Origin of the sequence: Pseudomonas sp. yb_2 (assembly GCF_043103905.1) — a bacterium.
Classification (GTDB): domain Bacteria; phylum Pseudomonadota; class Gammaproteobacteria; order Pseudomonadales; family Pseudomonadaceae; genus Aquipseudomonas; species Aquipseudomonas alloputida.
The window spans coordinates 1-54,851 of the sequence record NZ_JBICKH010000075.1 but is presented as its reverse complement, the minus strand read 5'-3'; the positions used below and the strand labels follow the sequence as shown (position 1 = coordinate 54,851).

55 protein-coding genes and 1 tRNA gene are annotated in these 54,851 nt (G+C 61.7%); 46 read left to right on the top strand and 10 right to left on the bottom strand.

The genetic code is table 11. The features are described 5' to 3' along the window. Together ACF8FB_RS20020 and norR are read right to left on the bottom strand one after the other, a co-directional pair. Positions 1-1,400, bottom strand: a 1,400-nt coding sequence (locus tag ACF8FB_RS20020; RefSeq protein ID WP_392511740.1) for an Ig-like domain-containing protein, incomplete at its 3' end; no start/stop codon positions are given. A gap of 190 nt (positions 1,401-1,590) precedes the next feature. After that, complete coding sequence (norR, locus tag ACF8FB_RS20015; protein ID WP_014755368.1) at positions 1,591-3,147, bottom strand: nitric oxide reductase transcriptional regulator NorR; 1,557 nt, start codon at positions 3,145-3,147, stop codon at positions 1,591-1,593. 154 nt (positions 3,148-3,301) lie between these two features. On the opposite strand from norR, the gene hmpA reads away from it, so the two are divergent. The 14 genes from hmpA to ACF8FB_RS19945 all read left to right on the top strand — a co-directional run bounded on the left by hmpA (position 3,302) and on the right by ACF8FB_RS19945 (position 17,249). Then, complete coding sequence (gene hmpA, locus ACF8FB_RS20010) at positions 3,302-4,480, top strand: NO-inducible flavohemoprotein (protein ID WP_010952044.1); 1,179 nt, start codon at positions 3,302-3,304, stop codon at positions 4,478-4,480. A 455-nt stretch (positions 4,481-4,935) separates the two neighbouring features. Next, a complete protein-coding gene (locus ACF8FB_RS20005; RefSeq protein ID WP_003248609.1) occupies positions 4,936-5,442 on the top strand; it encodes a disulfide bond formation protein B in 507 nt (168 codons plus the stop codon). Positions 5,443-6,001: 559 nt separating this feature from the next. Then, a complete protein-coding gene (gene cyoA, locus ACF8FB_RS20000; RefSeq protein WP_003248605.1) occupies positions 6,002-6,943 on the top strand; it encodes a ubiquinol oxidase subunit II in 942 nt (313 codons plus the stop codon). Positions 6,944-6,946: 3 nt separating this feature from the next. Beyond that, the gene (gene cyoB / locus ACF8FB_RS19995; RefSeq protein ID WP_010952047.1) at positions 6,947-8,965 is read left to right on the top strand and encodes a cytochrome o ubiquinol oxidase subunit I; all 2,019 of its coding nucleotides are present in this window, start codon (positions 6,947-6,949) and stop codon (positions 8,963-8,965) included. Between the two features lie 3 nt (positions 8,966-8,968). Further along, positions 8,969-9,595: a cytochrome o ubiquinol oxidase subunit III gene (cyoC, locus tag ACF8FB_RS19990; protein ID WP_012051225.1), complete on the top strand. Its 627-nt coding sequence runs from the start codon at positions 8,969-8,971 to the stop codon at positions 9,593-9,595. Then, positions 9,595-9,927: a cytochrome o ubiquinol oxidase subunit IV gene (gene cyoD, locus ACF8FB_RS19985; RefSeq protein WP_003248599.1), complete on the top strand. Its 333-nt coding sequence runs from the start codon at positions 9,595-9,597 to the stop codon at positions 9,925-9,927. The genes cyoC and cyoD overlap by 1 nt, the downstream gene beginning before the upstream one ends. An 11-nt stretch (positions 9,928-9,938) precedes the next feature. Further along, complete coding sequence (gene cyoE, locus ACF8FB_RS19980) at positions 9,939-10,826, top strand: heme o synthase (RefSeq protein ID WP_003248596.1); 888 nt, start codon at positions 9,939-9,941, stop codon at positions 10,824-10,826. Positions 10,827-11,161: 335 nt separating this feature from the next. Next, complete coding sequence (gene alaC, locus ACF8FB_RS19975) at positions 11,162-12,370, top strand: alanine transaminase (protein ID WP_004576357.1); 1,209 nt, start codon at positions 11,162-11,164, stop codon at positions 12,368-12,370. Positions 12,371-12,483: 113 nt separating this feature from the next. Continuing rightward, positions 12,484-13,611 carry a hypothetical protein gene (locus ACF8FB_RS19970; RefSeq protein ID WP_392510950.1) on the top strand — a complete coding sequence of 376 codons (1,128 nt, stop codon included), beginning with the start codon at positions 12,484-12,486 and terminating at the stop codon, positions 13,609-13,611. Positions 13,612-13,771: 160 nt separating this feature from the next. Beyond that, a complete protein-coding gene (locus ACF8FB_RS19965; protein WP_003248590.1) occupies positions 13,772-14,155 on the top strand; it encodes a YkgJ family cysteine cluster protein in 384 nt (127 codons plus the stop codon). Positions 14,156-14,984: 829 nt separating this feature from the next. Beyond that, positions 14,985-15,440, top strand: a complete 456-nt coding sequence (locus ACF8FB_RS19960) for a transposase (RefSeq protein WP_021781749.1) — start codon at positions 14,985-14,987, stop codon at positions 15,438-15,440. Positions 15,441-15,652: 212 nt separating this feature from the next. Beyond that, complete coding sequence (locus tag ACF8FB_RS19955) at positions 15,653-16,216, top strand: GNAT family N-acetyltransferase (protein ID WP_003248588.1); 564 nt, start codon at positions 15,653-15,655, stop codon at positions 16,214-16,216. A gap of 86 nt (positions 16,217-16,302) precedes the next feature. Further along, a complete protein-coding gene (locus ACF8FB_RS19950) occupies positions 16,303-16,842 on the top strand; it encodes a hypothetical protein (protein ID WP_392511737.1) in 540 nt (179 codons plus the stop codon). 20 nt (positions 16,843-16,862) lie between these two features. Then, positions 16,863-17,249, top strand: a complete 387-nt coding sequence (locus ACF8FB_RS19945) for a lysozyme inhibitor LprI family protein (protein WP_014861457.1) — start codon at positions 16,863-16,865, stop codon at positions 17,247-17,249. A gap of 125 nt (positions 17,250-17,374) precedes the next feature. On the opposite strand, the gene mnmH is transcribed toward ACF8FB_RS19945, so the two are convergent. After that, positions 17,375-18,487 (bottom strand): tRNA 2-selenouridine(34) synthase MnmH, encoded by a 1,113-nt coding sequence (gene mnmH / locus ACF8FB_RS19940; RefSeq protein ID WP_019750484.1) that lies wholly within the window; start codon positions 18,485-18,487, stop codon positions 17,375-17,377. Next, positions 18,487-19,521 (bottom strand): selenide, water dikinase SelD, encoded by a 1,035-nt coding sequence (selD, locus tag ACF8FB_RS19935; protein ID WP_104960807.1) that lies wholly within the window; start codon positions 19,519-19,521, stop codon positions 18,487-18,489. Before selD ends, mnmH begins: the two co-directional genes overlap by 1 nt. Before the next feature lie 126 nt (positions 19,522-19,647). Here selD and ACF8FB_RS19930 point away from each other — a divergent pair, with 126 nt between their 5' ends. Genes ACF8FB_RS19930 through phnE form a run of 4 tightly spaced genes read left to right on the top strand, consistent with a single transcriptional unit; the run spans position 19,648 to position 22,893 of the window. Next, the gene (locus tag ACF8FB_RS19930; protein WP_010952054.1) at positions 19,648-20,502 is read left to right on the top strand and encodes a putative selenate ABC transporter substrate-binding protein; all 855 of its coding nucleotides are present in this window, start codon (positions 19,648-19,650) and stop codon (positions 20,500-20,502) included. Continuing rightward, complete coding sequence (locus tag ACF8FB_RS19925) at positions 20,499-21,308, top strand: phosphonate ABC transporter ATP-binding protein (protein ID WP_010952055.1); 810 nt, start codon at positions 20,499-20,501, stop codon at positions 21,306-21,308. Before ACF8FB_RS19930 ends, ACF8FB_RS19925 begins: the two co-directional genes overlap by 4 nt. After that, entirely contained in the window at positions 21,302-22,129 is an 828-nt protein-coding gene (locus ACF8FB_RS19920) for a PhnE/PtxC family ABC transporter permease (protein WP_392511736.1), read from the top strand. The genes ACF8FB_RS19925 and ACF8FB_RS19920 overlap by 7 nt, the downstream gene beginning before the upstream one ends. Further along, positions 22,126-22,893, top strand: coding sequence for a phosphonate ABC transporter, permease protein PhnE (gene phnE, locus ACF8FB_RS19915; RefSeq protein ID WP_392511734.1), 768 nt, complete (start codon positions 22,126-22,128; stop codon positions 22,891-22,893). Before ACF8FB_RS19920 ends, phnE begins: the two co-directional genes overlap by 4 nt. Positions 22,894-22,929: 36 nt before the next feature. Here phnE and ACF8FB_RS19910 read toward each other — a convergent pair whose 3' ends face one another. After that, complete coding sequence (locus ACF8FB_RS19910; protein WP_049586418.1) at positions 22,930-23,823, bottom strand: bestrophin family protein; 894 nt, start codon at positions 23,821-23,823, stop codon at positions 22,930-22,932. A 318-nt stretch (positions 23,824-24,141) separates the two neighbouring features. Between ACF8FB_RS19910 and ACF8FB_RS19905 the strand changes: the two genes are divergently transcribed. Further along, entirely contained in the window at positions 24,142-24,438 is a 297-nt protein-coding gene (locus tag ACF8FB_RS19905) for an addiction module antidote protein (RefSeq protein WP_003248566.1), read from the top strand. Positions 24,439-24,448: 10 nt separating this feature from the next. Here ACF8FB_RS19905 and ACF8FB_RS19900 read toward each other — a convergent pair whose 3' ends face one another. The 3 genes from ACF8FB_RS19900 to ACF8FB_RS19890 all read right to left on the bottom strand — a co-directional run bounded on the left by ACF8FB_RS19900 (position 24,449) and on the right by ACF8FB_RS19890 (position 26,089). After that, the gene (locus ACF8FB_RS19900; protein ID WP_392511731.1) at positions 24,449-24,928 is read right to left on the bottom strand and encodes a GNAT family N-acetyltransferase; all 480 of its coding nucleotides are present in this window, start codon (positions 24,926-24,928) and stop codon (positions 24,449-24,451) included. Between the two features lie 167 nt (positions 24,929-25,095). Further along, positions 25,096-25,743 (bottom strand): trypsin-like peptidase domain-containing protein, encoded by a 648-nt coding sequence (locus tag ACF8FB_RS19895; RefSeq protein WP_049586421.1) that lies wholly within the window; start codon positions 25,741-25,743, stop codon positions 25,096-25,098. Positions 25,744-26,004: 261 nt separating this feature from the next. Next, positions 26,005-26,089, bottom strand: a tRNA-Leu gene (locus ACF8FB_RS19890). Between the two features lie 105 nt (positions 26,090-26,194). On the opposite strand from ACF8FB_RS19890, the gene queA reads away from it, so the two are divergent. From queA to ACF8FB_RS19860, 6 genes are all read left to right on the top strand, one after another. Further along, on the top strand, positions 26,195-27,244 hold the full coding sequence (queA, locus tag ACF8FB_RS19885) for a tRNA preQ1(34) S-adenosylmethionine ribosyltransferase-isomerase QueA (protein ID WP_021781763.1): 1,050 nt from the start codon (positions 26,195-26,197) through the stop codon (positions 27,242-27,244). A gap of 14 nt (positions 27,245-27,258) precedes the next feature. Beyond that, entirely contained in the window at positions 27,259-28,374 is a 1,116-nt protein-coding gene (gene tgt, locus ACF8FB_RS19880; RefSeq protein ID WP_003248558.1) for a tRNA guanosine(34) transglycosylase Tgt, read from the top strand. A 42-nt stretch (positions 28,375-28,416) separates the two neighbouring features. Beyond that, positions 28,417-28,752, top strand: a complete 336-nt coding sequence (gene yajC / locus ACF8FB_RS19875) for a preprotein translocase subunit YajC (protein WP_003248556.1) — start codon at positions 28,417-28,419, stop codon at positions 28,750-28,752. Positions 28,753-28,815: 63 nt separating this feature from the next. Then, positions 28,816-30,678: a protein translocase subunit SecD gene (secD, locus tag ACF8FB_RS19870; RefSeq protein ID WP_392510943.1), complete on the top strand. Its 1,863-nt coding sequence runs from the start codon at positions 28,816-28,818 to the stop codon at positions 30,676-30,678. Positions 30,679-30,688: 10 nt separating this feature from the next. Then, positions 30,689-31,597 (top strand): protein translocase subunit SecF, encoded by a 909-nt coding sequence (secF, locus tag ACF8FB_RS19865; RefSeq protein WP_010952062.1) that lies wholly within the window; start codon positions 30,689-30,691, stop codon positions 31,595-31,597. A 118-nt stretch (positions 31,598-31,715) separates the two neighbouring features. Next, entirely contained in the window at positions 31,716-32,258 is a 543-nt protein-coding gene (locus ACF8FB_RS19860; protein WP_010952063.1) for a glycine zipper 2TM domain-containing protein, read from the top strand. Positions 32,259-32,426: 168 nt separating this feature from the next. Here ACF8FB_RS19860 and suhB read toward each other — a convergent pair whose 3' ends face one another. Continuing rightward, entirely contained in the window at positions 32,427-33,245 is an 819-nt protein-coding gene (gene suhB, locus ACF8FB_RS19855; protein ID WP_003248548.1) for an inositol-phosphate phosphatase, read from the bottom strand. Between the two features lie 151 nt (positions 33,246-33,396). Between suhB and trmJ the strand changes: the two genes are divergently transcribed. The 21 genes from trmJ (at position 33,397) to ACF8FB_RS19750 (ending at position 52,028) form a co-directional block, all read left to right on the top strand. Next, entirely contained in the window at positions 33,397-34,152 is a 756-nt protein-coding gene (trmJ, locus tag ACF8FB_RS19850; RefSeq protein WP_392511729.1) for a tRNA (cytosine(32)/uridine(32)-2'-O)-methyltransferase TrmJ, read from the top strand. Between the two features lie 3 nt (positions 34,153-34,155). Next, complete coding sequence (cysE, locus tag ACF8FB_RS19845) at positions 34,156-34,941, top strand: serine O-acetyltransferase (protein WP_010952064.1); 786 nt, start codon at positions 34,156-34,158, stop codon at positions 34,939-34,941. A gap of 179 nt (positions 34,942-35,120) precedes the next feature. Beyond that, positions 35,121-35,612, top strand: a complete 492-nt coding sequence (gene iscR, locus ACF8FB_RS19840) for a Fe-S cluster assembly transcriptional regulator IscR (protein WP_003248542.1) — start codon at positions 35,121-35,123, stop codon at positions 35,610-35,612. 45 nt (positions 35,613-35,657) lie between these two features. Continuing rightward, positions 35,658-36,872: an IscS subfamily cysteine desulfurase gene (locus ACF8FB_RS19835; RefSeq protein WP_003248541.1), complete on the top strand. Its 1,215-nt coding sequence runs from the start codon at positions 35,658-35,660 to the stop codon at positions 36,870-36,872. 46 nt (positions 36,873-36,918) lie between these two features. After that, positions 36,919-37,305 (top strand): Fe-S cluster assembly scaffold IscU, encoded by a 387-nt coding sequence (iscU, locus tag ACF8FB_RS19830; protein ID WP_003248539.1) that lies wholly within the window; start codon positions 36,919-36,921, stop codon positions 37,303-37,305. Between the two features lie 28 nt (positions 37,306-37,333). Continuing rightward, on the top strand, positions 37,334-37,657 hold the full coding sequence (gene iscA / locus ACF8FB_RS19825) for an iron-sulfur cluster assembly protein IscA (RefSeq protein WP_003248536.1): 324 nt from the start codon (positions 37,334-37,336) through the stop codon (positions 37,655-37,657). 8 nt (positions 37,658-37,665) lie between these two features. After that, positions 37,666-38,187 carry a co-chaperone HscB gene (gene hscB, locus ACF8FB_RS19820; RefSeq protein ID WP_392511727.1) on the top strand — a complete coding sequence of 174 codons (522 nt, stop codon included), beginning with the start codon at positions 37,666-37,668 and terminating at the stop codon, positions 38,185-38,187. Positions 38,188-38,230: 43 nt separating this feature from the next. Continuing rightward, the gene (gene hscA / locus ACF8FB_RS19815) at positions 38,231-40,093 is read left to right on the top strand and encodes a Fe-S protein assembly chaperone HscA (RefSeq protein ID WP_392511725.1); all 1,863 of its coding nucleotides are present in this window, start codon (positions 38,231-38,233) and stop codon (positions 40,091-40,093) included. A gap of 3 nt (positions 40,094-40,096) precedes the next feature. After that, entirely contained in the window at positions 40,097-40,438 is a 342-nt protein-coding gene (fdx, locus tag ACF8FB_RS19810) for an ISC system 2Fe-2S type ferredoxin (RefSeq protein WP_003248531.1), read from the top strand. 10 nt (positions 40,439-40,448) lie between these two features. Next, complete coding sequence (gene iscX, locus ACF8FB_RS19805; RefSeq protein ID WP_003248529.1) at positions 40,449-40,649, top strand: Fe-S cluster assembly protein IscX; 201 nt, start codon at positions 40,449-40,451, stop codon at positions 40,647-40,649. Between the two features lie 88 nt (positions 40,650-40,737). Beyond that, on the top strand, positions 40,738-41,163 hold the full coding sequence (ndk, locus tag ACF8FB_RS19800) for a nucleoside-diphosphate kinase (RefSeq protein ID WP_003248526.1): 426 nt from the start codon (positions 40,738-40,740) through the stop codon (positions 41,161-41,163). Between the two features lie 28 nt (positions 41,164-41,191). Continuing rightward, the gene (rlmN, locus tag ACF8FB_RS19795; RefSeq protein ID WP_010952067.1) at positions 41,192-42,337 is read left to right on the top strand and encodes a 23S rRNA (adenine(2503)-C(2))-methyltransferase RlmN; all 1,146 of its coding nucleotides are present in this window, start codon (positions 41,192-41,194) and stop codon (positions 42,335-42,337) included. A gap of 14 nt (positions 42,338-42,351) precedes the next feature. Further along, entirely contained in the window at positions 42,352-43,113 is a 762-nt protein-coding gene (gene pilW / locus ACF8FB_RS19790) for a type IV pilus biogenesis/stability protein PilW (protein WP_049586424.1), read from the top strand. Continuing rightward, on the top strand, positions 43,110-44,117 hold the full coding sequence (locus tag ACF8FB_RS19785; protein WP_010952069.1) for a RodZ domain-containing protein: 1,008 nt from the start codon (positions 43,110-43,112) through the stop codon (positions 44,115-44,117). Before pilW ends, ACF8FB_RS19785 begins: the two co-directional genes overlap by 4 nt. Before the next feature lie 3 nt (positions 44,118-44,120). Further along, on the top strand, positions 44,121-45,230 hold the full coding sequence (ispG, locus tag ACF8FB_RS19780) for a flavodoxin-dependent (E)-4-hydroxy-3-methylbut-2-enyl-diphosphate synthase (protein ID WP_010952070.1): 1,110 nt from the start codon (positions 44,121-44,123) through the stop codon (positions 45,228-45,230). A 25-nt stretch (positions 45,231-45,255) separates the two neighbouring features. Beyond that, positions 45,256-46,545 carry a histidine--tRNA ligase gene (gene hisS / locus ACF8FB_RS19775; RefSeq protein ID WP_003248516.1) on the top strand — a complete coding sequence of 430 codons (1,290 nt, stop codon included), beginning with the start codon at positions 45,256-45,258 and terminating at the stop codon, positions 46,543-46,545. A 39-nt stretch (positions 46,546-46,584) separates the two neighbouring features. After that, positions 46,585-47,226, top strand: coding sequence for a tetratricopeptide repeat protein (locus ACF8FB_RS19770; protein ID WP_003248514.1), 642 nt, complete (start codon positions 46,585-46,587; stop codon positions 47,224-47,226). Then, positions 47,227-48,369 carry an outer membrane protein assembly factor BamB gene (gene bamB / locus ACF8FB_RS19765; RefSeq protein WP_004576298.1) on the top strand — a complete coding sequence of 381 codons (1,143 nt, stop codon included), beginning with the start codon at positions 47,227-47,229 and terminating at the stop codon, positions 48,367-48,369. 116 nt (positions 48,370-48,485) lie between these two features. Beyond that, on the top strand, positions 48,486-49,949 hold the full coding sequence (der, locus tag ACF8FB_RS19760; protein ID WP_010952071.1) for a ribosome biogenesis GTPase Der: 1,464 nt from the start codon (positions 48,486-48,488) through the stop codon (positions 49,947-49,949). Positions 49,950-50,100: 151 nt separating this feature from the next. Continuing rightward, positions 50,101-51,249 carry a pyridoxal phosphate-dependent aminotransferase gene (locus ACF8FB_RS19755; RefSeq protein WP_003248511.1) on the top strand — a complete coding sequence of 383 codons (1,149 nt, stop codon included), beginning with the start codon at positions 50,101-50,103 and terminating at the stop codon, positions 51,247-51,249. Beyond that, positions 51,237-52,028: an amidohydrolase gene (locus tag ACF8FB_RS19750; protein WP_392511722.1), complete on the top strand. Its 792-nt coding sequence runs from the start codon at positions 51,237-51,239 to the stop codon at positions 52,026-52,028. The genes ACF8FB_RS19755 and ACF8FB_RS19750 overlap by 13 nt, the downstream gene beginning before the upstream one ends. Before the next feature lie 125 nt (positions 52,029-52,153). On the opposite strand, the gene ACF8FB_RS19745 is transcribed toward ACF8FB_RS19750, so the two are convergent. Continuing rightward, positions 52,154-54,706 (bottom strand): PepSY domain-containing protein, encoded by a 2,553-nt coding sequence (locus ACF8FB_RS19745; RefSeq protein WP_392511720.1) that lies wholly within the window; start codon positions 54,704-54,706, stop codon positions 52,154-52,156. Positions 54,707-54,851 lie beyond the last annotated feature (145 nt).

Sequence of the window (54,851 nt, the reverse complement as noted above, 5' to 3'; positions counted from 1 at the left end):
AGGTCGATCAGGAAGGTGCCGTTGGCACCCACGACACCCGTGCCGATCACAGTGCCATTGGCATCGCGCACTTCGACAGTGGCACCTGGCTCGCCGCGACCGCTCAGGGCCAGGCCGTCAGCACCAACTGTAATATTGGTTACTGCGTCAGGCGGTGTGATGTCCGGCGCATCGAATTGCAATGGGGCAGAGCTGTTGCCGGCGGCATCCACCAGACGCACGTCGAGTGCTTCACCATTGGTCTGGGCCGGCGACAGGGTGAGGCTGAACAGGCCGTCGGCAGCGACGACACCGGTGCCAATCAGGTTACCGGCAGCATCGCGCACCTGCACGGTAGCACCAGGCTCACCGCGTCCGGTGAAAGTGACGCCATCGGCCAGGGCCAGGTCGGTCGGTTGTTCAGGGGCTGTGGTATCTGGGTTGTCGACGTCCGGCGCCGTGATGCTGGCAACTGGCGAGATATTGCCAGCCGCGTCTGCGGCGCTGATCTCCAGGGCCTGGCCGTCGCTTTGTGGCGGTTGCAGGGTAATGCTGAACTGGCCGTCCGCACCGGCCACCGCAGTGCCCAGCAATACGCCACCTGCGCCTCGCACGGAAACCGTCGAGCCGGGCTCGGCACGACCGGTAAGGGTGTTACCCTGCTCATTGATAGCCAGGTCGGTCGGCGCCAGTGGTGCAGTTGCGTCCGGTGCAGTGACAGCGCCAGGCGCCGAGACATTACCGGCGGCGTCAGTCAGGGTGACATCAAGGTTTTCGCTGTTGATCTGCGGCGCATTCAACGTCACGTTGAAGTTGCCGTCGGCACCCACTGTGCCGCTGCCGATCAGGTTGCCGGCGGCGTCGCGGATGTTCACCGTGGTGCCTGCTTCGCCACGGCCGGTCAGACGCAAGCCATCCGGCGAAACCAGCAGGTCGATCGGTGTGGCCGGTGCGCTGGTGTCGGGGTCGGAACCGCCGCTGCTGCCCCCGCCTCCATTGTCCGCCGCTGCTGCTGCGCCGCCCACGCCCAGCAGGCTGAGCCCGGCAATCGCCCAAGTTGGCATGGCACTGCCTGCAGTACCGATGCCTGCGACCAGTTCGTCCAGCGAGGCCACTTCTTCGAAGGTGAAACCGGTGAACGCTGCCGCATCGTACTGGGCATGCCACAGGGTGCCGTCTTCGCCGACGAAGACCATATCGCTGCCGACCCCGGCCTGGTCCACGGCGAAGAAGTTACCGATGGTGATCTTTTCCCCCGACTTCAGGGTGACGATCAGGTCCTGCCCGCGCTGGGTGACCGTGGCCACTTTGTCTGGAGAAACCGGTACCTGCACGACGCTTGGTGCGTTTAGATTGATATTGCCCCAGGCGCTCTGAGTGGCGACTTCGGATTGCTTATCGGCGACGACGATGTTGTCCATGGATGCTCCCTGCTGATATCCGGATCCCCCGGCCCGAGTGTTCGGGCCACAACCGACGTAACAGAGCCCTTTCAGGGGTCTTACGCACAGCCTCGACCAGGCAGTCGACAAACGGGTGGTTAGGGAGATATAGCAGCCGGTGGGGAAGCAACCAGATGGCTTTCTGGGTTAATCCTTTGGTAGAAAAGCCTCAGCGAAGCCCTAGCCTGCGGGCCAAACGGCTCAGGTTTGCGCGGTCCAGACCGAGTTCCCGGGCCGCTGCTGCCCAGTTGTCCTGATGCCGCTGCAGGCAGGCTTCGATCACCTGTCGCTGGTAACTATCGACGGCTTCACGCAAGCCGCCTTCAGGCGGTGTGACCACTTGCAGCGGTGCAGCGGGGGAGGGCAGCGTGCCTGGCGTGGTTGCCGACACACGCAGGTCCAGGTCGATGGCTTCGAGGGTGAGGATACGTGGCCGATCAGGGTGCTGGCCCAGCGCCTTGAGTGCCGAGCGGCCGATCAGGTGTTCCAGTTCGCGCACGTTGCCTGGCCAGTCGTAGGCGATCAACGCGGCTTGGGCCTCATGGCTCAGGCGCAGGCTGTTCAGGCCCAGCCGTGAACGGTTCTGTTCGAGGAAGTAGCCCGCCAATAGCAGCACGTCTCGCCCACGTTCGCGCAAAGGTGGCACGTGCAGCGGGTAAACGCTGAGGCGGTGATAGAAGTCGGCGCGAAAGTTGCCCGTACGCACCTCGGCAGCGAGGTCGCGGTTGGTAGCGGCGATCAGGCGCACGTCCACCCGGTGCTCGCGGTCCGAACCCAGGCGCTGCAGCTGGCCGCTTTGCAGCACGCGTAGCAGTTTCGCCTGCACCGTCAGCGGCAGTTCGCCCACTTCGTCGAGGAACAGCGTGCCGCCGTTGGCCAGTTCGAACTTGCCGCGGCGCTCGCCATGCGCGCCGGTGAAGGCGCCGCGCACATGACCGAACAGTTCGCTTTCCACCAAGGTGTCGGGCAGGGCGGCGCAGTTGAGGCTGACCAGCGGCTTGTCGGCGCGGTTACTGGCCTGGTGCAGGGCCTGGGCCACCAGCTCCTTGCCAACCCCGGTTTCGCCGGTGATCAGCACGGTCAGGTCGCTGCTGCCGACCAGACGAATTTCCTCCACCAGGCGTTTGTGCGCGGGGCTCTGGCCAATCAGCTCTCTATCCTGGCCGCTGGCCTGACGGTAGAGCTCGGCGCGATGGTGTTCGTCTTCGGCGCGCAGGGCCAGGTGCTCGATACGCTCGGCCACGGTAACGGTGGCGGCAGCCAGGCTGGCAAAGGCCTGCAGGGCATCCAGCTCCAGGCTCTGGAACTGCCCGGGGGTGAGGGCGTCGAGGGTGACCAGGCCCCATGGGCGCTCATCGACCATCAACGGGCAGCCCATGCAGTCGTGCACTTCAAGGTCGGCATCGGGGGCATTGACCAAACCATCGTAGGGGTCGGGCAGTTCGGAATCGCTGGCGAAACGGGTGGGTTCCGGGCGGCTGAGCAGTATCTGGAAACGCGGGTGCTCGCTGACCCGAAAGCGCCGGCCGAGGGTGTCGGGGCTAAGGCCATCCACTGCAAGCGGCACCAGCCATTCCCCGTCCAGTCGCAGCAGTGCTGCAGCATCGCACGGCAGCAGGCCACGCATGGCTTGCAACAGGCGGCGGTAGCGTTCCTGGTCGGGCAAATCGCGGGACAGGTCGCTGACCAGGGGCAGGAGGGTGGTGAGCAGTGGCTGTGTAGTCATATGGACTCCTATGGGTCGATATGACTATACGCAGGGGTGGGTCGTTTTGACATGACCTGCGTCAAGCCCCTGATTTTGCTGGCGATAAAAGTTGGCACGATTGCTGTAATGGCAGGGGCAGTCATTTGAAGCCACAGGCTCAGGAGTTGTTGCAATGCTCAATGCCGAACAACGTGCAATCATCAAGGCCACTGTACCTCTGCTGGAAAGCGGCGGCGAAGCGCTGACCACCCACTTCTACAAGATGATGCTCAGCGAATACCCCGAGGTACGGCCGCTGTTCAACCAGGCCCACCAGGCCAGTGGCGATCAGCCGCGTGCGCTGGCTAACGGCGTGTTGATGTATGCCCGCCATATCGACCAGCTGGAGCAACTGGGCGGCCTGGTCGGGCAGATCATCAACAAGCATGTTGCCCTGCAGATTCTGCCGGAGCACTACCCGATTGTCGGAAGCTGCCTGCTGCGCGCCATCGAGGAAGTGCTGGGCAAGGACATTGCCACCCCTGCGGTGATCGACGCCTGGGGCGCGGCCTATGGCCAGCTGGCCGACATTCTGATCGGCGCTGAAGAAAACCTCTATAAAGAGAAGGAAGAGGCCGAGGGTGGCTGGCGCGGTACCCGTGAATTCCGCCTGGTACGCCGCGAGCAGGAAAGCAGCGAGATCGTTTCGTTCTACTTCGCCCCGGTGGATGGCATGCCGGTGCTCAAGGCAGAACCTGGCCAGTACATCGGTCTGAAACTGGACATTGACGGTGCCGAGCAGCGCCGCAACTATTCCCTGTCGGCGCTGTGCGACGGCAAGGAATACCGCATCAGCGTCAAGCGCGAGGCGGGCGGCAAGGTCTCCAACTACCTGCACGATGAGCTGAAGGTGGGCGATACCCTGCAACTGTTCCCGCCTGCGGGTGACTTCACCCTGGCAGCCAGCGACAAGCCGCTGGTGCTGATCAGCGGAGGGGTGGGCATTACCCCGACCCTGGCGATGCTGCAGGCAGCACTGCAAACCCGGCGCGAGGTGCATTTCATCCACTGTGCGCGTAACGGCGCGGTGCATGCCTTCCGGGACTGGATCGATGGCCTGGCGGCGCGCCATCCACAGCTCAAGCGCTTCTACTGCTATGCCGAGCCGGAAGGTGGCGCTGCGGCCGACGCCGTGGGTTTGCTCAGTGAAGACCTGCTCGCCGAGTGGCTGCCGCAGGAGCGTGACGTGGATGCCTACTTCCTCGGGCCCAAGGGCTTCATGGCGGCGGTCAAGCGCCAGCTGAAGGGCCTGGGGGTGCCGGAGCAGCAGAGCCGCTACGAGTTCTTCGGGCCGGCGGCAGCGCTAGAGTGATATAGCGCCTGTGCCGGCCTCTTCGCGGGCAAGCCCGCTCCCACAGGTATTGCACCGATCTTGAATGTGGTGCCGTCTCTGTAGGAGCGGGTTTACCCGCGAAGGGGCCGGTACAGGCTCATAGCGTACTAGTCCCCCGCTGCAGCACACCTTTCTGCCTATATATAAAGAAGAAATGAAAGCACCTACGCAGCTTTCATCCTTAATCATCCTTTAATCACGGTATCCTTCACTCCCGGGTGTCGAGGGGCTTGCCCCTGCGCGGCACCTGGGCAGCCGTTTTTTTGCCGCCCGGCGTTGAACCGACGTCGTTGCGGCCGGTCTCAGCCACACTGGATAGCCCTGCGCAGTGCTTCCGCGACGCTCCCTCGGCATGCTCACAGGCCATGCCCAGCGTGTAGACTTGCGCCCAGGCAGGCGGACCACGCTGCCACTATCCATCGAAGGAACCGGCAATGAACGAACAAACATCGCGCCTGAATCGGGAACGGCGCTTTCTGGTGCTGTTGGGGCTGATCTGCCTTTCACTGATCGGCGGCGCCCTCTACATGCAGGTGGTGCTCGGCGAGGCACCCTGCCCGCTGTGCATCCTGCAGCGTTATGCGTTGCTGTTCATTGCCGTGTTTGCCTTCATCGCTGCGGCGATGCCCGGGCGCCGCAGCCTGACCTTCTTCGAGGCGTTGGTGGTGCTCAGTGCAATTGGCGGAATCGTTGCGGCGGGCAACCATGTGTATATACTCGCCAACCCCATGGTCAGTTGCGGTATCGATACCCTGCAGCCGATCGTGGATGACCTGCCACTGGCAAAGCTGTGGCCACTGGCGTTCCAGGTCGACGGCTTCTGCAGCACGCCGTATCCGCCGATCCTCGGCCTGTCGCTGGCGCAATGGGCACTTGTGGCGTTCGTGCTGACCGCTGTCCTGGTTCCGCTCGGTATCTACCGCAATCGACGCCAGGCTTAGACAAAAGTCCCGAATTGCATGGGGTCTTTTGCACCGCATGAGAAGAGGGAAAAGTTGCGCACCGCTTGATCCAGATCAATCCGCAGGCCTTGCAGGATGCGGCTTTGAGGCCTATCAAGCGGGGTGCGACAAACTGTCGCGAAGTTGAATTATCGAGCAGTATTGTTGCGGATTCTGTAAAAGACTGTTGCTCAATAAGTCATAGTCAAGGGTTGGCGACCTATCTACAATCGCCCCCAATTTCCGTTCGGCACTGCTTGCGAGTCGCAGGATTGAAGGAAGCCTCAGCGCTCCTTTTTGCTGACTTCGTCAAGTTTCGCCCAACGGCGATACCGGGCGGACACCCCTCCGCGTTTTCCCGCACCAAATGGACTTGGTCTGAAGTACAGGCCTGTTGCCTACGAAACCATAAGCACCGCTAACCCGCTTGAAGCCAAGGTCCTGCAGTCGGACCCCAGGCAGGAGCGAGTACGGGCGCGAAATGCCTCACTTGGCAGGACGAAGTGTTGGCTACCAAAACACAAATTGCATTGAAGCAAGCTGATCTAGAGGTCGTGAGATGAGTAAAAAGCGTTACCCCAGACTGTTTGGCATATTGCCCTTTTTAGGCATGCTTTTACTCAGTGGGTGCAACTGGACCCTGCTCGACCCGAAGGGCCAGGTCGGCATTGAGCAAAAGAACCTGATCCTGATCGCTACCGGCCTGATGCTGCTGGTGGTAATCCCTGTGATCATCATGACCCTGGCGTTCGCCTGGAAGTACCGTGCTTCCAACAAGGCAGCCACCTACACCCCTGACTGGTCGCACTCGACCAAGATCGAGGCCGCGGTATGGATCATCCCGATCCTGATCATCATCGCCCTGGGTTACGTCACCTACCACTCCACCCACAAGCTGGACCCTTATCGTCCGCTGGATTCGGACGTTAAGCCGATTCAGATCGACGTGGTCGCGCTGGACTGGAAGTGGCTGTTCATCTACCCGGAACAGGGCATTGCCACGGTCAACAAGATCGTCTTCCCGGCTAACACTCCGGTCAACTTCCGCGTCACTTCCGACGCCGTGATGAACTCGTTCTTCATCCCGGGCCTGGGCGGCCAGATCTACGCCATGGCCGGCATGACCACCAAGCTGCACCTGATCGCCAACGAAAATGGCGAATTCGACGGTATCAGCGCCAACTACAGCGGTGCTGGCTTCACCGGCATGAAATTCAAGGCTACTGCCACCTCTCAGGAAGACTTCGACAAGTGGGTCGCTGAAGTCAAGCAGTCGCCGAAGAAGCTGGACAAGGCCGAATACGACGCCTTGGCCAAACCAAGCGAAAACAACCCGGTCGCGCTGTATAGCGAGGCTTCGCCTGAGCAGTTCCAGCTGATCGTCGACAAGTACGAAGGCATGAACCGCGGTCGTAGCCACGAAGAAGCAGGCAGCAAAGATCTGGCCACAACCAAGGGTGTGGAATCGAGTATGCAACCAGCTGCCGGTGCAGAGGAGTAAGAGATGTTCGGTAAATTAAGCCTGGAGGCGATACCCTATCACGAGCCGATAGTCATGGTGACGCTTGCCATGATCGCGCTCGGCGGTATCGCTGTCGTCGGTCTTATCACCTATTTCCGCAAGTGGACCTACTTGTGGAGCGAGTGGCTGACTACTGTCGACCACAAAAAGATCGGCGTGATGTACATCATCGTCGCGATGGTCATGCTGCTGCGCGGCTTTGCCGACGCCATCATGATGCGTACCCAGCTGGCTGCCGCAACCGGCGGCTCCGAAGGCTACCTGCCGCCTGAACACTATGACCAGATCTTCACCGCTCACGGTGTGATCATGATCATCTTCATGGCGATGCCGTTCTTCACCGGCCTGATGAACCTGGCGGTTCCTCTGCAGATCGGTGCACGTGACGTTGCCTTCCCGTTCCTGAACTCCCTGAGCTTCTACCTGCTGCTGGCAGGCGTGCTGCTGGTCAACATCTCGCTGGGCGTTGGTGAATTCGCCAAGACCGGCTGGGTTGCCTATCCGCCGCTCGCGGGCATTCAGTACAGCCCTGGGGTGGGTGTCGACTACTACATCTGGGCGCTACAGCTATCCGGATTGGGTACGACGCTTACCGGCGTGAACTTCCTCGTCACCGTGATGAAGATGCGCGCACCTGGCATGAAACTGATGGACATGCCGATCTTCACCTGGACCTGCACCTGGGCCAACGTGTTGATCGTCGCTTCGTTCCCGATTCTGACTGCTGCACTCGCTCTGCTGACTGTTGACCGTTATCTGGACTTCCACATCTTCACCAACGAGCTTGGTGGGAACCCGATGATGTACGTCAACCTGTTCTGGGCGTGGGGTCACCCTGAGGTTTACATCCTGATCCTGCCGGCCTTCGGCGTGTTCTCGGAAGTAACTTCGACGTTCTCTGGCAAACGCCTGTTCGGCCACCACTCGATGATTTACGCATCGGGCGCGATCGCCATCCTCGGCTTTGCTGTATGGCTGCACCACTTCTTCACCATGGGTGCCGGCGCCAGCGTCAACACCTTCTTCGGCCTGGCGACGATGCTGATCTCCATTCCGACCGGTGTGAAGCTGTTCAACTGGCTGTTCACCATGTACCAAGGCCGTGTGCGCTTCACCGCACCGATGCTCTGGACCCTGGGCTTCATGGTCACCTTCTCCATCGGTGGCATGACCGGCGTACTGCTGGCCGTTCCGGGTGCTGACTTCGTCCTGCACAACAGCCTGTTCGTAATTGCGCACTTCCACAACGTGATCATCGGTGGCGCGGTATTCGGCTACATCGCCGGTTTCGCCTTCTGGTTCCCGAAAGCCTTCGGCTTCACCCTGAACGAGAAGTGGGGCAAAGCTGCCTTCTGGTTCTGGCTGTCGGGCTTCTACGTTGCGTTCATGCCGCTGTACGCCCTGGGCTTCATGGGCATGACCCGTCGTCTGAACCACTCCGACAACCCACTGTGGGAACCCTACCTGTACGTAGCCGTTGTCGGCGCCGTGCTGATCCTGTTCGGTATCGCTTGCCAGCTGATCCAGATCGTCGTTTCGGTCCGCGACCGCAACCAGAACCTGGACGTGACCGGCGACCCATGGGGCGGCCGTACCCTGGAATGGTCGACTTCTTCGCCACCTCCGTTCTACAACTTCGCTCACATGCCTGAGAAAGTTGGCCTGGACTGCTGGCACGAAGCCAAGGAAGCAGGCGTTGCGTACAAGGCTCCGGCCAAGTACGAAGCCATTCACATGCCGAGCAACACCGCTACCGGTCTGTTCATGGGCCTGTTCCTGACCGTCTTCGGCTTCGCCTTCATCTGGCACATCTGGTGGCTGGTTGGCGCGAGCCTGGTTGCAACCATCGCTGTCTTCGTTCGCCACGCTGCACGTGACGACCAGGGCTACATGGTTCCGGCCGAAGAAGTGGCGCGCATCGAAGGCGAGCGTATGAAAGCGCTGGCCAAAGCAGGTGCTCTGCCTGCCGGCGCACGTGTCGAATCGTTTGAGCGGGTGTAATCAATGTCCAGTCAAGTAATGCACGGCGGCGCTGCTCATGGTCACGACCATGGGCATGACGACCACCACCACGACTCGGGCCAGATGACCGTACTGGGCTTCTGGCTGTACCTGATGACCGACTGCATCCTGTTTGCGTCGCTCTTCGCCACCTACGCGGTGCTGTCCGGCAGTTTTGCCGGCGGCCCGTCGGGTCATGACATCTTCCAGCTTGATTTCGTAGCTGTTGAAACGCTGTTCCTGCTGCTGTCCTCGATCACCTTCGGCTTCGCCATGCTGAAGATGTTCGATGGCAAGAAAGCAGGTGTACTGGGCTGGTTGGCTGTGACCTTCCTGTTCGGTGCAGGCTTCATCGCGATGGAAATCTATGAGTTCCATCACCTGATCAGCGAGGGCTTCGGCCCGCAGCGCAGTGGCTTCCTGTCGGGCTTCTTCGCCCTGGTAGGTACCCACGGTCTGCACGTGACTGCTGGTCTGATCTGGATGGCAATCATGATGTACCAGATCAACAAGCACGGCATCACGCCGACCGCCAAGACCCGCATGAGCTGCCTGAGCCTGTTCTGGCACTTCCTGGACGTGGTCTGGATCTGCGTATTCACCGTCGTTTACCTGCTGGGGGTTCTGTAATGGCTAACGCACACGACACTCATCACGAAGGTAATCACGGCAGCGTCAAGTCGTACATGATCGGTTTTGTACTGTCGATCATCCTGACTGCGATCCCGTTCGGCCTGGCCATGACCGCCAGCCTGCCGAAGAACCTGACCGTTCTGATCATTGTTGCCATGGCTGTGATCCAGGTAGTTGTTCACCTGGTTTACTTCCTGCACATGGACCGCTCGAAAGAGCAACGCAACAACGTTTCGACGTTCCTGTTCACCACCCTGGTGATCGCTCTGCTTGTCGGCCTGTCGCTGTGGATCATGTTCAGCATCCACTTCGAAATGTTGGCCAAGTGAGGTAAGACTGCATGTCCGTTAAGCACTTTATCCAAATCACCAAACCGGGGATCATTTTCGGTAACGTGCTTTCCGTGGCAGGCGGTTTCTTCCTTGCCTCGAAGGGCCATGTGGATTTCGCCCTGTTCCTGGCGGTGGTGATCGGTACTTCGCTGGTGGTTGCGTCCGGATGCGTGTTCAACAACTGCATCGACCGTGACATCGACCACAAGATGGAGCGCACCAAGAACCGTGTCATGGTTCAGGGCGGCATGTCGCTGCCCCTCGCGCTGATCTACGCCACCCTGCTCGGGGTGGCGGGTTTCAGCCTGCTGTATGTCCAGGCCAACCCGCTGTCTGCGTTCTGCGCACTGATTGGCTTTGTCGTCTACGTCGGTTTCTACAGCCTGTGGCTGAAGCGTAAATCGGTGCACGGCACCTTGGTCGGCAGCCTGTCGGGTGCCATGCCTCCGGTGATCGGCTACTGCGCCGTGAGCAACAGCTTCGACCTGGCTGCGGTAACCCTGCTGGTGATGTTCAGCCTTTGGCAAATGCCGCACAGCTTTGCCATCGCGATCTTCCGCTTCAAGGATTACAGCGCTGCCAACATTCCGGTTCTGCCGGTGGCCCGCGGCATCCTCGCGGCGAAAAAGCAGATCGTGCTGTACGTGCTGGCCTTCGTGCTCGCCACCCTGATGCTTACCCTCGGCGGTTACGCCGGCCTCGGTTACCTGGCCGTGGCTGCTGCCATGGGCCTGTACTGGCTGTACATGGCCTGGGGTGGTTACAAGGCCGAGGACGACAGCAAGTGGGCCCGCAAGGTGTTCGGCTTCTCCATCCTCACCGTCACTGCCCTGAGCGTGATGATGGGTGTGGACAGCCAGACCGCTGCGGATGTGCTGATGACCTACGCACGCTGAAACTGCTGCCTGTTTCACGAAAACCCCGGCCTCTGCGTCGGGGTTTTTTTATGGGTTTTTTCTGTGCCAGTCTCTTCGCGGGCAAGCCCGCTCCCACAGTTATTTCGCAGGTTTTGCATGTGGCGCGGTCCCGGTGGGAGAGGGTTTGCCCGCGAAGATGCCAGCACAGGGAAATATAAATTTCATATTTTCAAACAATAGATCTGAAAAGATCTAATAAAACAGGAAATTATCCTTTACATGTATCCTGTCTCGGGATTATCTTCTGATTCAGGCCGCCACATCGGCCAGCGTCGCTCGGACGGTTCCGGGCGCTTACGTACTCAGAGGAAGCCATGGCCAACCCAGGTTCGCCGCGCCGCTTTGCGCGCATCGATCGTCTCCCCCCCTACGTCTTCAACATCACCGCCGAGCTCAAGATGGCTGCCCGCCGTCGTGGCGAGGACATCATCGACCTGAGCATGGGCAACCCCGATGGCGCCACCCCGCCGCACATCGTCGAGAAGCTGGTACAGGTCGCCCAGCGTGAAGACACCCACGGCTACTCCACCTCGCGCGGCATCCCCCGCCTGCGCCGGGCCATCTCCAACTGGTACAAGGACCGCTACGAGGTCGACATCGACCCGGAAAGCGAAGCCATCGTCACCATCGGCTCGAAAGAGGGCCTGGCCCACCTGATGCTGGCCACCCTCGACCAGGGCGACACGGTGCTGGTGCCCAACCCCAGCTACCCGATCCACATCTACGGCGCAGTGATCGCCGGTGCCCAGGTGCGTTCGGTGCCGCTGGTGCCGGGTGTGGACTTCTTCAACGAGCTTGAGCGGGCCATTCGCGAGTCCATCCCCAAGCCGAAGATGATGATCCTGGGCTTCCCGTCCAACCCGACCGCCCAGTGCGTGGAGCTGGACTTCTTCGAGCGCGTGGTGGCCCTGGCCAAGCAGTACAACGTACTGGTGGTGCATGACCTGGCCTATGCCGATATCGTCTACGACGGCTGGAAAGCCCCATCGATCATGCAGGTGCCGGGTGCCAAGGACATTGCGGTGGAGTTCTTCACCCTGTCCAAGAGCTACAACATGGCAGGCTGGCGCATCGGCTTCATGGTCGGCAACCCCGAGCTGGTCAGCGCCCTTGCGCGGATCAAGAGCTACCACGACTATGGCACCTTCACCCCGCTACAGGTTGCAGCCATTGCCGCGCTGGAAGGCGACCAACAGTGCGTGCGCGACATTGCCGAGCAGTATCGCCAGCGCCGTAACCTGCTGGTAAAAGGGCTGCACGAACTGGGCTGGATGGTCGAGAACCCCAAGGCGTCGATGTACGTGTGGGCGAAGATCCCGCCGGAGTATGCACACCTGGGTTCGCTGGAGTTCTCCAAGAAGCTGCTGGCCGAGGCCAAGGTCTGCGTGTCGCCGGGGATCGGCTTTGGTGACTATGGGGACGACCATGTTCGCTTTGCGTTGATCGAGAACCAGGACCGTATTCGCCAGGCCATCCGCGGGATCCGGCAAATGTTCCGGGCTGATGGTTTGGCTCGCAAGTAAGCCCATTGGGGCTGCGAAGCAGCCCCAACTGCCTCTTGGGTGAGTTTTCCGCCTGCCTTCTGGTTACCCGTACGCCTACCGTCAGCACTCATTTCTCACCAAAGAGATCCCCCATGAGTGTCTTCACCGCCTACTTCTGCGGCACTGGCTCGCACCGTTTCGACGACGCCAATCCCAACTTCTGGAATGGCGAGCTGGTCTCGACCCTGGCCAGTAATGACCAGAGCCGGGAATTCGCCCACTGGATCGCCGTCGACGGCCCAGGCAGCGGCAACCTTCAGGATGACAACCTGTTCGTCGAACCCGGCGGCTATTTCAACTGGACCGGCCAGCTGTTTGGCCGCGGCTGGGAGGAGAACGTCAACCATGTGCTGCAGGTCATCAAAGGCGAAAGCAGCTGGCGGCGCACCAAACTCAGTGAGCAAGAATACGAGCGGCTGAAAGCTGCCGGCGTGCCGATTCCGGACGTGTCTTCCTCCGCCTCATGGTTCTGGCGAACCTACGACTACGGCGATCGCCACCCGACCCCGCAGGAACTGCAGGAGCGCATCATCAGCATGTTCCGCAAACCGCGCCTGCCAACCCAGGTCAACCTGGTGGGCTGGAGCAGGGGAGGGATCAGCTGCCACATGCTGGCCAATGCCATGGCGCAAGACCCGGTATTGCGCGGCATACCGGTGAACATATTCGCCATCGACCCGGTGCCTGGCGTCGGTAACCTGCAGGCCGAGCGCGTAACCTTGGCGGACAATGTCAAAGAGTACGTAGGCTTCTACTCAAGGGATGAGCGCTCCAAAGGTTTTGCCTGCGTGATCCCTTCGGTCGCCAAAGGGACACGGATATGCGTTTATCCGATGCCGGGTCGCCATGCCACGCTGGTGGGCAACGCCTCGGCTGATGGCGCAGGCGATGGCAAGGTGCTGGCCGAACCTGGGCTGATCGTTCGCCACTTTGCCGAGGTTTGCCTGACCCGCTGGGGCGTGCACCTGGACAAACGTCTGGCCTTGAGCAGCAGTCAGTTGATGAAGTATCACCAGGTCATGGCGGCCGCCGACAGGCAGTATCAGGCCATGCGCAGTGAGTCCTACACGGTACTCACCGAGGGCGATAAAAATGATCGTCTGGTGCATTGTGGTGAGGTGCATACGCAGTTCAGCAAGGTACAGGGAGGCAACTACAAGCCGAGCGCAGGCCTGGGTTTACAACGCTGGGATGCTGAAGCCTACCAGCCCATCTGCTAGCTGAAAGGGGGCGGCCGGTGAATGCACTGGTCGCCCTTGTTCAGTGGCCGGATCAGCGGCAACTTTTTTTGCATTCCCCCTCTATCCAGCGGCCCCTGGTTGGATTAAAAATGGCGCCGCGGGCCAGCCCCGATAACAACCACCTTCCCTCCGTGACATCATGTCTGAATATAACCCTTGCCTTGACTGCGGCGCCTGCTGCGGGTACTTCCGTGTGTCCTTCTTCTGGGGCGAATGCCAGTCTGCCGGGGGCGTAGTGCCGGACGACCTGGTGGTACAGATCAACCCCACGCGCGTTGCCATGATCGGCACCGATGCCAAGCCCTGCCGCTGTGTCAGCCTTCAGGGCGAGATCGGTAAAGAGGTGGCTTGTACGATTTACGCCAACCGTTCCAGCCCGTGCCGCGAGTTTGATGCGTCGTGGGAGGGTGGGGTGCATAACCCGAGCTGTGATGATGCGCGGGCGGCGTATGGTTTGCCGCCGCTGACCCCGCCAGAGGCCAACGAGCCGCATTGGCCGGATGATGGGGCTGAGGTGGCCTGAGCGTTTTTCGTTAGCCTGTATTTCAGGCCAGTCATTCCTGTGAAGGACGCGCGCGCCCCTTGGTGCATGGCGTGCTATCGCGTTGTACAAACAAGGCGGTCGCTCGCGGCTGTCACAGGCATAACTGGCCCAAAACGAATGGCACGCGTTGATGCAGGCTGCACTGGCCCGAAACCAATGTAGGAGCGAGCTTGCTCGCGATGCGCCGCGCGGGCGGCGCTCGATTTGCGCACCACCACAAAAACCAAGGCATGCACACGGTGGCCCTGTCGCAATCTGCAATTGCAGGGGTTGAGTAATGGCCTGATGTACCTGTCGGGTGGGCCGGTAGCGGCTGGCAGGTGCATGCCTTGAGTTGTTCGTCGCCTATGAGATCGAGCGCCGCCCGCGCGGCGCATCGCGAGCAAGCTCGCTCCTACATTTGTTTCGGGCCAATTATTCCTGTGGGATTTGCGCGCGACCCCTTGGCGCATGGCGTGATATTGCGTTTTTCAAACAAGGCGGTCGCGCGCGGCTGTCACAGGCATAACTGGCCCGAAACGAATGGCGCGCGTGGGTGCAGGCTGCACTGGCCCGAAACGAATGGCGCGCGTGGGTGCAGGCTACACTGGCCCAAACCAATGTAGGAGCGAGCTTGCTCGCGATGCGCCGCGCGGGCGGCGCTCGATTTGCGTACCACCACAAAAACCAAATCATGCGCACCATGCACACGATGGCCTTGTCGCAATCCCCGGTCATGTCTGCCCACTCACACTCTGTAACCGTAAACCTCATTGGGCCCGCCAGACATCGCTATCCTGCCCTGGACATGTCTTTCAAGGATGACCACATGCCCAAACCCCATGGCTGTCTACTACGTCGCGGAAGGTGTTCGGAGCCTGGCCGGCTGTACATGCTGACTTCGGTTACCTATCACCGCCGTCCATTGTTCCTGAACTTCCAATTTGCGCGCTTGGTAATTCAATTTCTTCGTAGAGCAGATCAGGAGCACCATTGCCGGTCATTGGCCTGGGTCGTGATGCCCGACCATGTACATTGGCTGCTTGAATTGAAAGACGTGACACTCGGGACATTGATGCAGCGTTTCAAATCCCGAACCAGCCATGCTTTGCGCAAAGCTGGAGCAAGGATGGTGCCGGTCTGGCAGGCGGGTTATCACGACCGGGCTCTGCGTCATGATGATGATGTGGTGAAGGTCGCCAGATACATCATTGCCAATCCGCTAAGGGCAGGATTGGTCTCCAGGATTGGGGATTATCCACACTGGGATGCGGTCTGGCTCTGAGGGCATGCCTTAAGGGACAGGAATGACTGGCCCGAAACAAATGTAGGAGCGAGCTTCGCTCGCGATGCGCCGCGTGGGCGGCGCTCGATCTACGCGCCCCTGAAGATCCCAAGGCAAGCCTCCTCAAACACACGCCATAACCCAAGACCTGCCCCACCCACCCCACATGACGTTAAACTGTCATCTCCCCAGCAATGGACAGGAGATCCGGCGTGACCCCACCCCGCAGTTTCCCCAGTGACCTCTGCCTCGACAGCCCACGCCTGCAACTGCGTCCCATGCGCCATGCCGATGCCGCGCAGTGGCTGGCGATCATGGCCGACCCCGAGGTCATGCGCTATTGGCATCATGCCCCCTGGCAAGACCTGGCCGAAGCCGAGAGCGCCCTGGCCGCCGACCGCGAAGCCTATGCCAATGGCGACCAGCTCAAGCTTGGCATGTACCGCCGCGACAACGGCGAACTGATCGGCATGGTCCAGCTGTTCAACATCGACGACATTTCCCGCCGTGGCGAAATCGGCTACTGCCTGGCCAGCGCGGTGCAGGGCAGGGGCTACATGGACGAGGCTCTGACCTGTTTCATCGACTACCTCGCCCACACCCTGCACATGCGCCGCCTGGAAGGCGAGATCGACCCGCGCAACCAGGGCTCTGCACGCACGCTGGAGCGCCAAGGTTTTGTGCTGGAAGGCACCTTGCGGGCGCGCTGGTGCGTGGCTGGCGAGCTGTCCGACTCGGGTATTTACGGCCTGCTGCTTGAGCCGCCAGTAGCCTGATCTCATAACACCCGAGCGTGAATTTGGAAGCGGGGCAGGGCCTGGGTTAAGGTCGTAGGCTGTCCCGTTTCTCTCAGGAATCCCCTTTGCCCGCTTTCTACCTGAGTATCAGCCTGCTGCTGTATTTGCTCGCCCTGTTCTTCGATGGCGCGCTGATGAGCGGCGAACGTCATATGCCGGCCCTGCAGATGCTGTTGTACGGGCCATGGGGCATGCCGTTCAGCTTGTACCAATGGTTTGCCAATCCGCTGCTGGCCCTGGCCATCCTGGCTCATCGGCGGTTTCGTCGGCTGGCCTTGCTGGCCGGGCTTGGGGCGGTGTATCTGGCTGCCAGCAGTTTTGGCATCGACCGTTTGCCGGATAACCGCAGCTATGAGTTTCATGACCTTACCGGCTTTGGTGCTGGCTTCTACCTGTGGCTGGTAGCGATGGTGGTGTTTTGCCTGGGGCAAGCCTGGTTTTGCTGGAAGGCGCGAAGGGCTGACGACATGCCAGGCTGGAACTGGCTTGATGTCGCCTTGATTGCCGCCCTGGGGGTAACGTTGTATGCAGCGACGCAAATGCCCTCGCTGCGCTTCGAGCCAGGCAAGGTGCTGATGCCTCCGGAGCAGCCGCAGACGCTTTGATACCCACAAGGAGGGTTAGCATGATCAAGCATTACCTGGCAGGCCTGGCACTGGCCTGCGTGCTACCGGTAGCAATGGCGGACGATTACACGGCGGCCTACGGGCAGTGCATGGACAAGGCCTCCAGCACCGTGGCCATGAGCGCGTGCATCGGGGCCGAAACACAAGTGCAGGACCAGCGCTTGAACCGGGTGTACAAGCAGCTGATGGGCAAGCTGGATGCCGGGCAGCAGAAGAGCCTGCGGGATGTTCAGCGCAAGTGGCTGGCCTACCGTGATGGCAATTGCCAGTTCCATGTACAGGCCAGTGGCGGGACCCTGGCGCAGCTGGAAGGTGGCAGCTGCATCATGGACATGACCCGCGACCGCGCTGCGGAACTGGAGCGGGTGCTTAGCCCTGGGCAGTAGCGCCTGTTCAGGCATGATTGGCCCACATTTGCAGGCGCGGGTTCAGCCGCGAACACCGGCTTTGCCGGTGTCATGCTCCGCGTGGCCTTCTTCGCGGGTGAACCCGCTCCTACAGGGTACTGGTTCTATTTGCGCGGTTGGCGCAGCGCCCGGGCCTTGAGGTACTCGCGTACTTCCACGGCATCCCCGGCAAACTCGATGCGCTCGGCCTTGGCTGCGCGCTGGTAGGCATACATCGGGTCGTAGTACTCGTTCAGCAAACCTTCGATCCAGCCCCGGTGCAGGTCTACTGCGCCGCTGCGCTGCTGCTCTTGCAGGGCTTCGCGCAGCATCTCGGACAAGCGCTGATGGCGCTCTCCACCCAAACGCTTGTAGATATTGGCCATGCTCTGCAGCATGCGCTCGGCAAACAGCCGGGGACCGTCTTCTTCGCCATGCACGGCCTTGAACTCGGCGCTCAGGTTGACCACGTAGTCGCGCAGGATGCGCTCCACGCGGTTGGTGAAGCTGTCTTCAAGCCACACCAGCGGGTAATGCTGCATGCCTTGGTACAACTCCAGCGGCACCGTGCAGCTGCCGACAATGCGGCCTTCATCTTCCAGAACGAACTGCCCGATACCGCGGGCGCGCTTTTTCAGCACGTCGATTGCCAGCTGGTTTTCAAAGTCGATCTGCGCCGGTTGCGCCGTGGCGCGCTTGCCGAAACTGGAGCCGCGATGGTTGGCGTGGCCTTCAAGGTCCAGCACGTTGTCCAGCTGGTGCAGCACATCGGTCTTGCCGGTACCGGTCAGTCCACCGACCAGTACGAAATCGCATTGCTCCACCGCTTGCTGGGTAGTCTCCAGCAGGAAGGTACGCATGGCCTTGTAGCCGCCTTTGACACGCGGGTACTGAATACCCGCCTCATCGCGCAGCCAGCCCTGCACGATCTGCGATCGCAGGCCGCCACGGAAGCAGTACAGGTAACCGTCAGGGTGCGCCTTGGCAAACGCTGCCCAGGCCTCCAGACGGGCTTGCTTGGTGGTGCCACTGACCAGCTGGTGGCCCAGGGCGATGGCGGCGGCCTGGCCCTGCTGCTTGTAGCAGGTGCCGACCTTCTGCCGCTCCTGGTCGTTCATCAGCGGCAGGTTTACCACGCCAGGAAAGGCGCCTTTGGCGAATTCGACGGGGGCGCGCATGTCCATCATCGGCACGTCGTCGAGGAACAGCTGACGGAAGTCGGTGCAGTCGGGGCGCATCAGATCACCTCGACCGCATGGCTCTGTCGCTCGACCAGCTTGCCGATCGGGGACAGTTTCAGGCCCAGTTCGGCAGCCACGGCGAGGAACTCGGCTTCACCCTCCGGGGCAACAGCTACCAGCAAGCCACCGCTGGTCTGCGGGTCGCACAGCAGGTGCTTCTGGTCGTCGCTCAGGGCGCCGATCTTGTGCCCGTAGCTGTCGTAGTTGCGCAGGGTTCCACCGGGGATGCAGCCTTCGGCCAGGTAATGGTCGACACTAGGCAGGCGTGGCACGGCGGCGTAGTTCAGGTGCGCGGTGAGGCCGCTGCCTTCGGCCAGCTCGACCAGGTGGCCGAGCAGGCCGAAGCCGGTGACGTCGGTCATGGCCTTGACCCCGTCCAGTTTGCCGAAGCGGCTGCCGGGCGTGTTGAGGGTGCACATCCAGTCGCGAGCCAGGCCTTGGTCCTGCACACGCAGCTTGGCCTTCTTTTCGGCAGTGGTGAGGATGCCGATGCCCAAGGGCTTGGTCAGGTACAGCTGGCAGCCTGCGCTGGCGGTGTCGTTGCGTTTGAGGTGGCGTTTACTGACCACCCCGGTGACGGCCAGGCCAAAGATCGGCTCGGGCGCGTCGATCGAGTGGCCGCCGGCCAGCGGGATACCCGCTTCGGCGCACACCGCACGGCCGCCGCGGATGACTTCGCGGGCGACTTCCGGCGGCAGCACGTTGACCGGCCAACCGAGGATGGCGATGGCCATCAGCGGGTCGCCGCCCATGGCATAGATGTCGCTGATGGCGTTGGTGGCGGCAATGCGGCCGAAGTCGTAAGGGTCATCGACGATCGGCATGAAGAAGTCGGTGGTCGAGACCACGCCGCGCTCGTCGTCCAGCGCGTACACTGCTGCATCGTCGCGCGATGCGTTGCCGACCCACAGTTTCGGGTCCAGGGCCTGGGTGCCGCTTTCGGCAAGGATCACGTCCAGCACCTTGGGGGAGATCTTGCAACCACAGCCGGCGCCATGGCTGTACTGGGTCAGGCGAATCGGCTCGCTCATACGCACCTCTGCAGGTCAAATTGTTGCGCGATTGTAGCAAAGCTGGCCTTTAGGCCCTTGCCTCTTATAATTCCCGGTGTCGGCAAATGTGTCGGCACTTCCCCGCTATTGAACCGGAGAACACCCATGCTCAACCGCCCCCTGGCGCTCGCCGCCGGCCTCGTGCTGTCTTGCTGTGCCGCTGTCGTTCAGGCCGCAGAAACCCTGCGGGTCAGCGCCATCCCCGACGAAGCGCCGACCGAACTGCAGCGCAAGTTCAAGCCTTTGGGTGAGTACCTGGCCAAGCAACTGGGCATGGAGGTGAAGTTCGTACCCGTGGCGGACTACCCGGCGGTGGTCGAGTCGCTGGCCGCAGACCGCCTCGATCTGGCCTGGCTGGGGGGCTTCACGTTCGTTCAGGTGCACCTGAAGGACCCGACCGCCACGCCACTGGTACAGCGTGAGCAGGACGCACAGTTCACCTCCAAGTTCATCACCGCCAACCCCGACGTGAAGAGCCTGAGCGATCTGAAGGGCAAGTCGTTTGCCTTCGGTTCCATTTCGTCTACTTCGGGCAGCCTGATGCCGCGTTACTTCATGCTCAAGCAGGACAATATCAAGCCTGAAGAGTACTTCAGCCGCGTGGCCTATTCTGGCGCCCATGATGCCACCGTGGCCTGGGTGCAGGCTGGCAAGGTCGATGGTGGCGTGCTCAACGCCAGCGTGTGGCAAAAGCTGGTGGATGCCGGCAAGGTCGACACCACCAAGGTGAAGGTGTTCGCCACAACCCCAACCTACTTCGACTACAACTGGACCGTGCGCGGCAACATGGACCCGGCGTTGAAACAGAAAATCAAGAAAGCCTTCCTGGACCTCGACCCGAGCAACCCGGAGCATAAGGCGATCCTTGACCTGCAGGCCGCCAGCCGCTTCATCGAGACCAAGCCTGAGAACTACAAGGGCACCGAACAAGCTGCACGCGAGGCCGGCCTGCTCAAGTGACAGCTTCGAATGCGGCAATTCATCTGTACGGTGCCAGCCTGCGCCATGGCCAGGTACGCGCGCTTGATGCGGTGAGCCTGCGTATCGCGCAGGGCGAGCGTGTCGCCATCATCGGGCCGTCGGGGGCGGGCAAGTCCAGCTTGCTGCACCTGATGGCCACGGCCATCCAGCCCAGCAGTGGGCGCCTGGAGTTGCTTGGCGAGCAGCCTTGGGCACTGTCGGCAAGGGCACGCCAGCGACTGCGTGCGCGGGTTGGCCTGGTGCATCAGTCGCCGCCTTTGCCACCGCGTCAGCGGGTGGTGACTGCCGTACTGGCGGGTCGCCTGGGGCAGTGGGGGACGCTGCGCGGCTTGCTCAACCTGCTGTATCCCAGCGATGTGCCGGGGGCGCGCCAGGTGTTGGCCGAACTGGGCCTGGCCGACAAGCTGTTCGTGCAGTGTGGGCAGTTGTCCGGTGGCCAGTTGCAGCGGGTGGGCATTGCTCGGGCGTTGTACCAGCGTCCGCAGGTGCTGCTGACCGACGAACCGGTGTCGGCCATGGACCCGGTGTTGGCCGACCATAGCCTGGCCTTGCTCAATCGCCATGCGCAGGCCACTGGCGTGACGTTGGTGGCGAGCCTGCACGCCGTAGAGTTGGCGCTGGCGCATTTTCCGCGGGTGATTGGCATTCGGGAAGGGCAGGTTGTGTTTGACTGCCCGGCCGAAGCGGTCACCGAGCAACTGCTGGACGCGCTATACGCCAACGAACAACTGGCTCCGCCGCCAACCCAGGGGCCGACCCTGACCGTGCAGATTCCGCGATGCTGAAGGCCGACGCCCGCGACCCCGCGCTGCTGCCACGGTTGCTGCTGGCCCTGTTGGCGGTAGCAGTACTGTGGCCGGCTATCCAGACAAGCGAACTGAACCCCGGGGTGCTGTTGCAGGCGGATAACCGTCAGCAGATTGCCAGCTTCACCAGCGCCTTCTGGCCGCCGGCACATGATGCCGATTTTCTTGCACTGCTGTATGAAGCCACCTTGCAGACCCTGGCCGTGGCGACTGCCGGCATGGCGCTGGCGTTGATGTTGGCGATCCCGGCTGGCTTGCTGGCCAGCCGTGCCTTGTCCTTGCGTGCTGCTTCACGCGGCGGGCGGGCCGGGCTCTGGTCGCGACTGTTGCGCCTGCCGGTGCGTGGGCTACTGATTTTCCTGCGTAGCGTGCCGGAAATCGTCTGGGCGTTGCTGTTCGTGCGCGCCGTAGGGCTGGGGCCGACGGCGGGCGTACTGGCTATCGCCATCACCTACAGTGGCATGCTCGGCAAGGTTTATGCCGAAATCTTCGAGTCGGTCGACCAGCGCCCGGCGCATGCCTTGTTGCAGGCGGGCAGTGGCCGGCTGGCGGCGTTTTTCTACGGCATCCTGCCCAATGCTGCCTCCGAAGTGGTGTCGTACACCGTGTACCGCTGGGAGTGCGCGGTGCGGGCTTCGGTGGTGATGGGCTTTGTCGGTGCTGGCGGGCTGGGTCAGCAGATCGACCTGTCGATGCGCATGTTTGCGGGTGCGCAAGTGGCGAGCATGCTGTTGACGTTCTTGCTGCTGGTGATCCTGGCCGACCTGCTCAGCCGCCTGCTGCGCTGGAGGCTGGCATGAACCGGGTGATCAATTGGGTGTTGCTGGGCGCCATGGTGGCAGCGGCGGTGGCCTCGTTCGCGTATCTGGAGCTGGACCTGCACGCACTGGTCGGCAATGGCGGGCTGGGGCAGATGGGCGACTACGCCGGGCGCTTCCTGCAGCCGGATCTGTCTGCGGGGCACCTCAAGGCGGTGTGGCGCGGGGCGCTGGAAACCCTGGCCATGTCTGGCATGGGCACCTTGTTGGCAATGGTATTGGGGATGTTGCTGGCACTGCCGGCGGCGGGGCGCTTCGGTTGGCCGTTGCAAGGGGCCGCGCGTTTGCTGCTCAATGCCTTGCGTGCCATTCCTGAACTGGTGTGGGCAGCGCTGACTGTGCTGGCGGCTGGGCTGGGGCCGAATGCCGGTACCCTGGCTTTGGCGTTGCACACCGCTGGCGTGCTGGGGCGTTTGTTTGCCGAGGCGCTTGAGAACGCCCCGCCCGAGCCGGCGGCGGCGATCCGTTTGCAGGGGGGCAGCCAAGTGGCGGCGTTCTGCTTTGGTACCCTGCCCAACCTGTGGCCGCAGTTGCTGGCCTACAGCTTGTACCGCTGGGAGAACAACATCCGCATGGCCAGCGTGCTCGGCTTCGTCGGGGCGGGCGGGTTGGGGCAGATGCTGTACACCACCTTGAGCCTGTTCCAGGAGGCCCAGGCCAGTACGGTGATCATCGGTATGCTGGTGTTGGTGTTGCTGGTGGATGTGTCGAGTGATGTGTTGCGTCAGCGCTACGTGCGGGCCTGACGGAAAGCCCGGGCTGCAAAGCAGCCCCGACATCTCTCAGGCGTCTACAGCCTCGGCACACTGCGCCTCCCGCTGCATCGACTCCAGGTTGCGCTCGATCGTCTCGCATATGGTATCCATCTGGATCTGATGCTCGCTGAACCTGAACGGGCTCTGCAAGTCCGTGCCGATCCGCTCGATGGCCAGCAACATGAACCCTACCACCGTCGACGCCAGCGGCGTGAACCAGCCCAACGACTCCACAAGCCCCACCGGCACGATCAGGCAGAACAGGGTGATGAACAGCCGTGGGAAATACACATAGGGGTAGGGCAATGGCGTATTGGCAATCCGCTCCATGCCGCCCTGGGCATTAGACAGGTCTACCAGCGTCGACTCCAGCCGCGCCAGACGAATGCTGTCCAGCCGCCCGGCCTGGTATTCCCGCGCCAGCAAGGCTGCCGAGCCGCCGAGAATGTCATTGGCGAAATTGTTCGAGCGGTTGCGCCGTTCGAACTCCGCCGGGGGGATGAAGGCCATCAGCTCCTCCGGGCAGCTTTCGCCTTTCAAGTGCGCCGCCAGGCAGTTCACATAGGCGATATGCCGGCGCAGCAGGGTGGCCTTGACCGGGTTCAGGCCGTCATCCGGGTCATCGATCAGCGTCAGCGTCTGCCGGGCGAAGCTACGCGAACTGTTCACCAGCGCGCCCCACAGGGTGCGAGCCTCCCACCAGCGGCTGTAGGCGCTGCTGTTGCGAAAACTCACCAGCACCACCAGCGCTGAGCCCAGCAGGGTCAGCGGGATCAGTGGCAGGGTGAACTTGCTGTTCAAGAACAGCATGAAATCGATGGTGACCAGCACATCCCAGATCAGCAGCCAGAACAGCGACCAGCCGATATAGCCGATGGTCTTCACCACCAGGCGGTACTTGCGGGCGATGACGTCTTTCACGCGAGGGTACCTCGAAACGCGGGGGATGCAGGATGGGACGTCGAGGCTCGTCGAAGGTTCGAGGGTTGAATGTTGCAAGGGATTTTGTAGCTGAAACGAAGGGAAAAATTCGACCGGCCTATCAGGTGTGCCTGTATTCCTGATTCAGCTCGAAAACGACAGAGTGGTTCGCTTCAATCCTTGAATGGGTGTATCCATAAGGATACGATTGGGTGACCACTTGATGTTTCTCGTTGAACAGACGGAAAGCTTTGCCGCTTGGCTACTGCCACCCAAGCCGCCGACATCCAAAGCCAGAAAGCTGCTGAAGGAGATGAAATGAGCGAAAAATTGATCCCGTTTGATATGGCAGCCTTGTTGAGCAGCGATGAGGCAATCAGTGAATACCTTAGCCAAGTGCTATCAGATGGCGATACCGAGGAAATCATTCGAGCACTTGGCCATATCGCTCGTGCACGGGGCATGACACATATTGCTACGGAGAGTGGGCTGGGTAGAGAAAGCCTGTACAAGGCGCTGAGCCCTGGCGCGAAGCCTCGTTTTGACACTGTATTGAGGGTCATTCGTGCTCTGGGGGTGGACCTTCTCGTTCAGCCACATGCAATGACCCGCTGATCCAGTTCGGTTAAGTCAGTATTTGCTTCATCTGCACCAACGCTACCCGCGTGCCATCCCACGCCTGCCGCTCCTCGATGCCGAACGGCATGAAACCCAGTTGTGGATAAAGCAGCAGGCCGGCGGTGTTGTGATTGAAGCATGACACCCAGACCTCCCGGGCGCTGTACTGCTGGCGGGCGAGGTCGATCATGGCCGTTACCAGATAACGCGCTACACCAAGGCCGCGGGTGCCGGGGGCCACCACTACGTTGCCCAGGGCACATAGGCCGCCATTTTCGGCTTTGTAGAAATTGGCGAAGGCCAGGACAGCGCCGTCACCTTCCACTATCGTGGAGCCGCTGCGTTGGGCTATGGCGTCGCTCAGCTGGTTGGGGGTGAGGGGGTAGGTGGCTTTGGGGAACATGTAGAACAGTTCGTCCGGGCTCTGCGGGAAGCTGCAGATAACGGGGATGTCTTCTGGCCGGATGGGGCGGTGGGTCAGGTGCATGGCAGGTCCTTCTCGCGTTGGCTGGCAGGGCCTCTTCGCGGGTGAACCCGCCCCCACAGGTACTGCACAAGGCTCAAATCCTGTGCAGGCCCTGTAGCGGGTTTACCCGCGAAGAGGCCATCAGCCTCACATCATAGGCCGCTTTCCATCCAACACCGCGCCCCGATTCACGGTTTGGCGGCCACCGCCACGTAGCCTTTGACCGCAGCCGGTGCCTTGGGCTTGGCCTTGTGCGCCAGCAGGTACTGATAGCGTCGCCATTCCTTATCGATTTCGCTGAACGACATGAACACGCTGATACGGTCCTTGCCGACCAGGTCCGGGCGCTTGCCCGCATTGATCTCGTCGGTAGGAATGATGGCCACGTTGATGCCCACCACCTTGCCGTCATCGGCAAACACAGGCCCACCCGACATGCCTTTGGTGATCGGGCCGTCATGCACCGAGTAGAAAACACTGCCAGGCGTACCTTCAAGCCGTACCAGCGACGACAGGGCATGGCCCTTGCCCTGCATCGGCATCATGAAACTGTTGAAGCCCACCGCCGTCACGGCTTCCCCAGGCACGTACTGGCGCCAGTGCGGCACGCTGCTGGCTTTGTGCTTGAAGAACACTACGTCACCGAGGCCCTCGTGGACCACGTTGCGCAGGAAGGGGGTGTGTTTGGCGGTTACAGCGTAATCCTCGTTCCACTGGATGGCGCTGGCCATCAGCAACATCGGCAGAGGGGCACCAGAAGTGACCACGAAAGCCTGACTGTAGACGGGATCTGAAACGTACGACGTTGGCACTCCATTGCACCCACTGAGCAGCATCATTGCCGCCATGCAGGGCGCGATTGTTTTCATGGGACACACATTGCGTGGAGAAAGGGGAGCGCCACTATGGCGAAGTGCCATTACGCTAACAATACTTTCGGAATATATCTGACGAATGACAGCTTAAGTGCTAGCGCAAGGGGCGGCCAATAGAATGCAGGTATGGGGGGAGGCGCGGGAGTCAGGGGGGCGGCGTCAACGACGTGCGTGAATCGCAGGCACAAAAAAACCGACCGTAAGGTCGGTTTTTTCCGGATTTGGTGCCCCGAGGGAGACTCGAACTCCCACTCCTTTCGAAAACGGATTTTGAATCCGCCGCGTCTACCAATTCCGCCATCAGGGCGTGGCGCGCAGTATAAAGAGGTGCCGCTGGTCGGTCAATCGGCTTTCATGGTCAATTTTCACACATTGGGCTAAACTTCCCGGCCCTGCCGAACCGAACATCATCATGCGCGTCGCCGATTTTTCCTTCGAACTCCCTGATTCCCTGATCGCCCGCCACCCGTTGGCCGAGCGCCATGGCAGCCGTCTGCTGGTGCTCGATGGGCCTACCGGCGCGCTGGCGCACCGGCAATTCCCCGACTTGCTCGACTATCTGCGCCCCGGCGACTTGATGGTGTTCAACAACACCCGAGTGATCCCGGCGCGGTTGTTCGGCCAGAAAGCCTCCGGCGGCAAGCTGGAGGTACTGGTCGAACGCGTGCTCGACAGCCACCGGGTGCTGGCCCATGTGCGCGCCAGCAAGGCGCCCAAGGTAGGCGCGGTCATCCTCATCGATGGCGGTGGCGAGGCCGAAATGGTCGCGCGCCATGACACGCTGTTCGAACTTCGCTTCACCGAAGAGGTGCTGCCGTTGCTCGACCGTGTCGGCCACATGCCGCTGCCGCCCTATATCGACCGCCCGGACGAGGGCGCCGACCGTGAGCGCTACCAGACTGTGTACGCCCAGCGCGCCGGCGCGGTTGCCGCGCCTACCGCAGGCCTGCACTTCGACGAGGCGCTGCTGGAAAAGATCGCCGCCAAGGGCGTCGAGCGCGCCTTCGTCACCCTGCATGTGGGCGCCGGCACCTTCCAGCCGGTGCGGGTCGACAAGATCGAAGACCACCACATGCATAAAGAGTGGCTCGAAGTGGGCCAGGATGTGGTCGATGCCATCGAGGCCTGCCGGGCCCGTGGTGGTCGGGTGATCGCGGTTGGCACCACCAGTGTGCGTTCGCTGGAAAGCGCCGCGCGTGATGGCGTGCTCAAGGCCTTCAGTGGCGACACCGACATCTTCATCTACCCGGGCCGGCCGTTCCATGTGGTCGACGCCCTGGTCACCAACTTCCATCTGCCGGAGTCCACGCTGCTGATGCTGGTCTCGGCTTTCGCCGGCTACCCCGAGACCATGGCTGCCTACGCAGCGGCGGTCGAGCACGGGTACCGCTTCTTCAGTTACGGTGATGCCATGTTCATCACCCGCAATCCGGCGCCACGCGGGCCCGAGGATCAAGCATGAGTCGCACCTGTCGAATGTCCTTCGAACTGCTGGCCACCGACGGCAAGGCCCGTCGGGGTCGCATCACCTTCCCACGCGGCACCGTGGAAACTCCGGCATTCATGCCGGTGGGGACCTATGGCACGGTCAAGGGCATGCTGCCACGCGACATCGAGGCCATCGGCGCCGAGATGATCCTCGGCAACACCTTCCACCTGTGGCTGCGTCCGGGCACCGAGGTGATCAAGAAGCACAACGGCCTGCACGATTTCATGCAGTGGAAAGGCCCGATCCTCACCGACTCCGGTGGTTTCCAGGTATTCAGCCTGGGCGCCATGCGCAAGATCAAGGAAGAGGGCGTGACCTTCGCTTCGCCGGTCGATGGTTCCAAGGTGTTCATGGGCCCGGAAGAGTCGATGCAGGTTCAGCGTGACCTGGGCTCGGACGTGGTAATGATCTTCGACGAGTGCACCCCGTACCCGGCCGAGCACGATGTGGCACGCACTTCCATGGAGTTGTCGCTGCGCTGGGCCCAGCGCTCGAAGAACGCCCATGCCGACAACACCGCAGCGCTGTTCGGCATTGTTCAGGGTGGCATGTACCAGGACCTGCGCATGCGCTCGCTGGAAGGCCTGGAAAACATCGGTTTCGACGGCCTGGCCATTGGCGGCCTGTCGGTGGGCGAGCCCAAGCACGAAATGATCAAGGTGCTGGATTACCTGCCGGACCAGATGCCTGCTGACAAACCTCGTTACCTTATGGGGGTAGGCAAACCGGAAGATCTCGTTGAGGGTGTGCGCCGCGGCGTCGACATGTTCGACTGCGTGATGCCGACGCGTAACGCGCGCAACGGTCATCTGTTCGTTGATACAGGGGTGATCAAGATCCGCAATGCGTTCCATCGTCACGATGAATCGCCGCTGGATCCGACCTGTGACTGCTATACCTGCACCAACTTCTCGCGCGCCTATCTCCATCATCTGGACAAATGCGGCGAAATGCTGAGCAGCATGCTGAATACCATCCACAACTTGCGCCATTATCAGCGCTTGATGGCCGGTTTACGCGAGGCTATTCAACAGGGTAAATTGGCCGCCTTTGTCGACGCCTTCTACGCCAAGCGCGGGCTTCCTGTACCGCCCTTGGACTGACTGTCCGCATCCATTATTAGAAAATTACATTAGGAGTGCCCAATGAGCTTCTTCATCCCCGCCGCATACGCGGACGCTGCAGCACCTGCCGCTGGCCCAGCCGGTACCGGCTTCGAGTGGATTTTCCTGGTCGGTTTCCTGGTCATCTTCTACCTGATGATCTGGCGCCCGCAGGCCAAGCGCGCGAAAGAGCAGAAGAACCTGCTGAGCAACTTGCAGAAAGGTGACGAAGTTGTCACCAACGGCGGCATCGCCGGCAAGATCGTCAAGGTTTCCGATGACTTCGTGGTGCTGGAAGTGTCCGACACCGTCGAACTGAAGTTCCAGAAGGGTGCCATTGCTGCGACCCTGCCAAAAGGTACGCTCAAGGCTATCTGAGTTACCGGTTTTATTTTCCAGTCGGGGCGCGCAAAGCGCCCCGCGTCTTGAACGGGCGGCGTGATGCTGAACAAATATCCTCTGTGGAAATATGCACTGATCGTGCTGGTACTGGTGGTCGGTTTCATTTATTCCGCTCCCAACCTCTACCCGGATGACCCGGCGGTACAGATCAGCGGTGCCAGCTCGGCGCTGCAGGTGAATCAGGCCGACCTCGATCGCGTCAGTAAGGCGCTGGTCGATGCCAAGATCGCTGTCAAGGGCGCAAGCCTGGGTGAAAAGGGCAGCGGGCTGATCCGCCTGACCAATCAGGAAGACCAGCTGCCAGCCAAGGATGTCGTGCGCAAGGCACTGGGCGATGATTACGTCGTGGCCCTGAACCTGGCCCAGACTACCCCGCAATGGCTGCGCAACCTGGGCGCAAGCCCGATGAAACTGGGCCTGGACCTGTCTGGTGGTGTGCACTTCCTGCTGGAAGTGGACATGGACAAGGCCATGACTGCCCGCATGAAAGTCTACGAAGGCGAGGTCAAGACCTTGCTGCGCAAAGAGCGCGTCCGCTACCGCAGCCTGCCTCAGCAGGATGGCGGCATCATGCTGGGCTTCGCTGACGATGCCACCCGCGAACAGGCACGTGCCCTGATCCGCAAGAATTTCAATGATTTCGACCTGACCACCACCGAGCGCAACGAGCTTGCGGTGCTGCGTCTGGCGCTGACCCAGGCGAAAGTCGCCGAGATCCGCGAATACTCGATCAAGCAGAACCTCACCACCGTACGCAACCGCGTGAACGAGCTGGGTGTGGCAGAGCCTCTGGTACAGCGCCAGGGCGCCAACCGTATCGTGGTCGAGCTGCCTGGCGTGCAGGACACTGCCGAAGCCAAGCGTATCCTCGGTAAAACGGCCAACCTGGAGTTCCGCTTCGGTGCCGAACCGGGTGCATCCAAGGCCACTACCGAGGTGTTCGAGTTCCGTGAGGGCGGCCGCTCCGCCGCAGTCGAGCGGGGCCTGATCATCACGGGTGACCAGGTTACCGACGCCCAGGCCAGCTTCGACGAGCATGGCCGCCCGCAGGTGAACATTCGCCTGGATGGCCACGGTGGCGAGCTGATGAGCCGTGCTACCCGTAGCAACGTCGGCCGTAGCATGGCGGTGATCTTCATCGAGCAGAAGCCGGTTACCCGCTACGTCAAGCAAACCGTCGGCGGCGTCGAGAAGGACGTTGCCGTGCAAAGCTTCGTCGAAGAGAAAAAAATCATCAGCCTGGCGACCATCCAGTCGCCGCTTGGTAGCCAGTTCCGCATCACCGGCTTGAATGGCCAGGGCGAATCGTCCGAGCTGGCCCTGCTGCTGCGTGCCGGTGGCCTGGCCGCGCCGATGTACTTCGCTGAAGAACGTACCATTGGCCCAAGCCTGGGTGCTGACAACATCACCAAGGGTATCGATGCGTCGCTGTGGGGCATGCTGTTCGTCTCGCTGTTCATCATCGCCATCTACCGCGCCTTCGGTGTGCTGGCCACCATCGCCCTGGCGGGCAACATGGTGCTGCTGCTGGCGTTGATGTCGCTGCTGGGGGCGACCCTGACCCTGCCGGGTATTGCCGGCATCGTGTTGACCATGGGTATGGCGGTGGACGCCAACGTGCTGATCTTCTCGCGTATTCGCGAAGAGATCGCGGCTGGCATGTCGGTGCAGCGCGCCATCCACGAAGGCTTCAATCGCGCCTACTCGGCAATCGTCGACGCCAACCTGACCACCCTGTTGGTCGGCGGCATCCTGTTTGCCATGGGTACCGGCCCGGTCAAAGGCTTTGCGGTCACCATGTCCCTCGGGATTTTCACCTCGATGTTCACCGCCGTCATGGTGACCCGTGCATTGGTCAACCTGACCTGTGGCGGGCGTGACATCAAGAAGCTGTGGGTTTGAGGGAGCTGCGATGAAAACCATCAATTTCATGGGCGTGCGCAATGTCGCGTTCGCCGTCACCGTGCTCCTCACCGTGTTGGCGCTGTTCAGCTGGTGGCAAAAGGGCCTGAACTTCGGGCTGGACTTCACCGGGGGTACGCTGATCGAGCTGACCTACGAGCGCCCGGCCGACGTCAAGGCTGTGCGTGCCGAGTTGGTCGAATCCGGCTTCAACGAGGCCGTGGTGCAGAGCTTCGGTGCTACCACTGACCTGCTTGTGCGCATGCCTGGCGACGATCCCATGCTGGGTAACAAGGTAGCTGAAGCCCTGCAGAAGGCTGGAGGTGACAACCCGGCGAAGGTCAAGCGTGTCGAGTTCGTCGGTCCTCAGGTGGGTGAAGAGCTGCGTGACCAGGGTGGCATAGGCATGTTGCTGGCCTTGGGCGGCATCCTCATCTACCTGGCGTTCCGTTTCCAGTGGAAGTTCGCCGTGGGGGCGATCGTTTCGCTGATCCACGACGTGGTGGTAACGCTGGGTATCCTGTCGTTCTTCCAGATCACCTTCGACCTGACGGTGCTGGCGGCGGTGCTGGCGATCATCGGTTACTCGCTGAACGACACCATCGTTGTGTTCGACCGGGTACGTGAAAACTTCCGCGTCATGCGCAAGGCCTCGTTGATCGAGAACATCAACGTTTCCACCACCCAGACCCTGCTGCGTACCGTCGCCACTTCGGTTTCGACCTTGCTGGCCATTGCCGCGCTGCTGTTCTTCGGGGGTGACAACCTGTTCGGTTTCTCGTTGGCCCTGTTCATTGGTGTCATGGCTGGTACCTACTCGTCGATCTATATCGCCAACGTGGTACTGATCTGGCTGAACCTGAGCAGCGAGGATCTCATTCCGCCGGTCAAGGCCGAAGGTGTGGACGAACGTCCGTAGGTTTTTCCTGCGCCGTTTGGCGATGAAAAGGCGCGAGTGTTGAACTCGCGCCTTTTTTTTTGCTCCAAGGCTGGGAGAAGCGCGGGTTCACACCCGCTGGTACGATCAGGAGGTTCACGTGAATAAATCAATGCTGGTGGGTGCGGTGCTGGGTGCTGTCGGTGTAACTGCCGGAGGTGCTGTGGCGACCTACAGCTTGGTGAACAAAGGCCCCGAAGTCGCCCAGGTGACTGACGTGCAGCCGATCAAGCAGCAGGTGAAAACCCCGCGTGAAGTTTGCAAGGACGTGACTGTGACGCGCCAGGCGCCGGTCAAGGATCAACACCAGATTGCCGGTACCGTGGTCGGTGCGTTGGCAGGTGGTCTGTTGGGTAACCAGATTGGTGGCGGTACCGGCAAGAAGATTGCCACGGTGGCCGGTGCGGTCGGTGGTGGTTATGCGGGTAACAAGGTGCAGGAAGGCATGCAGGAGCGTGATACCTACACAACCACGCAAACCCGCTGCAATACGGTCAACGACATCAGTGAGAAGGTGGTGGGCTACAACGTGACCTATTCCATCGGTGATCAGGTAGGCAAGGTGAAGATGGATCGCGAGCCGGGATCGACCATTCCGCTGGACAAGAATGGCAAGCTGATTCTGAGCGAAGCGGGTCAGTGATTTGCGGTGTCTGTGCCGGCCTCTTCGCGGGTAAACCCGATCCTACAGGGGCAATGCGATCCATGTAGGAGCGGGTTTACCCGCGAAGAGGTCGGTACAGGCCACGCAAAACCACCAGGCACAAAAAAGCACCTCAAGAGGTGCTTTTTGTTTGCCGGCAATCTGCGCTTAGCGCTTCATGCTTTCTGGCAGGTGCGGCTGGATGGCAGTCAGTACCGCCTTGAAGCACTTGATGTTGCCTGCAACGATGTGGCCTTTGTCGAGGAAGTCGTGGCCACCGTTGAAGTCGCTCACCAAGCCACCGGCTTCCTGGATCAGCAGTACGCCAGCTGCCATGTCCCATTCGGACAGGCCCGACTCCCAGAAGGCGTCGAAGCGGCCAGCAGCCACATAGGCCAGATCCAGGCTGGCGGAGCCGGCGCGGCGGATGCCGGCGGTCTGGCCGGTCAAGGCGCGGAACATGCCCAGGTAGTTGTCCATGTCCGCCATCTGGCCATCACGGAACGGGAAGCCGGTGCCCAGCAGGGCGCCTTCCAGGCTTGTGCGCGAGCTGACGCGCAGGCGGCGGCCATTGAGTTGGGCGCCACGGCCACGGCTGGCGGTGAATTCTTCCTGGCGAACCGGGTCGACGATCACGGCGTGCTCAAGGCGGCCGCGGTATTTGCAGGCGATGCTGACGGCGAAGTGCGGGATACCGCGCAGGAAGTTGGTGGTGCCGTCCAGCGGATCGATGATCCACAGGTAATCTTTGCCTTCTTCGCCGCTACCCGCGTGCAGGCCGGTTTCCTCGCCCTGGATGGAGTGGTTCGGGTAGGCCTTGCGCAGTGCGTTGACGATGCTCTGCTCGGCGGCGCGATCGACTTCGGAAACGTAGTCCTTGGCCTCTTTCTCATCGACCTTGATGCTATCCAGGCGTTCGATGGAGCGGAAAATCAGTTCACTGGCGCTGCGAGCGGCGCGCAGGGCGATATTCAGCATAGGCTGCATGGGCGGGTCACCTGGAGATGTTAAAGAAGAAAGCCGATCATTCTAGCAGAAAACTTTGGCGGCAGAAGTGTCACATTTGCTTTCATGGCGTTACGTCTGTCGGTTCTGTAAGATCGAAGGCCCTGATTCCTGCATCTGTGAGCACAACACCTTGCTGCAAAATATTCGTGTTGTTCTGGTCAATACCAGCCACCCCGGCAACATCGGCGGCGCTGCACGTGCCATGAAAAACATGGGCTTGTCGCGTCTGGTGCTGGTGCAGCCGAAAGAATTCCCCGCCGTGGATGCCAGTGCCCGTGCTTCGGGCGCCGACGATGTGCTGGACAATGCCCAGGTGGTCGACAGCCTCGAACAGGCGCTGGTCGGCTGCAACCTGGTGATGGGCACCAGCGCCCGCGAGCGCAGCATTCCCTGGCCGTTGATCGGCCCGCGTGAATGCGGTGCCAAGGCGGTGGAGCATGCCAATGGCGGCGAGGAAATCGCCCTGGTGTTCGGGCGCGAGCACGCCGGCCTGACCAACGAAGAACTGCAGCGATGTCACTTCCACGTGCACATTCCCTCCAACCCCGACTTCAGCTCGCTGAACCTGGCGGCTGCCGTGCAGGTGCTCTCCTACGAGGTGCGCATGGCCTGGCTGGCTGCCGGTGAAGCGCCGGCCAAAGTCGAGAAGGTTGACGCCGCTGAGCTGGCGACCATGGATGAAATGGAGCTGTTCTACGACCACCTGGAGAAAACCCTGGTGGGCATTCGCTTCCTCGACCCCGAAAAGCCCAAGCACCTGATGCCGCGCTTGCGCCGGCTGTATGGACGGGTGGCGGTCGAGCGTTCGGAAATGAGCATTTTGCGCGGCATCCTCACCGAGACCCAGAAGGTGGTCCGGGGCGAGCCGCATAAACGGAAGGACTGACAGATGTTCGAACGCCTGCGTGAAGATATTCAAAGCGTATTCCACCGTGACCCGGCTGCACGCAATGCCTTCGAGGTGCTCACCTGCTACCCCGGCATGCATGCCATCTGGCTGCACCGCCTGGGCAATGCGCTGTGGAGGCGTGATTTCAAATGGCTGGCCCGGCTGGTGTCGAACTTCGGTCGCTGGCTGACCGGTATCGAAATCCACCCTGGCGCCACCATTGGCCGGCGCTTTTTCATCGACCACGGTATGGGTATCGTCATTGGCGAAACCGCCGAGATCGGCGATGACGTCACCCTGTACCAGGGGGTGACGCTCGGTGGCACCAGCTGGAACAAGGGCAAGCGCCACCCCACCTTGGAAAACGGCGTGGTGGTAGGGGCGGGTGCCAAGGTGCTGGGGCCTTTCACCGTCGGCGCCGGGGCCAAGATCGGTTCCAATGCGGTGGTCACCAAGGCGGTGCCGGCCGGGGCTACGGCGGTAGGCATTCCGGGGCGGATCATCGTCAAGAGCGAGGACACCGAAGTCGAAGCCAAGCGTAAGGCAATGGCCGAGAAGATCGGCTTCGACGCCTATGGTGTCAGTGGCGACATGCCCGACCCGGTGGCGCGGGCCATCGGCCAGATGCTCGATCACCTGCAGGCCGTCGACGAACGGTTGGAGGGTATGTGTGGCGCGCTGACCAAGATGGGCAGTGACTATTGTGCCAAGGAACTGCCGGCCTTGCCGGAGGACGACTTCAGCGAGGCTGCCCAAGTGGCCCAGCGCGACACTCAGCCGCATTGATCGCGCCGCACTGAAGTCATGGTGGCATGCGGGGCGTGTGCTCACGCCCCTCGTCTGCTACAATCGCGCCCGCCTCCCTGATGCAATCCCGACTAAAGCAGTAGGTCTAATAGTTGACTTAAATGCTCGGGAATCGCATACTCGCACACATCCTGAAACTCCCGTGGTACCCAATAGCCATGCGACTGACTACCAAAGGCCGATACGCCGTGACCGCCATGCTCGACCTGGCGTTGCACGCGAAGCATGGGCCGGTGTCTTTGGCCGATATTTCCGAGCGCCAGGGCATTTCCCTCTCTTATCTGGAGCAGCTGTTCGCCAAGCTGCGCCGCAGCAGCCTGGTTTCCAGTGTGCGCGGTCCAGGCGGTGGCTACCAGCTGTCGCGGGGCATGGAAACCATCCAGGTGGCCCAGGTTATCGACGCGGTCAACGAATCGGTCGACGCCACCCGCTGCCAGGGGCTCGGTGACTGCCATGCCGGTGATACCTGCCTGACCCACCACCTGTGGTGCGACCTCAGCCAGCAGATCCATGAATTCCTCAGTGGCATAAGCCTGGCCGACCTCGTCAAGCGCCGTGATGTGCAGGAAGTCGCCCAGCGCCAGGACCTGCGCCGTGTCGCAGGACGAACCGCCCAGCTGGACAAGATTGAGACGTCTGCCGTCGATTGATCCCCTGGGACGACGAGCGACGCCACCGCCTGATAGGAGAGACAAATGAAGTTGCCGATCTACCTTGATTACTCTGCGACCACTCCGGTCGACCCACGCGTGGCCCAGAAGATGGCCGACTGCCTGTTGGTCGACGGGAACTTCGGTAACCCGGCCTCGCGCTCCCACGTCTTTGGCTGGAAGGCCGAGGAAGCGGTGGAGAACGGTCGCCGTCAGGTTGCCGAGCTGATCAACGCCGATCCGCGCGAAATCGTCTGGACCAGCGGTGCCACCGAGTCCGACAACCTCGCGCTCAAAGGTGTCGCGCACTTCTATCAGACCAAAGGCAAGCACATCATTACCTCCAAGATCGAGCACAAGGCGGTCCTGGATACCGCTCGCCAGCTGGAGCGCGAAGGTTTTGAAGTCACTTACCTGGAGCCAGGCGAAGACGGCATCGTCACCCCGGCCATGGTAGAAGCGGTGCTGCGCGACGACACCATCCTGGTCTCGCTGATGCATGTGAACAACGAAGTCGGCTCGATCAACGACATCGCCGCCATCGGTGAACTGACCCGTTCGCGCGGTGTACTGTTCCATGTCGACGCGGCCCAGTCGGCCGGCAAGGTCGAAATCGACCTGCAAAAGCTGAAAGTCGACCTGATGTCGTTCTCGGCGCACAAGGTCTATGGCCCGAAAGGCATCGGCGCGCTGTACGTCAGCCGCAAGCCGCGTGTACGTCTTGAAGCCATCATTCACGGCGGCGGTCATGAGCGCGGCATGCGTTCGGGCACCCTGCCGACCCACCAGATCGTCGGCATGGGCGAAGCCTTCGCCATTGCCAAGCAGGAAATGGTTGCAGAAAACGCGCGCATCAAGGCCCTGAGCGACCGCTTCTTCAAGCAGGTCTCAAACCTTGAAGAGCTGTACGTCAATGGCAGCCAGACAGCACGTGTACCGCACAACCTGAACCTGAGCTTCAACTACGTCGAAGGCGAATCGCTGCTGATGTCGCTGAAAGACATCGCCGTATCGTCCGGTTCGGCCTGTACCTCCGCGTCGCTCGAGCCGTCCTACGTACTGCGTGCTCTGGGCCGCAACGACGAGCTGGCGCACAGCTCGATCCGCTTCTCCTTCGGCCGTTTCACCACCGAAGAAGAAGTCGACTACGCCGCGCAGAAAGTCTGCGAGGCCGTCAACAAACTGCGTGAGCTGTCGCCGCTGTGGGATATGTACAAAGACGGCGTTGACATCTCCAAGATCGAGTGGGCCGCCCACTAAGCAGTCGCCGGCAAGAGCGGCTCCCTGATGAGGAAGGAATTGCACCATGGCATACAGTGAAAAGGTCATCGACCACTACGAAAACCCGCGCAACGTCGGCAAGATGAACGCCGAAGACCCGGATGTCGGCACCGGCATGGTCGGCGCCCCGGCCTGCGGTGACGTGATGCGCCTGCAGATCAAGGTCAACGAGCAGGGCGTTATCGAAGACGCCAAGTTCAAGACCTACGGCTGCGGTTCGGCCATCGCGTCCAGTTCCCTCGCCACCGAGTGGATGAAGGGCAAGACCCTGGACGAGGCCGAAACCATCAAGAATACCCAACTGGCCGAAGAGCTGGCGTTGCCGCCGGTCAAGATTCACTGCTCGGTACTCGCCGAAGATGCCATCAAGGCAGCCGTACGCGACTACAAGCAGAAGAAAGGCTTGATCTAAGTCGCCTGTTGCAAGGTAAGGAGTTCTGATGGCTATCAGCATGACAGAAGCCGCCGCCAACCACATTCGCCGCTCCCTCGACGGGCGCGGCAAAGGTGAGGGCATTCGCCTGGGCGTGCGCACCACCGGTTGCTCGGGTCTGGCCTACGTGCTGGAATTCGTCGACGAACTGGCGGACGAAGACCAGGTGTTCGAAAACCATGGCGTCAAGGTGATCATCGATCCCAAGAGCCTGGTCTACCTCGATGGCACCGAACTGGATTTCGTCAAGGAAGGGTTGAACGAAGGCTTCAAGTTCAACAACCCCAACGTGCGCGGTGAGTGTGGCTGCGGCGAAAGCTTCAACGTTTGAGGCTGGCTGTGAGTACTCCTTGTCATTACGCATTGTTTGACCTCCAGCCAAGCTTCCGTCTGGATCTCGACAAGCTGGCCACTCGCTATCGCGAGCTGGCCCGCGAAGTCCATCCTGATCGCTTTGCCGACGCCTCCGAGCGTGAGCAGCGTATTGCGCTGGAAAAATCCGCGGCCCTCAACGACGCTTACCAGACGCTGCGCAGTGCGCCGCGTCGCGCGCGCTACCTGCTGGCCATCAGCGGCCACGAAGTGCCCCAGGAGGTCACGGTCCACGACCCTGACTTCCTGCTGCAGCAGATGCAGTGGCGTGAAGAGCTCGAAGAACTGCAGGATGAAGCCGACCTTGACGGTGTCGGCGTGTTCAAGAAGCGCCTGAAGGCCGCCCAGGACACGCTGAATGAGGACTTTGCCGGCTGCTGGGATGCCCCGGGCGAGCGCGACAAGGCTGAACGCCTGATGCGCCGCATGCAGTTCCTCGACAAGCTCGCCCAAGAAGTGCGCCAACTGGAAGAGCGCCTCGACGATTAACCCCGGTGCTGCCCGTGATGGCACCTAAGGTATTCAGATAAGCATGGCCCTACTGCAGATTGCCGAACCCGGTCAAAGCCCTCAGCCGCACCAGCGCCGCCTGGCGGTTGGAATCGACCTGGGTACCACCAACTCAATGGTCGCTGCACTGCGCAGCGGCCGTAGCGAGCCCCTGCCCGACGCGCAGGGTAACGTCATTCTGCCGTCCGCGGTGCGCTACCTCGAAGGGCGCAACGAAGTGGGGCAGGCCGCGCGTGATGCTGCCTCCAGCGACCCGTTGAACACCGTGCTGTCGGTCAAGCGCCTGATGGGGCGCGGCCTGGCCGACGTCAAGCAGCTGGGCGAGCAACTGCCATACCGCTTTGTGGGTGGTGAATCGCACATGCCGTTCATCGACACCGTGCAGGGGCCGAAAAGCCCTGTGGAAGTGTCTGCCGACATCCTGAAGGTGTTGCGCGAACGGGCCGAAGCCACCTTGGGTGGCGAGCTGGTAGGCGCGGTGATCACCGTGCCTGCCTATTTCGATGACGCCCAACGTCAGGCTACCAAAGACGCAGCGCGTCTGGCCGGCCTGAACGTGCTGCGCCTGCTCAACGAACCGACTGCGGCCGCCGTAGCCTACGGCCTGGACCAGAACGCCGAAGGCGTGGTGGCCATCTATGATCTGGGCGGCGGTACTTTCGATATTTCCATCCTGCGCCTGACCGCTGGCGTATTCGAAGTGCTGGCCACCGGGGGTGATACCGCCCTTGGGGGGGATGACTTCGATCACACTATTGCCGGCTGGATCATCGAACAGGCGGGTTTGTCGTCTGACCTCGACCCGGCTACCCAGCGCGCGCTGCTGCAAACCGCTTGCGCCGCCAAGGAGGCCCTGACCGACGCTGACGTGGTCAGTGTCAGCCACGGTGCCTGGCACGGTGAGCTGACCCGCAGCGCCTTCGAAGCCATGATCGAACCATTGGTTGCCCGCAGCCTGAAGGCTTGCCGCCGTGCCGTGCGCGACAGTGGCGTCGAGCTGGAAGAGGTCAGCGCCGTAGTCATGGTCGGTGGTTCTACCCGCGTGCCGCGTGTGCGTGAGGCCGTCGGTGCACTGTTCGGGCGCACCCCGCTGACCTCGATCGACCCAGACCAGGTGGTGGCCATCGGTGCCGCCATCCAGGCTGACACCTTGGCCGGCAACCGCCGCGAAGGTGGCGAGCTGCTGCTGCTCGATGTCATCCCGCTGTCGCTTGGTCTTGAGACCATGGGCGGGCTGATGGAGAAGGTGATCCCGCGTAACACCACCATTCCGGTGGCGCGTGCTCAGGAATTCACCACGTACAAAGACGGCCAGTCGGCCATGATGATCCACGTCCTGCAGGGCGAGCGCGAGCTGATCAGTGACTGCCGTTCGCTGGCCCGCTTCGAGCTGCGCGGCATTCCGGCCATGGTTGCCGGTGCTGCGAAAATCCGCGTCACCTTCCAGGTGGATGCCGATGGCCTGCTCAGCGTCGCTGCCCGCGAGCTGGGTTCGGGCGTTGAAGCCAGCATTCAGGTCAAGCCGTCCTACGGCCTGACCGACGGCGAAATCGCCCGCATGCTCAAGGATTCCTTCGAGCACGCCGGTTCCGACAAGCACGCCCGCCAGTTGCGTGAGCATCAGGTCGATGGCGAGCGGCTGCTCGAGGCGGTACAGGGCGCCCTGGACGCCGACGGCGATCGCCTGCTCAGCAGTGACGAGCGCGACGCCATCGAATTCCAGATGCAAGAACTACGTGATTTGCTGGCCGGCACCGATGGCGCAGCCATCGAGCAACAGACCAAGCGTCTGTCGCAGGTGACCGATGCATTTGCCGCCCGTCGCCTTGATTCGACGGTCAAAGCCGCACTGGCCGGGCGCAACCTGAATGAGATCGAGGAGTAATCGATGCCGCTGGTGACATTCCTGCCGCATGAGAAGTTCTGCCCCGAGGGGCTGACCGTGGAGGTCAAGCCCGGGACCAACATCCTGGAGCTGGCCCACGACCATCACATCGAGATGGAAAGCGCCTGCGGCGGCGTCAAGGCCTGTACCACTTGCCACTGCATCGTGCGCAAGGGCTTCGATTCGCTCGAAGAGGCTGACGAGCTGGAAGAGGACATGCTGGACAAAGCCTGGGGCCTGGAAGCGCAATCGCGCCTGGGTTGCCAGGTTTTCGTCGCTGACGAAGACCTGACCATCGAGATCCCCAAGTATTCGCTCAACCATGCTGCCGAAGCACCGCACTGAGGGCCTGTACATGAGTCTGAAATGGGTTGATGTACTTGAGATCGCAATCCAGCTTGCAGAAAGCAAGCCTGAGGTCGATCCTCGTTATGTGAATTTCGTGGACCTGCACCGCTGGGTGCTGGCATTGCCAGAGTTCAGCGACGATCCGTCACGCGGCGGTGAGAAAGTGCTCGAGGCAATCCAGGCCGCCTGGATCGACGAAGCCGACTAAGCGTCACTTGCAGGTTAGGCAATCCCCCGGAACCCGCGTATAATTCGCGGGTTTAATTTTTCGTAACACTCATATTCTGGAGTTTTCCATGGCTGTTCAACGTACTTTCTCCATCATCAAGCCTGACGCTGTTGCCAAAAACGTCATCGGCAAGATCACCACTCGCTTCGAAGAAGCCGGCCTGAAAATCGTTGCCTCGAAAATGAAGCAACTGTCCAAGGCCGAAGCCGAAGGCTTCTACGCTGAGCACAGCGAGCGCGGCTTCTTCGGTGACCTGGTTGCCTTCATGACTTCCGGTCCGGTCGTTGTCCAGGTTCTGGAAGGCGAGAACGCCATTGCCAAGAACCGTGAGCTGATGGGTGCTACCAACCCTAAAGAAGCTGCTGCCGGCACCATCCGCGCTGACTTCGCCGAGTCGATCGACGCCAACGCCGTTCACGGTTCGGACTCCGAAGCTGCTGCTGCTCGCGAAATCGCTTACTTCTTCGCTGCTACCGAGGTAACCACTCGCTAAGCGAAAGCTTACGGGTGAGGGTGAATCCATGACGACATCTACTGGCAAAATCAACCTGTTGGGTCTGACCCAGCCGGAAATGGAACAATTCTTCGACTCTATTGGGGAGAAGCGCTTCCGTGCCGGCCAGGTGATGAAATGGATTCACCATTTTGGCGTGTCCGACTTTGCGGCCATGACCAACGTAGGCAAGGTCTTGCGCGAAAAGCTCGAGGCCGTTGCCGAAATTCGCCCACCGGAAGTGGTCAGTGAAGACATTTCCGCCGACGGCACCCGTAAATGGGTGATCCGCGTTGCCTCCGGCAGCTGCGTCGAGACCGTCTATATTCCAACCGACGACCGCGGCACCCTGTGCGTATCGTCGCAAGCCGGCTGTGCCTTGGACTGCAGCTTCTGCTCCACCGGCAAGCAAGGCTTCAACAGCAACCTCACTGCCGCCGAAGTGATCGGCCAGGTGTGGCTTGCCAACAAATCCTTCGGGACCGTTCCTGCCAAAGTCGACCGCGCGATTACCAACGTGGTCATGATGGGCATGGGCGAGCCCTTGCTGAACTTCGACAACGTCATTGCCGCCATGAAAATCATGATGGATGACCTTGGCTATGGCATTTCCAAGCGCCGTGTCACCTTGTCCACCTCGGGCGTGGTGCCGATGATCGACGAGCTGGCCAAGCACATCGACGTGTCGCTGGCCCTGTCGCTGCATGCGCCGAACGACGAACTGCGCAACAAGCTGGTACCGATCAACAAGAAGTACCCGCTGAAAGTGCTGCTGGAATCGTGCATGGGCTACATGTCCACCCTGGGTGGCAAGCGCGTGCTCACCGTCGAGTACACCCTGCTCAAGGACGTCAACGACCAGCCCGAGCATGCTGCGCAGATGATCGAACTGTTGCGCGATGTACCCTGCAAGATCAACCTGATCCCGTTCAACCCGTTCCCGCATTCGGGCTACGAGCGACCGAGCAACAACGCCATTCGTCGCTTCCAGGACCTGCTGCACCACGGTGGCTTCAACGTCACCACCCGTACCACGCGCGGCGACGACATCGACGCTGCCTGTGGCCAGCTGGTCGGCCAGGTCAATGACCGTACTCGCCGCAGTGAGCGCTACATCGCAGTTCGCCAGCTTTCTGCGGACGTCGAACTGCCAGACAGCGCCGCCAGCCACTGACAGGTACCTTGCCCATGAGCCTGCGTGCCGCGCTGTCGATCCTTGCGCTTTCGCTGCTGGCCGGCTGCGTGTCGGGCGGCGCGAGCGACCCCTTGGCCAGCCGCCAGGGCAGGGTGGAGGCAGGGCGAGCTTATGTGCAGCTTGGCTTGGGTTATTTGCAACAAGGTTTGACCGAACAGGCCAAGGCGCCGTTGGGAAAGGCCCTGGCGCTGGATGACCAGGATGTCGACGCGCACGCCGCCCTGGCGGTAGTGTTTCAAGCCCAAGGCGAGCCGGCGTTGGCCGAAGCACATTTTCGCAAGGCCTTGCTGATAAGCCGCGGCGACACGCGAATTCGCAACAATTACGGCAGTTTCCTTTATGCTCAGGGGCGATTTGCCGAGGCCAAGCAGATGTTTCGCCTGGCCAGTGCCGATACCCTGTATCCTGAGCGCTCACGCGTGTACGAGAATCTGGGCCTGACCGCCCTGAAGCTCGAACGCCGCGATCAGGCGCACGCGTATCTGTTGAAAGCGTTACAACTCAACCAGCGGCAACCAAAAGCGTTGCTGGAAATGGCTGAGTTGTCCTACGAAAACAGGCATTATGTGCCGGCCCGGGACTACTACGATCGTTTCAGCCAGTTGAGCGACCACGACGCCCGTAGCCTGCTGCTGGGCAGCCGCCTTGCCAGGGTGTTCGACGAGCAGGGCACACTGGCCGAATTGGGCCAGCAATTACAACGACTTTATCCCGGTACGCCGGAATATCAGCAATACCTGTCGGAGCAACGATGAACGCCGCGCATCCCGAAGTAGCAGTAGCGCCTGGCCAGAACCCCGGTGAGCTTTTGCGCCTGGCCCGTGAGAAACGGGACTGGTCTCAAGCCGAGGTGGCCCGTAAGCTCAACCTCACTGTCAGTTCGTTGAACCACGTGGAAACCGGCGCCTTCGACAAGCTGCCCGGGCATACTTTCGCTCGTGGCTACATTCGCGCCTACGCCAAGCTGATGGACCTCGACCAGGCCGCCCTGGTAGATGCCTTCGACCGCTACACCGGTACCCACGCCAAAGGCAGCGACGTGCATTCGCTGGGCCGTATCGAAGAGCCTGTGCGGTTGTCGCACAATATCCTGCGCGGCGTCAGCCTGCTGTTGCTGGTGGCTGTGGTCGGTGGTGGCTTTTTCTGGTGGCAGGACCAGGGCAGCCTGCGGGGCAAGGAGCTGGCGAAGATTGCCCTGGAGCACGTCGAGGTCGAAAGCGCCGACGGCACCACACAGATTCACCCGCTCGATGAGCCTGAAGACCAGGCCGTTTCCGCTGGACAGCAACCTGAAAGCGCGCCGCTGGCGCTGGAGCAGGGCGCTGCCGAGCAGCCTGCTGCCGCTGAACAGGCGCCGGTAAGCTCTGAGGCAACCATTGCCACAGCGCCTGTGCAACCCGCACCTGCTGCTTCGCCTGCACCGGTTACTCCTCCGGTACAGGCCACTGCTGCGCCGGCACCAGCACCTGCACCTGCACCGGCCGTGGCGGCCGTCGAGCCTGCCGCGGTGCCAGCAGGCAGCGCCAAGGTCGCCATCCAGTTCACCGCCGATTGCTGGACCCAGGTCAGCGACGGCAACGGCAAGGTGCTGTTCAGCGCCATCAAGCGCAAGGGGGACAACCTCGAGCTGACCGGCAAGCCGCCATTCGCGGTACGCCTGGGCTTTGCCCGGGGCGCCCAGGTCAGCTACAACGGCCAGGCCGTCGATGTTGCCCCGTTCACCAGTGGCGAGACTGCTCGCCTGAAGTTGGGACAGTAAGTCATGCACGGCGAATCTCCGATCAAACGTCGCGAATCCCGCAAAATCTGGGTTGGCAATGTGCCGGTGGGTGGTGATGCGCCCATCGCGGTGCAGAGCATGACCAACACCGACACCAACGATGTCGCTGCTACCGTGGCGCAAATCCAGCGTCTGGTCGACGCCGGCGTGGACATCGTGCGGGTCTCGGTGCCGGACATGGACGCGGCCGAAGCGTTTGGCAAGATCAAGCAACGGGTCAGCGTGCCGCTGGTCGCCGACATCCATTTCGACTACAAGATCGCCCTGCGTGTTGCCGAACTGGGCGTTGATTGCCTGCGGATCAACCCGGGCAACATCGGCCGTGAAGACCGCGTGCGCGCCGTGGTGGATGCCGCCCGCGACCGCGGCATTCCGATTCGTATCGGGGTCAACGCCGGTTCGCTGGAAAAAGACCTGCAGAAGAAGTACGGCGAACCGACCCCGGCCGCACTGGTCGAGTCGGCCCTGCGCCACGTCGAGCATCTCGACCGCCTGGATTTCCAGGACTTCAAGGTCAGCGTCAAGGCCTCGGACGTGTTCATGGCTGTCGAAGCCTACCGTCTGCTGGCCAAGCAGATCGTGCAACCGCTGCACCTGGGCATCACTGAAGCCGGTGGCCTGCGTTCGGGCACCGTGAAGTCCGCCGTCGGCCTCGGTATGCTGCTGGCCGAAGGTATTGGCGATACGATCCGCATCTCGCTGGCGGCCGACCCGGTCGAAGAAGTGAAAGTCGGCTACGACATCCTCAAGTCGCTGCATCTGCGCTCGCGTGGCATCAACTTCATCGCCTGCCCGAGCTGCTCGCGGCAGAATTTCGATGTGGTCAAGACCATGAACGAGCTGGAAGGGCGTCTGGAAGACCTGCTGGTACCGCTGGATGTGGCGGTGATCGGTTGCGTGGTCAACGGCCCGGGTGAAGCCAAGGAAGCCCATGTAGGCCTGACCGGCGGTACGCCGAACCTGATCTACATCGACGGCAAGCCGGCGCAGAAGCTGACCAATGACAACCTGGTCGATGAGCTTGAAAAACTCATCCGCCAGAAAGCGGCCGAAAAGGCCGAGGCCGACGCGGCGTTGATCGCTCGTGGCTGACACACAGAATTCGTAAGGACTTTTCGTGAGCAAATCGCTGCAAGCCATCCGTGGCATGAACGACATCCTGCCAGAACAGTCGCCGCTGTGGCGCTACTTCGAAGGCACAGTGGCCGGGCTGCTGGACACCTATGGGTACAGCCAGATCCGCACGCCGATCGTCGAGTTCACCGAGCTGTTCAAACGCTCGATCGGTGAAGTGACCGACATCGTCGAAAAAGAGATGTACACCTTCGAGGACCGCAACGGCGATTCGCTGACCCTGCGCCCTGAAGGCACTGCGGCTTGCGTGCGAGCGGTGCTTGAGCACGGCATCACCGGCAACGGTCAGGTGCAGAAGCTGTGGTACATCGGCCAGATGTTCCGCCACGAGCGTCCACAGAAGGGCCGCTACCGCCAGTTCCACCAGATTGGCGTGGAAGTGTTCAACCTGGACGGCCCGGACATCGATGCCGAGCTGATCATGCTGACCTGGCGCCTGTGGGGCCTGCTGGGCATCCAGGACGCGGTCAAGCTGGAGCTCAACAGCCTGGGCACCAGTGAAGCCCGCGCACGCTACCGTGACGCGCTGGTCGAGTTCCTCTCGGCGCGCCTGGAGCAACTGGACGAAGACAGCCAGCGCCGCCTGAAGAGCAACCCGCTGCGCATCCTCGACAGCAAGGACCAGAACACCCAGGCGGTGCTGGTCGGAGCGCCGAAGCTGGAAGACTACCTGGACGAAGAATCGCGCGTGCACTTCGAGGGCCTCAAGGCCCGCCTGGACGCTGCCGGTATTCCGTTCGTGATCAACACCAAGCTGGTACGCGGCCTGGACTACTACAGCAAGACCGTGTTCGAGTGGGTAACCGACAAGCTCGGTGCCCAGGGCACGGTGTGCGCGGGTGGCCGTTACGACGGCCTGGTCGAACAGATGGGTGGCAAGCCGACCACTGGCGTTGGTTTCGCCATGGGCATCGAGCGCCTGATCCTGCTGTTGGAAACCCTGGGCAAGGTGCCGGAGTCCATCAGCCGCCAGATCGACGTTTACCTGTGCGCCTTTGGCGAACAGGCGGAGCTGGCCGGCCTGCGCCTGTCCGAAGGCTTGCGCGACCGCTTGCCGGGCCTGCGCCTGGCAGTCAACGCCGGTGGTGGCAGCTTCAAGAGCCAGTTCAAGAAAGCCGACAAGAGCGGTGCACTGTTCGCCCTGATCCTCGGCGACGACGAGCTGGCCAAGCAAGAAATCGGCTTGAAGCCCCTGCGTGGCCAGGGTGAACAACAGAACATTGCCTGGGATGCTCTTGCAGAGCACCTGGAAACCGCGATCGCGCAAGCGTAACGCGGTTCAACAAGCGAATAGGCGAAAAGGAGTATTGGGGTGTCGAGTACCGATGATGATGACCTGGCAGGCGTCAAGGACTGGTGGAACCGCAACGGCAAGCCGCTGCTGACCGGTGCATTGCTGGCTGGCGTGGTGGTGTTGGGCTGGAATACCTGGCACAAGTACCAGACCAACCAGTCGCAAGGTGCCTCGCAGTTGTATCAGGCGCTGATTGAAACCAGCCTGACACCGACCGGCCAGCCGGACGCCACCAAGGTCGCGGAACTGGCCGGCAAGCTCAAGAGCGAGTTTGGCGGCACCGCTTACGCCCAGTACGGCAGCCTGTTCGTGGCCAAGGTCGCGGTCGACAGCGGCAAGCTCGATGACGCCGCAGCCGAGCTGAAAAGCGTGCTGGACAAACCGGCCGACGTTACCTTGGGCGAGATTTCGCGTCAGCGTCTGGCGCGCGTACTGGCAGCCCAGAACAAGGCCGAGGATGCCCTCAAGCTGCTCGACGGCGACGCCGACAAAGCCTTCCTGGCCAGCCGTGAAGAGTTGAAGGGTGACCTGCTGGTGCAGCTGGGTCGCGCCGACGACGCACACAGCGCTTACGAAAAAGCCAAGGCTGCGCTGTCCGATGACGCGGCGGTCGGTGGCCTGCAATTGAAGCTGGATGACCTGGCTAAAGGGGACGCGTAAGTGATCGGTTGGAAACATGCAGCAGTGCTGACCCTGGCCGTACTGGCCGCAGGTTGCAGCAGCAACAGCAAGAAGGAACTGCCCCCGGCCGAGCTGACCAAGTTCACCGAGGAAGTGGTGCTGAAGAAGCAGTGGAGCCGTTCGATCGGTGACGGCCAGGGTGAAACCTACAACACCTTGGTACCGGCCATCGAGAACGACCGTATCTACGCTTCCGACGTCAACGGCGAAGTCTTCGCCCTCGACCGCATCACCGGTGACGTGGTGTGGAAGAAGGACCTGGAGCTGCAGGTTTCCGGTGCAGTTGGCGTAGGCTATGGCCTGGTCATGCTCGGTACCCTCAAGGGTGAAGTCATTGCCCTGGACTCCAGCACCGGTGAGGAGCGTTGGCGCTCGCGCGTGACCAGCGAAGTGCTGGCCCCACCTGCCAACAACGGTGACGTGGTGGTGGTGCAGACCCAGGACGATCGCCTGATCGGCCTGGATGCCGCCACTGGCGACCGCCGTTGGATCTACGAAAACTCGCCGGCCGTGCTGACGCTGCGTGGCACCGGTGCGCCGATCGCCACCAACCGCCTGGCGGTTGCCGGCCTGTCTACCGGCAAGGTAGTGGCGGTGGACATCAACAACGGTGTGCCGGTGTGGGAGAGCCGCGTGGCCATCCCGAAGGGCCGTTCCGAGCTGGACCGTGTGGTTGATATCGACGGCGGCTTGTTGCTGTCTGGTGGTACCCTGTACGTCAGCACCTACCAGGGCCGTGTAGCGGGCCTGGACCTGGAAAGCGGCCGCGAGCTGTGGCAGCGCGATGCTTCCAGCTATGTGGGTGTCGCCCAGGGCTTCGGTAACGTCTACGTCAGCGAAGCCTCGGGTACCGTGGAAAGTGTGGATGAGCGCTCTTCCAGTGCCCTGTGGAGCAACGACAGCATGGCTCGCCGCCAGTTGACCGCCCCTGAAGTGTTCAGCAGCTACGTGGCTGTGGGTGACTTTGAAGGTTACCTGCACCTGCTGAGCCAGGTGGATGGCCGCTTCGTAGGCCGTGAGCGTATCGACAGCGATGGCCTGCGCGCCCGCCCACTTGTGGTCGGCGACACCATCTATGTCTTCGGCAACAGCGGCAAGCTCGAGGCACTGACCATCCGCTGAAGCTATGCTTGAAGCCTTGGCGGGCTTCAAGCCGCGGCGTAGGACACGCCGCCCAAACTCCGGCCGCTGCCTTGCAGCGGCCTTTGCATTTTCAAGAATTCGAGAGTGGAGAGCCGATGGTTCCCGTAATTGCCCTGGTGGGCCGCCCGAACGTCGGCAAATCCACCATGTTCAACCGCCTGACCAAGACCCGCGATGCCATCGTCGGTGACCTGTCGGGCCTGACCCGTGACCGCCAGTATGGTGATGCCAGCTGGCAGGGTCGTTCCTTCATCCTGATCGACACCGGTGGTATCACCGGTGACGAAGTGGGCATGGACGAAAAAATGGCCGAGCAGTCGCTCATGGCCATTGAAGAAGCCGACTATGTGCTGTTCCTGGTTGATGCCCGTGCGGGTATGACTGCGGCAGACCAGATGATCGCCGAGCACCTGCGCAAGCGGAACAAGGCGGCGATCCTGGTTGCCAACAAGATCGACAACATCGACCCCGACGTTGCCCGCGCCGAATTCTCGCCAATGGGCATGGGTAACGCCATTCCGGTGGCTGGCTCCCAGGGCCGTGGTATCAACGCCTTGATGGAGGCCGTGCTCGGTCACCTGCCGCGTGATGCCGAAGAAGAAGCCCTCGAGCAGGACGTCGCTGAAGGTGAGGAAGCCGTGCGCATTCCTGGCCCAAGCGAGAAGGATGGCATCAAGATCGCCATCATCGGCCGCCCGAACGTTGGCAAGTCGACGCTGGTCAACCGCATGCTCGGCGAAGAGCGTGTGGTGGTCTACGATGAGCCGGGCACCACCCGTGACAGTATCTACATCCCGTTCGAGCGCGATGGCGAGAAGTACACCTTCATCGACACCGCCGGTGTGCGCAAGCGTGGCAAGATCCACGAGGAAGTCGAGAAGTTCTCGGTGGTGAAGACGCTGCAGGCGATCAAGGATGCCAACGTCGTCATTTTCGTCATGGATGCACGCGAAGGTGTGGTCGACCATGACCTGAACCTGCTGGGCTTCGCCCTTGAAGCCGGTCGCGCCATCGTCATTGCCCTGAACAAGTGGGATGGCATGGAGCCGGGTGAGCGCGCCTACGTGAAGACCGAGCTGGAGCGCCGGCTGTTCTTCGTCGACTTTGCCGACATCCACTTCATTTCCGCGCTGCATGGTACGGGCGTGGGCAACTTGTACAAGTCGGTACAGGCAGCGTTCCAGTCCGCGGTCACCCGCTGGCCGACCAGCCGCCTGACGCAGATCCTCGAGGATGCCGTGAGCGAGCACCAGCCGCCGATGGTCAACGGTCGCCGCATCAAGCTGCGCTATGCCCACCTCGGTGGTGCCAACCCGCCACTGATCGTGATCCACGGCAACCAGACCGACAGCATTCCCAAGTCGTACTCGCGTTACCTGGAAAACACCTATCGCCGGGTGCTCAAACTGGTCGGTACGCCGATTCGTATCGAGTACAAGGGCGGCGAGAACCCGTACGAGGGTAAGAAGAACACCCTTACCGATCGCCAGGTCAACAAGAAACGCCGCCTGATGTCGCACCACAAGAAGGCCGAGAAGAAGCGTCGCGACAAACGCTAAGCAGCGCCATGTGGGGGCGGGCAAGACCGCCCCCACAGACGCCCTTTGATCCAGAGCAATCCCCCTATTGTTTCAACCTTTTTCCTGACCGCTCGATCCGCTATGCTCGGACTCCACCCCGTGCCGGATATACCCCAGGAAAGAGGGCTCCATGATCCGCAGCAAACTGCCGAATGTCGGCACGACCATCTTCACCACCATGTCCCAGCTCGCCGTGCAGACTGGCGCACTCAACCTGTCCCAGGGCTTTCCTGACTTCAATGGCCCGCAGGCCCTGCTCGATGCAGTGGGCCGGCACGTGGCTGCCGGGCATAACCAGTATTCGCCCATGACCGGCCTGCCGGCCCTGCGCCAGCAGGTGGCGGCCAAGGTCGAGCGGCTGTATGGGGCCAGGGTGGATGCCGATCAGGAAGTGACTATCACCCCCGGCGCCACCGAGGCTATTTTCTGTGCCATCCAGGCGGTGGTGCATGCCGGTGATGAAGTGATCGTCTTCGACCCCTGCTACGACAGTTACGAGCCGTCCGTGGAGCTGGCCGGGGGCCGCTGTGTACACGTGCAGTTGAGCGACGGCGACTTCCGTATCGACTGGCAGAAATTCAGCGATGCCTTGAGCCCGCGCACGCGCATGGTCATCCTCAACTCGCCACACAACCCCAGCGGCGCGCTGATCACCCGCGAAGACCTCGACCAGTTGGCCGCACTTATTGCCGACCGCGATATCTACCTGGTCAGCGATGAAGTGTACGAGCACCTGGTCTACGACGGCGTACGCCACGCCAGTGTGCTGGCCCATGAGCAGTTGTACTCACGTGCCTTCGTGGTCAGTTCCTTCGGCAAGACGTACCACGTTACCGGCTGGAAGACCGGTTACGTGATCGCGCCGCCTGCCTTGAGCGCCGAGCTGCGCAAAGTGCACCAGTACGTCAACTTCTGTGGCGTGACGCCGCTGCAGTGTGCCTTGGCCGACTTCATGGCCGGGCACCCCGAGCATATTGATGAGTTGCCGGCCTTTTACCAGGCCAAGCGCGACCTGTTCTGCGGTTTGCTGGACGGCTCGCGTTTCAACTTTACCCGCACGACGGGCACTTATTTCCAGCTGGTGGACTATTCGCAAATCCGCCCGGACCTGAACGATGTCGACATGTCGCTGTGGCTGACGCGTGAGCACGGCGTTGCGACCATCCCGGTATCGGTGTTCTACCAGCAACCCATCCCCGAGCAACGCCTGGTACGCCTGTGCTTTGCCAAACGAGAGGAGACGCTGCGTCAGGCAGCGGAACGACTATGCGCGATCTGAGTACACTGCCGAACCTGAAAGTCGCCCTGGTGCAAACCACCTTGGCCTGGCACGACCGCGAGGCCAACTACGCGCACTTCGAGGTGCTGCTGGAGCAGGTGGGCGAGGTCGACCTGGTGATCCTGCCGGAAATGTTTACCACCGGTTTTTCGATGCAATCGGAAAGCCTGTGCGAACCGGAGAACGGTCCGACCTACAAATGGCTGAAGGCACAGGTCAGGAAGCACAATGCGGTGATTACCGGCAGTGTGATCATCCAGGCCGCCGATGGCAGCCACCGCAACCGCCTGTTGTGGGCGCGGCCGGACGGCGAGATTCTGCACTACGACAAGCGCCACCTGTTCCGCATGGCCGGTGAGCACAAACATTACACCCCAGGCGAGCGGCAGGTGCAGTTCGAGCTCAAGGGCTGGCGGATTCGCCCGCTGATCTGCTACGACCTGCGCTTCCCGGTTTGGAGCCGTGACGCCCAGGACACTGACCTGCTGCTGTACACCGCCAACTGGCCGGCGGCGCGTCGCCAGCACTGGAACCGCCTGCTACCGGCGCGGGGGATCGAGAACCTGTGCTATGTGGCGGCGGTGAACCGGGTGGGCACGGACGGTAAAGGCTTTGCTTACTCTGGTGACAGCCAGGTGCTGGATTTCCAGGGCGAGAGCCTGCTCAGTGCCGGGGAGGCGGACGGGGTGTTCACTGCAGTACTGAGCGCGGCGGAACTGGCGGCGTACCGGGCCAAGTTCCCGGCCAATCTGGATGCCGATACCTTCGAGCTGCACTGACAGCAGGCCCGGCTTCTTCGCGGGCTTGCCCGCGAAAGGGCCGGCCCTGCCAGCCAATTTCCACCGGCCGTTCACCGATGCCGCCGCCACCGTATTCGCGTGGTAAACCCGCTTCTACACACCGATCAATACACATCTCGCCTATATCGCCCATCCTCGATCAACTGCTGTACAGCAGCTTCACCCAGCATGCCGTTGAGCGCCGCATCCACCCCCGCTGCCATGCCTTGCAGGCTGCCGCAGACATACACGCAAGCCCCGTCGGCCACCCAGCGCTTGAAGTCCTCGGCCTGCTCCAGCATCACGTCCTGCACATACACCTTCTCGGCCTGATCGCGCGAGAACGCCAGGTCCAACCGTGCCAGGTCGCCGTTGTCCAGCCAAGCTTGCAGCTCATCGCCACACAGCAAGTCATGCGCCCGATTACGCTCACCGAACAGCAGCCAGTTGCGCTGCTCACCGGCATTGACCCGGGCGCGCAACAGGCTGCGAAGGCCCGCCAGGCCAGTGCCGTTGCCGATCAGGATCATCGGCGCAGCAGCCTCAGGCAGATGGAAGCCACTGTTACGCCGCAGGCGCAGGCTCAGGGTGCCATTCATTGGCAGGTATTCAGTCAGCCAGCCAGAGCCCAAGCCAAGGCTGCCGTCGGGGTGGCGTTCCTGGCGCACGATCAGCTCCAGCACACCATCGCTGGCGATCGAGGCGATGGAGTATTCGCGGCTGCCGATTGGCGCCAGTGCATCGACCAGCGCTTGTGGCTGCAAGCCGATCAGGTGGTCGCGGCGCGTCGGCAGTTGGCGGCCAGCGAGTGCCTGGGCAAGGGTTTCGCTCAGGCCATTCACCTGCACCTGGCTGCTGGCCTCCAGTGCCATGCCCTTGAGGAACGCGTCGATCCGTGGCTGCCCATTCAGCGGCAGTATTTCTACCAGATCGCCGGCTTCCCAGCTCGCAGGTTCTGCAGCCTGCAGGCCAAGCAGGTACACCGGTTGGCCTTGGCTGCCGGGGTTGAGCAGTTCGCGGCGCACCAGTGACCAGTTGGCAAAGGTTGGCGGCTGCCAGGCGGCCACTGGCTGGACACCGGTCAGTTGCGCCAGCTCCTGCTGCCATTGCTGCAGGGCGGCCTGGTCGGCGTTGTCCACTTCCACCGGGCTGAATGCACTGCTGGCACCGCGCTCTCCCAGCCATGTCTGAAGGCGACGAGCGAAACCGCAGAAGTGCGGGTACTGACGATCACCGAGGGCGAGCAGGGCATAGTTGAGGTTGTTGAGTGCCCAAGGCTGGCCGAGTACCTTGCGCTCGAAGGCGCGAGCGCTGTCGGGCGCTTCGCCGTCGCCGAAGGTACTCACCACGAACAGCGCGCGATGGGCCTGGCGCAGGTCGTTTTCACCCAGCTCGGCAAGGGCGCGCACCTGAACGGGCAGGCCAGCTGCCTGCAGCTGCTCGGCGCTCTGCCAGGCCAACTGTTCGGCAAAGCCACTCTGGCTGGCAAAGCCGATCAGCCAGCCGTCGCCATTACCGCTGTTGGCGACGTTGCCACGGGCTGCGCGCACTTGACGTTTCTTGCGGCGGCGGTCGAGGTACAGCAGCCAGCCGGTGACGAAGAACAACGGCATGGTGAGGCTGGCGATGGTGACGATGATGCGCCCCGGCAAGCCGAAGTATTCGCCGACGTGCAAGGCGTAAACACTCTGCAGTAGCTGCGCCTTGAAGGACTTGTCGGTGTAGCGGTCGTGCTTTTTAACCTGGCCAGTGGCCGGGTCCAGCACCAGGTTATTGAAGGCACGCGGGTGCGCAGCGTTGTCGAGCAGGTAGAACAGGTTGGCCGGCTGACCACCAGCGGGCGGCAGGCGCAGGTTGTAGGTGGACAGGCCTGGGCCCGCGGCGTCCTTGAGGTTGGCCCAGATGGCGTCGTAGTCCACCACCAGCGGCGGCGCATTCCTGTCGACTTTTTGCGGCCCGTGCCGGCCACGGCCTTCACCCCGTTTTTGCTGCTGGCCCGCAGCCGGCGCGTCGGCCAGCAGCTTGTTCAGGCCTTCGCGGTACCACTCATAGGACCAGAACAGCCCGGTCAGGGCGAACAGAAGATAGAACAGCAGGCACCAGGTGCCGGCAACGGCGTGCAGGTCCCAGTTGAAGGCGCGGCCTTTCTTGGCCCAGTCGAAGGTCAGCCAGGTGCGCCAGTCCAGCGCTTTGCGCGGCCAGCGCAGGTACAGGCCGGACAGGCAGAAGAACACCAGCATCAGGGTGCAGGCCCCGGTGATTTGCCGGCCAGTTTCGCCCATGGCGAGGAAACGGTGCAGCTTGAGCATGAGGTTGAAGAAGCCTTGCCCGGCCGCTTCACCTTTGAGTTCGCCTGTGTACGGGTCGGCATAGCGCAGCTCGCCACGGCGTTCGCCCGGGGCGGGCATGAAGAAGACCCGTGCAGCGTTGCCTTCGCGGACATCGACCCACAGCATCGACACCTTGTCCTGTTGCTGGGCTTCGACCCGCTTAACCAGCTCGGCCGGCGGCAGCACGCCTTCGGCGCGTACTTCCACCTTGAGTACATCGGCATTGAATGCGCGCAGCAGCTCTTCCTGGAACGAGTACAGCGCCCCGGTAATGCCCATCAAGGCCAGCACCAGGCCAGCGGTGATGCCAAAGAACCAGTGCAATTGGAACAGCGTCTTCTTCACCACGTTTCTCACCTTGAGTTGCTACCGCGACCAGCGCGGCGTGCATTATGCCTTGATACGCAAAAGCCCCGCTCAATGAACGGGGCGGGGGTGGGCTTCTTTTGGTGGAAGCTTGTACCGGCCTCTTCGCGGGCTTGCCCGCTCCCAC

Bases quoted from the DNA above. Each gene is read 5' to 3' on its own strand.
- norR (WP_014755368.1), bottom strand. From the start codon at position 3,147: ATGACTACACAGCCACTGCTCACCACCCTCCTGCCCCTGGTCAGCGAC.
- hmpA (WP_010952044.1), top strand. From the start codon at position 3,302: ATGCTCAATGCCGAACAACGTGCAATCATCAAGGCCACTGTACCTCTG.
- ACF8FB_RS20005 (WP_003248609.1), top strand. From the start codon at position 4,936: ATGAACGAACAAACATCGCGCCTGAATCGGGAACGGCGCTTTCTGGTG.
- cyoA (WP_003248605.1), top strand. From the start codon at position 6,002: ATGAGTAAAAAGCGTTACCCCAGACTGTTTGGCATATTGCCCTTTTTA.
- cyoB (WP_010952047.1), top strand. From the start codon at position 6,947: ATGTTCGGTAAATTAAGCCTGGAGGCGATACCCTATCACGAGCCGATA.
- cyoC (WP_012051225.1), top strand. From the start codon at position 8,969: ATGTCCAGTCAAGTAATGCACGGCGGCGCTGCTCATGGTCACGACCAT.
- cyoD (WP_003248599.1), top strand. From the start codon at position 9,595: ATGGCTAACGCACACGACACTCATCACGAAGGTAATCACGGCAGCGTC.
- cyoE (WP_003248596.1), top strand. From the start codon at position 9,939: ATGTCCGTTAAGCACTTTATCCAAATCACCAAACCGGGGATCATTTTC.
- alaC (WP_004576357.1), top strand. From the start codon at position 11,162: ATGGCCAACCCAGGTTCGCCGCGCCGCTTTGCGCGCATCGATCGTCTC.
- ACF8FB_RS19970 (WP_392510950.1), top strand. From the start codon at position 12,484: ATGAGTGTCTTCACCGCCTACTTCTGCGGCACTGGCTCGCACCGTTTC.
- ACF8FB_RS19965 (WP_003248590.1), top strand. From the start codon at position 13,772: ATGTCTGAATATAACCCTTGCCTTGACTGCGGCGCCTGCTGCGGGTAC.
- ACF8FB_RS19960 (WP_021781749.1), top strand. From the start codon at position 14,985: ATGCCCAAACCCCATGGCTGTCTACTACGTCGCGGAAGGTGTTCGGAG.
- ACF8FB_RS19945 (WP_014861457.1), top strand. From the start codon at position 16,863: ATGATCAAGCATTACCTGGCAGGCCTGGCACTGGCCTGCGTGCTACCG.
- mnmH (WP_019750484.1), bottom strand. From the start codon at position 18,487: ATGCGCCCCGACTGCACCGACTTCCGTCAGCTGTTCCTCGACGACGTG.
- selD (WP_104960807.1), bottom strand. From the start codon at position 19,521: ATGAGCGAGCCGATTCGCCTGACCCAGTACAGCCATGGCGCCGGCTGT.
- ACF8FB_RS19930 (WP_010952054.1), top strand. From the start codon at position 19,648: ATGCTCAACCGCCCCCTGGCGCTCGCCGCCGGCCTCGTGCTGTCTTGC.
- ACF8FB_RS19920 (WP_392511736.1), top strand. From the start codon at position 21,302: ATGCTGAAGGCCGACGCCCGCGACCCCGCGCTGCTGCCACGGTTGCTG.
- phnE (WP_392511734.1), top strand. From the start codon at position 22,126: ATGAACCGGGTGATCAATTGGGTGTTGCTGGGCGCCATGGTGGCAGCG.
- ACF8FB_RS19905 (WP_003248566.1), top strand. From the start codon at position 24,142: ATGAGCGAAAAATTGATCCCGTTTGATATGGCAGCCTTGTTGAGCAGC.
- ACF8FB_RS19900 (WP_392511731.1), bottom strand. From the start codon at position 24,928: ATGCACCTGACCCACCGCCCCATCCGGCCAGAAGACATCCCCGTTATC.
- ACF8FB_RS19895 (WP_049586421.1), bottom strand. From the start codon at position 25,743: ATGCTGCTCAGTGGGTGCAATGGAGTGCCAACGTCGTACGTTTCAGAT.
- queA (WP_021781763.1), top strand. From the start codon at position 26,195: ATGCGCGTCGCCGATTTTTCCTTCGAACTCCCTGATTCCCTGATCGCC.
- tgt (WP_003248558.1), top strand. From the start codon at position 27,259: ATGTCCTTCGAACTGCTGGCCACCGACGGCAAGGCCCGTCGGGGTCGC.
- yajC (WP_003248556.1), top strand. From the start codon at position 28,417: ATGAGCTTCTTCATCCCCGCCGCATACGCGGACGCTGCAGCACCTGCC.
- secD (WP_392510943.1), top strand. From the start codon at position 28,816: ATGCTGAACAAATATCCTCTGTGGAAATATGCACTGATCGTGCTGGTA.
- secF (WP_010952062.1), top strand. From the start codon at position 30,689: ATGAAAACCATCAATTTCATGGGCGTGCGCAATGTCGCGTTCGCCGTC.
- suhB (WP_003248548.1), bottom strand. From the start codon at position 33,245: ATGCAGCCTATGCTGAATATCGCCCTGCGCGCCGCTCGCAGCGCCAGT.
- cysE (WP_010952064.1), top strand. From the start codon at position 34,156: ATGTTCGAACGCCTGCGTGAAGATATTCAAAGCGTATTCCACCGTGAC.
- iscR (WP_003248542.1), top strand. From the start codon at position 35,121: ATGCGACTGACTACCAAAGGCCGATACGCCGTGACCGCCATGCTCGAC.
- ACF8FB_RS19835 (WP_003248541.1), top strand. From the start codon at position 35,658: ATGAAGTTGCCGATCTACCTTGATTACTCTGCGACCACTCCGGTCGAC.
- iscU (WP_003248539.1), top strand. From the start codon at position 36,919: ATGGCATACAGTGAAAAGGTCATCGACCACTACGAAAACCCGCGCAAC.
- iscA (WP_003248536.1), top strand. From the start codon at position 37,334: ATGGCTATCAGCATGACAGAAGCCGCCGCCAACCACATTCGCCGCTCC.
- hscA (WP_392511725.1), top strand. From the start codon at position 38,231: ATGGCCCTACTGCAGATTGCCGAACCCGGTCAAAGCCCTCAGCCGCAC.
- fdx (WP_003248531.1), top strand. From the start codon at position 40,097: ATGCCGCTGGTGACATTCCTGCCGCATGAGAAGTTCTGCCCCGAGGGG.
- iscX (WP_003248529.1), top strand. From the start codon at position 40,449: ATGAGTCTGAAATGGGTTGATGTACTTGAGATCGCAATCCAGCTTGCA.
- ndk (WP_003248526.1), top strand. From the start codon at position 40,738: ATGGCTGTTCAACGTACTTTCTCCATCATCAAGCCTGACGCTGTTGCC.
- rlmN (WP_010952067.1), top strand. From the start codon at position 41,192: ATGACGACATCTACTGGCAAAATCAACCTGTTGGGTCTGACCCAGCCG.
- pilW (WP_049586424.1), top strand. From the start codon at position 42,352: ATGAGCCTGCGTGCCGCGCTGTCGATCCTTGCGCTTTCGCTGCTGGCC.
- ACF8FB_RS19785 (WP_010952069.1), top strand. From the start codon at position 43,110: ATGAACGCCGCGCATCCCGAAGTAGCAGTAGCGCCTGGCCAGAACCCC.
- ispG (WP_010952070.1), top strand. From the start codon at position 44,121: ATGCACGGCGAATCTCCGATCAAACGTCGCGAATCCCGCAAAATCTGG.
- der (WP_010952071.1), top strand. From the start codon at position 48,486: ATGGTTCCCGTAATTGCCCTGGTGGGCCGCCCGAACGTCGGCAAATCC.
- ACF8FB_RS19755 (WP_003248511.1), top strand. From the start codon at position 50,101: ATGATCCGCAGCAAACTGCCGAATGTCGGCACGACCATCTTCACCACC.
- ACF8FB_RS19750 (WP_392511722.1), top strand. From the start codon at position 51,237: ATGCGCGATCTGAGTACACTGCCGAACCTGAAAGTCGCCCTGGTGCAA.